This is a genomic window from Streptomyces sp. NPDC000345 (assembly GCF_042898825.1).
In the GTDB taxonomy this organism is placed as follows: Bacteria; Actinomycetota; Actinomycetes; order Streptomycetales; family Streptomycetaceae; genus Streptomyces.
Map to the genome: position 1 here is coordinate 57,672 of NZ_JBIAZE010000004.1, position 56,123 is coordinate 113,794.

Genomic DNA, 56,123 nt, shown 5'->3' on the forward strand with positions numbered 1-56,123 from the left:
CGCGCGCACCCTCGACGCGCTGCACGGCGAACTGCTCGCCCACGTGGGCGGCCGGCTCCATGACGACGCGGCGCTGCTGCTCATCCGCAAGCCGACCGCCGTCGGCCAGGGCATCCCCCAACCGGCCCCCGGAGAGCTGCTGTTGAACGACCAGGCGATATGACGACACGGCGGCGGACGCGGGCCCGCGGTGTCAGCGTCCGGTGCGGGCGGCTCGTACGAGGGCGTCGAACAGGCTCTGCTGGGCGGGGTCCTCGTGGGCCGTGTCCTCGGGGTGCCACTGGACGGCCGTGAACCATCCCCGGGCGCCCGGCAGTTCGAGCCCTTCCACGGTGCCGTCGGCGGCGCGCGCGGTGACCGTGAGGCCCGGTCCCGCGCGGTCCACCCGCTGGTGGTGGTAGCAGGACGCCTCGATCTTCTCCGCGCCGGTGGCCCGCTCCAGCAGGGTGCCGCGCCGGATCGCCACCGGGTGCACGACGTGCCGGTGTTCGCGTGCGGGGCCGCCCATGTCCTGTTCCAGGGTGCCGCCCAGGGCGACGTTGACGACCTGGAGGCCGCGGCAGACCGCCAGCAGGGGCAGGCCCAGGTCCAGTGCGGTGCGGGCGACGTCCAGGTCGAAGGCGTCCTGCGTCTCGTCGACGTCGTACACGCTCGCGTGGGTGTCGGCGGCGCCGTAGCGGTGCGGGGCGAGGTCGCCGCCGCCGGGGAGCAGGACGCCGTCGAAGCGGGCGAGGCGGGAGGCGACGTCCTCGGGAGCGGGGTGGACGCTCGCGGGTTCCCCGCCGGCCCGCCAGACGGCCTCGATCAGCGCGCGGGCGTTGACCTCCGCGGCGTACCGCAGCGCGGAGGTGGTGGCGCAGAAGCGGGCGGGGATCGCGATGAGCGGTCGTACGGGCGTCGTCACAGCTGGATCCAGGTGGTCTTCAGTTCGGTGTACTTCTCGACGGCGTGCACGGACTTGTCCCGGCCGTTGCCCGACTGCTTCACCCCGCCGAAGGGAACGGTCAGGTCGCCCTCCTCGTAGCAGTTGACCCAGACCGTCCCGGCCCGGAGCGCGCGCGAGACCTTGTGGGCGGTGGACAGGTCGGAGGTCCACAGACCGGCGGCCAGGCCGTACTCGGTGGCGTTGGCCAGGCGGACCGCCTCGTCCAGGTCGTCGAAGGTGAGCACGGACAGCACCGGCCCGAAGATCTCCTCACGGGCCAGCCGCATGCCCGGGTCGACGTGGTCGAAGACGGTGGGGTGCAGGAAGCTGCCGCCGGTGCCGGCCAGCGTGCGCTCGCCTCCGGTCCGTAGCCGGGCGCCCTCGTCGATGCCGGTGCCGATGTGGTCGAGGACGCGCTCCAGATGGCTCTCGCCCACCAGCGCGCCCATCTCGGTGGCCGGGTCCAGCGGATCTCCGACCCGCAGATCGCGGGCCCGGGCCACGATCGCCTCGGTGACGCGTTCGGCGACGGAGGAGTGGACCAGCAGCCGGGAGGGGGCGGTGCACATCTCGCCCTGGTTGAAGAAGATGCCCCAGGCGGCGGTGGCGGCGGCCTTCTCCAGGTCGGGGGCGTCGGGCAGGATGATGTTCGGCGACTTGCCGCCCAGTTCCAGCCAGACGCGCTTGAGGTTGGAGTCGGCGGCGTAGCGCAGGAAGTGGCGGCCGACGGCGGTGGAGCCGGTGAAGGCCAGCACGTCGACGTCCGGGTGCAGCCCGATCGCCCGCCCCGCCACCGGCCCGTCCCCGGTCACGACGTTGAGCACGCCCGGCGGCAGCCCGGCCTCGGTGGCGATCCGGCCGAGCAGCAGCGCCGACAGCGGCGAGTTCTCGGACGGCTTGAGCACGACCGTGCAGCCTGCCGCCAGCGCCGGAGCGACCTTCCAGCTCGCCAGGGTGAGCGGGAAGTTCCACGGCACGACGGCGCCCACGACACCGGCCGGCTCCCTGGTGACCAGGGCCAGTGCATCGGGGGAGGTGTGGGGCGACTCGTCGGTGAGTTTGTCCGCCAGCTGCCCGTACCAGCGGAAGGTGTTGATCGCGGCGCGCAGTTCGATCCCGTACGCGTCCGTGACCGGCTTGCCCATCTCCAGGCTGACGGTCAGGGCGAGCTTCTCCCGCTGTTCCTCCAGCAGCTCGGCGACGCGCAGCAGGATCCGGCCGCGGTCGGCGGGCGCGAGGCGGGGCCAGGGGCCGTGGTCGAAGGCCCGGCGCGCGGCGGCCACGGCCAGGTCCACCTCGGCCTGCCGGGCGTCGGCGACCTGGGCGAGGACCTGTCCGTCGCGCGGCGAGACGACGGCGAAGGCGGCTCCGCCTCCGGGCTCGTCCACTCCGTCGATGTGGTGCTCGACGGGCGGGTCCAGATCCTTGGCGAGACGCAGCAGCTCGTCGTGGGCGAGGGCCGGCATCGGCTCTCCTCCTGGTGGTCGTTGACGATGGTGGGCGGGGGCCGTGACCGCGGGCCGACGGCGGCACCCGGGGAGGGGTGCCGTCGTCGGCCGTGGGCGGGGACGCCGGGTCAGGCCGGGACGGAGTGCCGGTGCCGGGTCAGCCGCGCCGTGACGAGCCCCAGGACCAGCACCGCCGGGACGGTGAGCTGGAGCCATACGGCGGTGACCCGGTCGCCGCCGATGAGCGTGGTGAAGTTCGCCATGATCAGCCAGATGGCGCCGGCGATGCCGAGGGCGCCCAGCACCGGGGCGACCAGCGTGTTCCAGGGCCGGGTGTCGGCACCGGTGCGGCGGAAGAACACGACCACCGAGACGGAGGTCAGGAAGTACAGGAGCATGATCCCCAGGACGGCGACCCCGCTGAACCAGGAGAAGAGCGTCAGCACCGGGTCCTTTCCCAGCACGGCGAACGGCAGGACCAGCGCCGCCGCGATCACCGTCTGCACGACGCCGGCCGCCCAGGGGGAGTGGCGCCGGTTGATCGCGGTCAGGCCCCGCGGCAGCAGACCCTCGCGGCCGAGGGAGAACAGGTAGCGGTTGGCGGAGTTGTGGAACGCCAGGATGCCCGCGAACAGCGAGGTCGCCAGCAGGACGGGCAGGACGTCGCCGGCCCAGGCGCCGAACTGGGCGGTGACGGGGGCGAAGACGAAGGCCGTGGCGTCGCCCGAGGCCAGCGCCTTGCCCGCCTCGTCCGTCGCCGCGGACGCGCCGTGCGCCGAGACCAGCATCCACGAGGTGAAGGCGAAGAAACAGGTGATCACCGCGACCGACAGGTAGGTGGCGCGCGGGACGGTCCTCCTCGGCTCCCGGGCCTCCTCGCCGTAGATGGCGGTGGCCTCGAAACCGAACATCGACGCCACGGCGAACATCAGGGCCACGCCCGGCGCCCCCTGGAGCGCCGCGCCCGGCGAGAAGCTGTCGCCGAAGCCCAGCCCCTCGGGCCCGCCCCCCTTGACCAGGGTCACGAGGGCGAAGGCGAGCAGGATGCTGAACTCCGCGAGGACGAACACGGCGAGGACCTTGGCGCCCATCTCGATGCCGGCGGCGCCGAGGACCTGGACGACCACCATGGTGACCAGCGTCCAGATCCACCAGGCGACGCGCACCCCGGTGTAGTGCTCGACCAGTCCGCTCACGGTCGCGCCGTAGAGTCCGTACATGGCGGCCTGGACCGCGCAGTAGGCGAAGAGGGCGACGCCCGCGCTGCCGGAGCCGGTCGAGCGGCCCAGGCCCCTGCCGATGTAGGTGTAGAAGGCGCCGGCGTCCACGACGTGGCGGCCCATGGCGACGAAGCCGATGGAGAACAGCAGGACGACGACGCCGGCCGCGACGTACGCGGCGGGTGCGCCGGCGCCGTTGCCGACGGCGATGGCGATGGGCACGGCTCCGGCGATCCCGGTCAGCGGTGCCTGGGCGGAGAGGACGAAGAAGAGGATGCCCAGGACGCCGAGCGAGTCGGGCTTGAGTCTGCCTGCCGTGGAGGGGTCTTGCGTGAGGTGCGGGGCGACCGCCGTCTGACTGTCCACTCGGATCACCTGTCGGGACGGGGAGGGATGGGAGTTTGTTTTGAAGCCAAACGAGTTGCCTCATCGTGGGCGGGAACTATCCGTTTGGCAAGGGGGTGAGGCGGGATTTCTCCTCGGCCCGGTGGTCTTTTACGCAGCCGTGACCGATCCGGCGCCCGCGGCCGGCAGGCCGGGCCGGCGTGCCCGCGGAGAACGGTACGCAGGTGCCCGGAACAGCGAAAAGCCCCGGAGGTCGAACGTCCGGGGCTGCGGCTGCGCGGTTCAGAGGATCAGGTGCGGGCTTCGCCGGGTGCGCCGCCGTCGGCGTCGAGGAGCTTGAGCAGGGAGCGCAGCTCCTCGAGGGCGGCGTCCGTGACCTCGGGCTCACCGAGGACGAGCTGGTGCAGCACCAGGCCGTCGAGCGCGGCGAAGACCAGCCGGGTCAGCGCCCGGTCCGCGCCGGCCGGCAGCATACGGCCCAGCTCCCGCCGGGTGGCGTCGAAGTACTGGTCGTAGAGCGTGCGGATCTGCGGCAGCAGCTCGGGCCTGCGGCGGGCCTCCAGCAGCAGCTCGTACTGGAACGCCTGGGTGCCCGGATCCGCCGTGACCATCTCGGACAGTCCGCTGGAGAAGTCGGTGACCTTGCCGGTGCCCGGTTCGAGGGAGCTGATGCTCAGCGAGGTGCGGATCGTGTGGGCGAGGGCCTCCTCGATCAGCGCGTCGCGTGAACCGAAGTGGTGCACGACGAGACCGTGCGTGACCCCGGCCTCCTCCGCGACCGCCCGGTAGGTGAGCTTGCGCAGCCCGCCCCGTGCCACGACCCGCACGGCGGCGTTCAGCAGGGCCTCGCGACCCTCGCCGTAGTGCAGACGCCTGCGTGGCTGCCGGCTCCGGGGCTCGGCTGCGGAATCGGTCATGCGGGTGACCCTACCCGCAGCAACGGACACGCCAGGCACCTCGGGTGGCGACGGAGGGAGGGGTGACCTTCAACACATCGGAGGTCTCGGCCCGCGTCGGTGGCTTCACCGTGCACTTGTTGCTCATCGCGCACTGTTCCCGCAGGGCGGGCACGTGTCACCCGATCTCTGACGTGACGTCAGATGTCGTTCCCGAAGAGGCAGAAGGGCTGAACCCCTGCCTCCGGGTAAGCGGCGAGGGCGGCCGGGAGGTGGTCTCGTCCGCCCCTCCTGCATCTAATCTGTCGCACAGACCCCCACAGGGCCTTCCCCCGCAGCGTGGGCGGGACTCCCGCCCGGCACCACCCAGAACAGGCGGCTGAGGGCATGACACCACTGCGCCCAGAAGATCCCGAGACGCTAGGGCCCTACCGTCTCGTGGCTCGGCTCGGAGCGGGCGGCATGGGCCGGGTCTATCTGGCGAAGGCGTCGGACGGCAGCACCGTCGCGGTCAAGGTGATCCGCCCCGAGATGGCGGAGGACAAGAACTTCCGTATCCGCTTCCGGCGCGAGGTGGCGGCCGCGTCGGCGGTCGGCGGCGTCTACACGGCACCCGTGGTGGATGCCGCGCCGGACGCCGAGACGCCATGGCTCGCCACCGCCTACGTACCCGGCCCCACCCTCGCCGAGGCGGTCGCCGCACACGGCCCGCTGCCGGTGGAGACGGTCCTCGCGCTGGGCGCCGGAGTCGCCGAGGCGCTGATCGCGGTGCACGCCGAGGGCCTGGTGCACCGCGACCTCAAACCGTCCAACGTGCTGCTCGCGGCGGACGGCCCGCGCGTCATCGACTTCGGTATCGTCCGCGCCCGGGACGGCTACGAACTCACCGGCGACGGCTCCCTGTTCGGCTCCCTCGACTACATGTGTCCCGAGCAGGCCACGGGTGACCGGATGGGACCCGAGGGAGACGTCTTCTGTCTCGGCTCGGTGCTCGCGTTCGCCGCCTCGGGCCACGCGCCGTTCGAGGGAGCGGCGGGAGCCGCCCTGCTCTACCAAGTGGTCCACGGCTCGGCCGATCTGACGCTGGTGCCCGAACCGCTCGACAAGATCATCAGCCTCTGCCACGCCAAGGACCCCGCCCTGCGGATCGGCCCCGACCGGCTCTCCGCCGCCTGCGCTCCCGGCGGCGCCGAACAGATGCTGAAGGAGGGCTGGCTGCCCGCGCCGGTGGCCGCCATGGTCGCCGAGCGCCGGGCCGCCGCCGGCGACCTCGGCCACGGCACGCAGGGCCCGGTCCCCGCACCGGCAGGCCCGGCCGACGTACCCGGACCCGAACCGGAGCCGCCGGCGCCGCCGGGCCGGGGCCGGCAGGGTACGGCGTATGCGGCGGAGAGGTGGTCGGCGTACGACACCGCCACGGTCGAAGGCGGGGGCGGGGGCGGGGCCGGGGAGGGCGCGTCCGGCCCGGGGTGCGCCGGTGGAGGGGGGAGTGCCGGGAACGCACCGGATCGTGCTCCCGGAGCGGGGGGCGGCGGGGCCCGCCCGGACCGTGCTCCCGGAGCCGAGGGTGCCGGGGCCTGCGTGGATCAGGTTTCCGGTGTGGGCGGCTTCGGCGTGGATGAGGTCTCCGGTGTGGGCGGCTTCGGCTTGGATCAGGTCTCTGGTGCGGGTGCGGGTGCGGGTGCGGGTGCGGGTGCGGGTGCGGGTGCGGATGCGGGTGCCGGTGGCGGTGGAGTGGATCCTGTCACCCGCGCCGGTGGCGTCGGCGCGGGGCTGGGCTTCGGAGGCCGTGGTCTCCAGGCCGGGGCCGCCGGACCGGTCGAAGCCGGACCCCACGTCCGTGCGGAGGAACCGGCGCCGGAACGTTCCGCCGCGCCCGCGCAGCACCGCGCCCCCGCCCGCTCCGGCGCCTCCCGCCGCGCGGCCCTCGCCGTGGCGGGAGCCGCGGGCACGGCGCTCGTCGGCGGCGCGGCCCTCGTCGCCGCCCGGGGAAGGAGGGGCCGGCAGGCGGTGCGCCCGCTCGGCCCGGCCCCCGAGCCGTCCTGGATCTACCGGGGCGGCCCGCTGCTGCAGACCCCGGCCGTCTTCCACGACGGCACGGCCCTGCTGAAGTCCCGTCCCGGCGACATGATCTGCCTCGATCTGGAGAACGGCTCGCAGCCCAAGTGGGTCTACCGGGGCATCAGCCTCTCGCCCACCCCCGTCCTGCTGACCTACGGCGCCGCCGTCGCGCTCGGCACCGGCGCGACCCTGATCGGCGTCGACCCGGCCAGCGGCGTCGAGCGGTTCACGCTCGACTTCGGCGAGGACTACCAGTTCGACCAACTGCTCGGCGGCTACGACGGCTTCGCCGTCTCGGTCCTCGGCGCCAGCCTGCAGCGTCAGTCGGCGGAGCAGGGCGTGGCGACCTCCACCAGCGCGGTCTTCGGGGTCAACCTCCAGGCCCACCAGGCCCTCGTCATACCGATCAACCCGGAGGACGTCGGCGTCCCGCTGCAACCCGTCATCACCTCCGACTACTTCGTCTACGCCGACGGACTGCGCAACGTCGCGGTCCGCTCCACCCGCGAGGGCGGCAGCCTGCGCTGGCGGCACCAGGTGGGCTACGACCTCCGGCCGGGTCTCGCCGTACTGGGCCGGACCGTCTTCGCCATCGGGTCCGAGCTGATCGCGCTGGACCTGGGCAGCGGGAGGATCCGCTGGCGGGCGAAGGCCGAACGCGGCATGTTCGCCTCCCTCGGCGCGGGGGGCAACACGGTCTACGCCACCGGAAACGATCCCTACGGCGTCCACGCCTTCAACGCGGCGAACGGCCGGCGGCGCTGGTTCTGCGAGACCCCCCGCCTCAACGTCGACACCCCGATCGCGGTCGGGGCACACGCCGTGTACGTCCCCGCCTTCGAGAACAAGAACGGCTTCTACGCCGTCGACACCGCCTCCGGCCGCCTGCTGTGGAACTTCACCGACGGCCGTGAGACCGGCGTCAACGACTGGCAGCTCTCCTGCGACGGAGCCGGGCACCTGGTGGCCCAGCACTTCGACCGGACCTACGGACTGCCCGTCACCTGAGCGGCCGGCCGGGACGGCCTCCCTCACCTCTGCGGCTGGCCGGCCTGCTCCGCCAGCTCCTTGACGCCGTGCAGGGTGGCCCGGATGTGGCTGCGCAGTTCGGAGATCCGGAAGGCCACGATCTCCTCCTCCCGCTCCGGCGCGCGCTCGATCGCCAGGCTGACCCCGGAGCGGCCCGGCCCGATCCGGGCGACCTGCCGCAGCCTGGTTCCGGCGCCCTCGGGCTCCAGCTCGAAGCGCCACGTGGCCAGCGGGTCGGAGGAACCGCGCGCGGGCGTGCCGAACTGGCCGTCCTCGTCGACGACCGCCCAGCCGAACACCCGCTGCTCCTCCAGCTCGACGACGTGCGAGACGGTCCGCCACGCGCCGAGCATCCGGTGGTGGTTGTATCCCGCGAAACGAGTCCCCACCCGGGGCCGCCACGCGCCGTCGAGCCACTCCACCCGCCGCAGTTCGGGGCTCAGACGGGCCGGCAGCGCGATGTCGGTCACCAGGGCCCACACCCGCGGCGGAGGGGCCGCCACATGGACGTCACAGCTCACACTCGGCGCCTCGGCGTACCGCACGGGCGAACCTCCTCGATGGTCGGTGCGATGATCCGGCTCAGCTGTCGAAGTCGACGGTGAGGGTGTCGGAGGCGGCGTAGGTCTGGCACGTGAGGACGTAGCCCGCGGACACCTCCGCCGGTTCCAGTGCGTAGTTGCGGCGCATGTCCGCCTCGCCGTCGGTGACGAGCGCGCGGCAGGTCCCGCAGACGCCGCCCTTGCACGCGAACGGAAGGTCGGGGCGGGCCTGCTGGGCGCCGTCGAGGACGCTGCGGTGGCGTGGTGCGGTGAACGTGGTCGCCCGGCCGTCGAGGACCACGGTGACCTCGCTCGTCGGGCCCCGGCCGGAGACGTCGTCGCGCTCGCCGGCGGGCGGGGCGGGCGGTTCGTCGTCCGCGTGGAACAGTTCCTGGTGGACCCGGTCCGCCGGGACGCCGCGTCCGGTGAGGAGCGCGCGGGCGTCGCGCACCATGCCGTGCGGGCCGCACAGCCACCAGTGGGAGACGTCGTGGACGTCGAGGAGCGCGTCCAGCAGTGCGCCGAGCCGGCCGGTGTCGAGCCGGCCGGAGAGCAGCTCGGCCTCGCGCGGCTCACGGGACAGCACATGGGCGAGGTGGAAACGGGCCGGGTACCGGTCCTTGAGGTCGGCGAGCTCGTCCGCGAACATCACGGTGCCCGAGCGCCGGTTGCCGTACAGCAGCGTGACGCGCGCGTCGTCGTCCGCGGCGAGGACGGACGCGGCGATGGACAGCATCGGCGTGATGCCGGACCCGGCGGCGACGAGGACGTGGTGGCCGAGTCCGCCGGGCCCGGTCAGATCCGGGGTGAACGCCCCGGTCGGCGCCATGACCTGCAGCGTGTCCCCGGGACGTACACCGTGCACGAGCCAGGAGGAGAACACCCCGCCCGGCACCACACGCACCCCGATGCGCGGCGCCGTACCGGCCGGCGAGCAGATCGAGTACGAGCGCCGCTCGTCGCGGCCGTCGATCTCGCGGCGCACGGTCAGGCACTGACCGGGCCGGAAGGCGAACACGTCGGCCAGGCGGCCGGGGACGTCGAAGGTGAGGGCGGCGGCGTCGGCGCACAGCGGTTCCACGGCGGACACCCGCAGGGCGTGGAAGGCCGGGCGACGGCGGGAGCGAACCGGAGGCAGGGTCATGGCAGGTCCTTGACGTGGGGGAACGGCTCCAGACAGGTGCGGCAGCGGCGCAGAGCCGTGCAGGCGGTGGCGCCGAATCGCGAGATCTCCTCCGTGTCGGCGGAGGAGCAGCGCGGGCAGGCGACGTCGGCCGGCGCCGTCGTCAGGCTCAGCCAGGTCCGGCCCGGTGCCGGACCCGGCGCGCCCCGGGGGCCGGGCGGTGCGATGCCGTGCTCCGCCAGCTTGCGGCGGCCCTCGTCGGTGATCCGGTCGGTGGTCCACGGCGGGTCGAGCACCGTGACCACCCGTACGTCGGCGAAGCCGGCGGCCCGCAGCCGGGCCGCCACCTCGGCACGCATCTCGGCGACGGCGGGGCAGCCCGCGTAGGTCGGGGTGAGCCGGGCGACGACGGTGCCCTGCGGCGTCACCTCGACGCCGTGCAGCACCCCGAGGTCGGCGAGCGTCAGCATCGGCAGTTCGGGGTCGGGGACCTCGGCGGCGATCCGCTGCGCCCGTTCCGGCGACGCCGTCACCACGACGCGTCCGGGTGGGCGCGGGCGACGCTCTGGAGTTCCGCGAGGAGCGGTGCCAGGTGCGGGGTGTGGTCTCCGTTCCTCCCGGAACCCGGGACCGGCGGCGCCGGGGGGCCGGGCGGGGACACGTCGTCGGACCGGTTCAGTCCGGCGTCGGCCAGCACCCCGAACAGCTCCGCGCGGGTCCGCGCCGCGACGGCGGCCGGATCCGCCCCCAACCGTTCGGCCGTACGGTCGGTCAGCAATTCGTCGAGCCAGGGGCCGAGGGCGTCCAGCGCGGTCCGCATCCGTCCGGCGGACTCGGCGGTGCCGTCGCCGAGCCGTACCGTCCACTCCGCGGCGTAACGCCGGTGGTAGGCAAGCTCCTTGACGCTCTTCGCGGCGATCGCGGCCAGCACCGGGTCCGCCGTGCCGGTGAACGCCTCGCACACGGCCAGCCGCCAGACGGAGAGCACCAGCAGCCGGGCCACGGTGAACGCGAAGTCCCCGCCGGGAAGTTCGGCCAGGCGCACGTTGCGGAAGTCCACCGGGTCGCGGAAGTAGGCGTACGCGTCCTCACCGCGGCCGGTGCCGTCGGCCCGGCCGGCCCTGGCGTACAGCAGCCGGGCCTGGCCGAGCAGGTCGAGGCCGATGTTGGCCAGGGCGAGCTCCTCCTCCAGCTCCGGGGCGCGGGTGCACCACTCGGCCAGCCGCTGCGCGGACACCAGGGCGTCGTCGCCGAGCGCCAGACAGCAGGCGGCCAGGTCGTCCGCGTCGACACCGTCGGGCACCGCCTGGTCGACCCCGTGCAGCGGGTCGGTGAAGCCGGTGCCGAACGCCCAGCGGGCGCTGTCGCCGTCGACGTACAGGTCCTCGTCGGTCATGCACTGCTCCTCGGGGTCGCTACATGTGGGGGACGTCGTCGGGGATGGCGTAGAAGGTGGGGTGCCGGTAGACCTTGTCGCCGCTGGGCGCGAAGAACGGGTCCTTCTCGTCGGGCGCGGAGGCGGCGATGGTGTCCGAGCGCACGGCCCAGATGCTCACGCCTTCGTTGCGCCGGGTGTAGAGGTCTCGGGCGTGCAGGAGCGCCATCTCGTCGTCGGCGGCGCGCAGGGAGCCGACATGGACGTGGTTCAGGCCGCGCTTGCCGCGGACGAACACCTCGTACAGCGGCCAGGTCTGCTTCTCGGGGCTCATGCCGCCGCTCCTTCCCGCAGCCGGGCCGTCCGCTTGGCGGCGTGCGCGGCCGCGGCCTCCCGCACCCAGGCGCCCTCCTCGTGGGCGGCACGGCGGCGGGCGATCCGCTCGGCGTTGCACGGCCCGTCGCCCGAGACGACCCGCTTCAGCTCGTCCCAGTCGGGGGTGCCGAAGTCGTGGTGGCCGCGTTCCTCGTTCCAGCGCAGTTCCGGGTCGGGCAGGGTGACGCCCAGCTTCTCGGCCTGCGGGACGGTCATGTCGACGAAGCGCTGCCGCAGGGCGTCGTTGGAGTGCCGCTTGATCCTCCAGGCCATGGAGCGCGCCGAGTTGGGGGAGTCGTCGTCGGGCGGCCCGAACATCATGAGGGACGGCCACCACCAGCGGTCCACGGCGTCCTGCACCATCGCGCGCTGTGCGGCCGTGCCCCGCATCATGGTCAGCAGCAGCTCGTAGCCCTGCCGCTGGTGGAAGGACTCCTCCTTGCAGACCCGGACCATGGCGCGTCCGTAGGGGCCGTACGAGGTGCGGCACAGCGGTACCTGGTTGCAGATCGCCGCGCCGTCCACGAACCAGCCGATCACCCCGACGTCGGCGAAGGTGCGGGTCGGATAGTTGAAGATCGAGGAGTACTTCTGGCGGCCGTCGACCAGCCGCTCGGTCAGCTCCGCGCGGTCGGCGCCGAGGGTCTCGGCCGCCGAGTAGAGGTACAGGCCGTGCCCGGCCTCGTCCTGCACCTTGGCGAACAGGATCGCCTTGCGGCGCAGCGAGGGCGCCCGGGTGATCCACTCGCCCTCCGGCTGCATGCCGATGACCTCGGAGTGGGCGTGCTGGGCGATCTGCCGTACGAGCGTGGCCCGGTAGGCGTCGGGCATCCAGTCCCGGGGCTCGATGCGCCGGTCCCGGGCGATGGTGTCCTCGAACACGGACATGTTCGTGGAGGTGGCTGCCTCTTTCATGGGTCCCCTTTCGTGGGTGACGGGTGGTCAGCGGCCGCGGAAGACCGGGCCTCGCCGTTCGAGGAAGGCGGTGACGGCCTCGCGGTGGTCGTCGGTGGTGCCGAGGCGCCGCTGGACGACGGACTCGCGCTCCAGCGCCGCCGGCAGGGTCGTGGTGGCCGCCGAGCGCAGCAGCGTCTTGGTCTCCCGGTGCGCGGCGGTGGGCCCGGCTGCCAGCGCGCGGGCCAGGGCCACGCCCTCGGCGGCGGCCGAGCCGTCCGCGACGACACGGTGGACGAGCCCCCACCGCTCGGCGTCCCGCGCGGAGAAGGTGTCGCCGAGCAGCATGAGCCCGGCGGTGCGGGAGGGGCCCAGCTGCCGGGCCAGGGCGCGGGCCACGCCCGAGTCCGAGGCGAGGCCGACCCCGCCGAACGCGGTGGCGAAGCGGGCGCCCTCGGCCGCCACGCGCACGTCGGCGCAGAGCGCGAGGCCCAGTCCGGCGCCGACACAGGAGCCCTCGACCGCGACCACGAGCGGGACCGGCAGCGCGTGCAGTTCCTTCACCAGCGGGTTGTAGTGGTCGGGGATGTTGGCGAAGGCGGTGGCGGGCGAGGTCTTCAGCAGGTGGGCGTGTTCCTTGAGGTCCTGGCCGACGCAGAAGTGCCGGCCGCGGGCGGTGATCAGGGCCGCCCTCACCTCGCGCCGGGCGTCCGTGGTCAGGCGCCGGGCGGCCATGAGAAGGGCGCTGCGCAGGTGTGCGTCGAGCGCGTTGCCGGTCGCGCGGCCGCGCAGTTCGATCACGGCCACGCCGTCGGTGACCTCGTACGACACCCCGTGCGACGTGGGGATTTCGCTCACTGCCATCGGTAGAACCCCTGACCGCTCTTGCGGCCCAGCTCCCCGCGGGCGACCTTCTCGCGCAGCAGCCGCGGCGGCGCGAACCGCTCGCCGAGCGTCGCGTGCAGATGCTCCGCGATGGCCAGCCGCACGTCGAGTCCGACCACGTCGGTCAGGCGCAGCGGGCCCATCGGATGCCGGTAGCCGAGACGCATGGCCGTGTCGATGGCCTCCGGGTCGGCGACCCCTTCCTCGACCATGCGGATCGCCTCCAGGCCGAGGGCGAGGCCGAGCCGGCTGCTGGCGAAGCCGGGGGAGTCCTGGACGACGACCTCCTGCTTGCCGAGGGCGTGCGTCCAGCGGATCGCCGCGCCGAGGGCCGCCGCGCCGGTGTTGCGGGCCAGGACCAGTTCCACCAGGGCGGAGACGGGCACGGGGTTGAAGAAGTGCATCCCCAGGAAGCGCCCGGGCCGCTCCAGGACCGCCGAGAGGTCGGTGACGGACAGCGAACTGGTGTTGCTGGCGAGGACGCAGTCGTCGTGCACCACGCGCTCGGCGGCGGCGAGCACCTCGGCCTTCAGCGCGGCGTCCTCCGGGACCGCCTCGACGACCAGGTCGGTGTCGTGGGGGAGCGCGGCGATCGAGGGGACGACGCAGACCCGGTCCGGGACGTCGAGGTCCGACGGGCCGCCGAGCGTCCCGCGCTCGGCCGCCTGGCGCAGTCCCCCGGCGATCCGCTCCAGAGCGGCGGCCGCGGCCGAACCGTCGCGCTCCACCACGACCACCCGCGAACCGGCGGCCGCGAAGGACTGCGCGACCCCGGCGCCCATCCGGCCGCCGCCGATCACCCCCACCACGGAGGGCGGTGTCGAAGCCGAGGTCATGCCCGGCCTCCCTTCTTCTCCAGGAAGCGCGTCATGCGTTCCTCCTTGTCCGGGCTCTCGAAGAGCACGGCCTGGGCGAGGTCATCGGCCACCGGATGAGCCCCCGCGGCGTCGGTGACGAGCTTGGTGAGCCGCAGGGCCAGCGCCGAGGAGCGGGACATCCCGTCGAGCACCGCGTGCGCCTCGTCGAGCAGCCGGTCGGCCGGTACGACGTCCATCACCAGCCCGCAGGCCAGCGCGGCCCCGGCGTCGAGGTTCCGTCCGGCGAGCAGCACCTGCTTGGCCACCGACTCGCCCACCAGTTCGCGCAGCCGCCAGCACGCGCCGGCGGCGGCGAGGATGCCCAGACCCGGTTCGGGGTTGCCGAACACCGCGTTCGGCCCGGCGATCCTGAGGTCGCAGGCGTAGGCCAGCTCGGCGCCGCCGCCGAGGGCCCAGCCGGGCACGGCGGCCACGGTGGGCAGGGGCAGCCCGCGCACCCGCTCGAACAGGCGGCTGTTGATGCCCCGCAGCGCCTCGTCCCGGCCCCGGCGGCGCAGTTCGGCGATGTCGGCGCCGCCCGCGAAGACACCGCCGTGTCCGGTGAGCAGCAGCAGTTTCGGAGTGCGCTCCAAGTCCTCGCAGACCCGGTGCAGTTCGGCGATCATGCGGCCGTCGAGGGCGTTGCGGGCGGCGGGCCGGCACAGGGTGACCACCACCCGGTCCGGGTGCTCCTCGACGGACAGCGTCTCGTACGCGCTCATACGCGCTCCACGAGCATCGCCACGCCCTGTCCGACGCCGACGCACAGGGTCGCAAGGCCGCGCCGGCCGCCTTCCCGTTCCAGCCGGCCCAGCAGGGTGAGCAGGATGCGGGTGCCGGAGCAGCCCAGGGGGTGGCCGAGGGCGATGGCGCCGCCGTCGGCGTTGACCCGGTCGGGGTCGAGCTTCAGCCGGCGCACGACCGCCAGGGCCTGGGCGGCGAACGCCTCGTTGAGCTCGATCGCGTCGAGGTCGTCGACCGTCCAGCCGGCCCGCTCCAGAGCCAGGGCGGTGGCCGGCACGGGGCCGAGCCCCATCAGGTGCGGCTCGACCCCGGCCGAGGCGGCGGTGACGACGCGGGCCCGGGGGGTGAGCCCGTACCGCTCCACCGCCGCCCCGCCCGCCACCACCAGGGCGGCGGCCCCGTCGGACAGGGGAGAGGAGTTGCCCGCCGTGACGATGCCGTCCCGGCGGAAGACCGTGCGCAGCCCGCCCAGCTTCTCCAGCGTGGTCGTCGGGCGCGGCCCCTCGTCCTCGGTCACCTCCCCGCCGGCGACCGGCACCGGGACGATCTCCGCGGCGAAGCGGCCCGCCGTCCTCGCGGCCACCGCCCGACGGTGGCTGCGCAGGGCGAAGGAGTCGGCCTCCAGCCGGGTGATGCCGTCCAGGGCGGCGACCTCCTCCGCCGTCTCGCCCATCGACAGCGTGGTCGCGGCGGGGAAACGGGGATTGGTGAAGCGCCAGCCGAGCGAGGTGTCGTGGACCTCGCCCGGCCTCGACCAGGGCGTGCCGGGCTTGGCCGTCACCCAGGGCGCGCGGGTCATCGACTCGACCCCGCCCGCCACGACGAGATCGGCCTCGCCGGCCCGTACCGCCTGCGCGGCGGAGGCGACCGCCGTGAGTCCCGACGCGCACAGCCGGTTGACGGTGTATCCGGGCACGGTGTGCGGAAGTCCGGCCAGCAGGACGGCCATCCGCGCGACGTCCCGGTTGTCCTCGCCGGCCTGGTTGGCGGCGCCGAGGATCACCTCGTCGACGGAGCCGGCCGGGACACCGGCGCGTCGCACGGCCTCGCCGACGACGAGCGCGGCCAGGTCGTCGGGGCGTACGGACGCGAGGGCGCCGCCGTAACGGCCCTGCGGGGTACGGGCCCCGTCGATCAGATAGACCTCATCGGACATCGGCGTGCTCCTCGGGCTTCTCGTGCTCCTCGGCGGGGGCGTGACGGCGGGACTGCAGGACGCAGAAGCGGCCGGTGACGAACGCCGGATCGGTCAGCGTCGCGTTGGCGGCCGGGTTGGCCGAGGTGCCGTGGAAGTCGCTGAAGGCGGCCGACTGGTTGGGGAACACGTCCGCGGTCAGGTTCTCCGACAGGTGCACCCCCGCCTCCAGGGCCGTCGCCCGCGCCGCCGCGAGGACGTCCTCGCCGGTCGCGTACACGCAGGCGGTGAGCGCGCCGTGGCTCCGCACGGTGTCGTGCAGGACGCGCAGGGAGTGCGCGGTGCCGTCGGTGCCGATGACGAAGGAGACCGGCCCGAACCACTCGCTCGTGTAGGTCTTGTCGTCGGTGTCCGCGTCCAGCCGGGCCACCAGCGGGGTGCGGACGACGGCGTCCGGATGGCCGGGGTGCGCCACGGCACGGGAGGGATGGGCGGTACGGCCCAGGGCGGCCGCCTCCTCCAGACGCGCGAGGACCCCGCCGTTCACGATCGCGCCGAGGGTGGCGGCGGCACGGGCCGGGTCGCCGAGCAGCTCGTCCAGCGCGCGGCCCAGATCGGCGGCGAACTCGTCCGCCGTGCGCGGCCCCTGGTCGGTGGGGAACCCCTCACGGGGCACCAGGATGTTCTGCGGGGTGGTGCACATCTGCCCGCTGTAGAGCGACAGCGAGAACGCGAGGTTGCGCAGCAGCCCGGCGTAGTCGTCCGTGGAGTCCACGACGACGGTGTTCAGCCCCGCCTTCTCCGTGTGCACGACAGCCTGGCGGGCGTTGTCCTCCAGCCAGTCGCCGAACTCGCTGGAACCGGTGAAGTCCACGATCCGCACGTCGGGGTGGGTGGCCAGGGCGGGCGCCGTGCGCTCCTCGGGGCGGGAGGCGGCCAGCAGCACCACGTCCGGGTCGAAACCGGCCTCCGCCAGTACCTCCCGGGCGATCCGCACGGTGATCGCCAGCGGCAGCACGGCCCGCCGGTGCGGCTTGACGATCACCGGGTTGCCGGTGACCAGGCTCGCGAAGAGGCCCGGATAGCCGTTCCAGGTGGGGAAGGTGTTGCAGGCGACGAGTACGGCCACGCCCCGGCCGACCGGCGTGTAGGACTTGTCCATGACGAGCGGTCCGCCCCGGCGCCGTGGCTTGCTCCAGCGTGCCGTGGCCGGATGGCGCCGCTGCGCCTCCCAGGCGTACGCCACCGCCTCCAGCCCGCGGTCCTGGGCGTGCGGACCCCCGGCCTGGAAGGCCATCACGAAGGGCTGGCCGGTGGTGTGCTGGACGGCGTGCGCGATCTCGAAGCTCGCCGCGTTCAGCCGTGCCAGGATCTCGGCCGCCACGCCGGCCCGCACGTCGGGGCTCGCCGCACGCCAGGCCGGGGCGGCCGCCTTGGCCGTCGCCACGGCGGCCTCGGGCGCCAGATGCGGGTAGTCGATGCCGAGGGGGAAGCCGTACGGCGAGACCTCCGCGGCCGGGACGGTGCCCATGGTGGGGTGCCCGTCCAGCGGGAAGGGGCGGTCGAGGAGGGCGCGGAAGGCCGCCTCGCCTGCCTCGGGCGCCCCGGCGCCGTACGCGGAGGTGCTCGGGACTTCCGGGTACGGCGTCCAGTAGCCGCGGTCGGTGGTGCGCGCCGAGGCCTGTTCGAGCAGGTCCGCATGGCGGGCGTAGAAGTCGGGATGCTGGGCGGGGGACATGAGGGCTCCAGGCCGAACGTTCGGTCGGTTGACGGGTGCGGTGCGCCCGGGTCCGGGGCGCGGGAAGTGCGGGTCGGTCAGAGGTCGGCGAGCAGGATCGCCGGGCGTTCCACGCAGTCGGCCACGAAGCGCAGGAAGCCGCCGGCGGTGCCGCCGTCGCAGACCCGGTGGTCGAAGCTGAACGACAGCTGCGTGACCTTGCGGACGGTCAGCTCGCCGTCCACCACCCAGGGTTTGTCGACGATGCGGCCGACGCCGAGCAGCGCCGCCTCCGGGTGGTTGATGATGGGTGTGGAGCCGTCGACGCCGAACACGCCGTAGTTGTTCAGCGTGAAGGTGCCCCCGGTCAGCCGGTCGGGGGGCAGGTTCCCGGTCCGGGCCAGTTCGGTCAACCGGGCCAGTTCGGCCGCCAGTTGGACCGTGGTCAGCCGGTGTGCGTCGCGGACGACGGGCACGACGAGGCCGCGGTCGGTCTGGGCGGCGAAGCCCAGGTGCACCTCGTCGAAGCGCAGGATCTCCCGGCGCTCGGTGTCCACCGCCGCGTTCAGCTCGGGGAAGCGGCGCAGACCGGCGACGCAGATCCGGGCGAACAGGGCCAGCAGCCCGACGCGGCGGCCCGGTTCGGCCGCCTCCAGTGCCTTCTTGGCCTGGAGCAGTCCGGTGGCGTCCACGTCGACCCAGGTCGTGGCGTCGGGGATCTCCGTGCGGCTGCGCGAGAGCTTGTCGGCGACGGCCTTGCGGACACCGCGCAGCGGGATGCGGACGGGACCGTCGGGGACCGCGGCCGGGGCGGGCTCGGACGGGGCGGGCGCCTTGCGCGCGACCGCCTGTTCCACGTCCCGCCGCAGGACGACCCCGGCGGGTCCCGTCGGTGCCAGGGCGGCGAGGTCGATCCCGTGGTCCCGGGCCAGCCGCCGCACCAGCGGGGAGATGACACGAGGGGCCTGGCCCTCGGCCACCGGCGCGGGTGCGGTGGCCGCCGTCGGGGCGGCGCGCCGGCGGCGACGGCGTGGCGCCGGTTCGTGCCCGGTGCCGTAACCGATCAGAACGTTGCCGGATCCGGCCTGCTCCTCCTCGCGGTACCGCTCGGCCGCGGCGGGCTCCGCCACGGGTGCCGCCTTTGCGGGTGCCGCCACCTCCGCGGGTGCCGCCGCGCCCACCGTGATCAGCGGTTCCCCCACCCCGAGCGCCGTGCCCGCCTCCGCGTGCAGCCGCAGCACCGTGCCCGCGTACGGCACCGGCACCTCGACGGCGGCCTTGGCGGTCTCCACCTCGACCACGATCTGGTCGATCGTGACGGTGTCGCCGACGGCGACCTTCCACTCGACGATCTCCGCGTCGGTCAGGCCCTCGCCGAGGTCGGGGAGCCGGAAGAGCTGCTCGTCCGTCGTCGCCGTGGTCACGCCACCGCTCCCTTCAGCAAGTGCCGGGTGTCGGGCTCGTCCGCGAACTGAAGACGGTCGACGGCGTCCAGGACCCGGTCGACCCCGGGCAGGTGGGCGTGCTCCAGCTTCGGCGGCGGGTACGGGATGTCGAAGCCGGCCACCCGCAGCACCGGTGCGGCGAGCGAGTGGAAGCAGCGCTCCTGCACCTGGGCGGCGATCTCCGCGCCGACTCCGGCGAAGCCCTGCGCCTCCTGCACGACCACACAGCGCCCGGTCCTGCGCACCGACTCCGTGACGGTCTCGTCGTCGAAGGGCACCAGCGTCCGCAGGTCCACGACCTCCAGCTCGACGCCGTCCTCCGCGGCGGCCTCGGCGGCGGCCAGCGCCACCGGGACCGAGGGGCCGTAGGCGACGAGGGTCGCGTCACGTCCCGGCCGCCGGATCGCGGCCCGCCCGAACGGCAGGGCGCCGCGTGTGTGAAGGTCGGTGTCCTCGCGCGACCAGTACAGCTTCTTGGGCTCCATGAAGACCACCGGATCGGGGTCGGCCACCGCGTCCCGCAGCAGCCAGTACGCGTCCTCGGCCGTGGCCGGGGTGACCACCTTCAGACCGGGCGTGTGGGCGTAGTACGCCTCGCTGGAGTCGCAGTGGTGCTCCACTCCGCCGATCCCGCCGGCGTAGGGGACCCGGATCACCATCGGCAGGCCGATCCGGCCCCGGGTGCGGTTGCGCAGCTTGGCGACGTGCGAGGCGATCTGCTCGAACGCCGGGTACGCGAAGGCGTCGAACTGCATCTCCACCACGGGACGGAACCCGCCCATCGCCATGCCGACCGCCAGGCCGACGATGCCGGCCTCGGCCAGCGGGGTGTCGAAGCAGCGCTGCTCGCCGAAGTCGCGGGTCAGGCCGTCGGTGATACGGAAGACCCCGCCGAGCGGGCCGACGTCCTCCCCGAAGACGAGGACCCGTTCGTCCTCGCGCAGCGCGTCGCGCAGTGCGGTGTTGAGTGCCTGCGCCATCGTGACCTTGGCCATGGTCGTCAGTCCTCCTGGGCCTGGGTGGATTCGGCGAGCTCGGCCGCCAACCGGTCCCGCTGCTCCCGCAGTTGCGGGGTCGGTTCGGCGTAGACGTGGTCGAACAGCTCCAGCGGGTCCGGCACGGAGTCCGCGTTCATGCCCGCGCGCACCCGCGCCGCCAGCTCCTCGGCCTCCTCGCGCACCGCCGTCACGTCGTCGTCGGTGAGCGCCCCGCGCGAGCGCAGGTACGTCTCCAGCCGGTCGACCGGATCGGCGGCCCGCCACCGCTCGACCTCCTCGTCCTCCCGGTAGCGGGTGGCGTCGTCGGCGTTGGTGTGCGCGTCCATGCGGTAGGTGTGCGCCTCGACCAGGACGGGGCCGTGTCCGGCCCGGGCGTGGGCGACGGCCGAGGTCAGCACCGCCAGCACCGCGACCAGGTCGTTGCCGTCGACCTGCTCGGAGCGCACCCCGTAGCCGATGCCCTTGTACGCCAGGGCGGGCGCCGCGGTCTGCCGGGCCAGCGGCACGGAGATCGCGTACTTGTTGTTCTGCACGAAGAAGACGACCGGGGCGCGCAGGACGGCGGCGAAGTTCAGCGCCTCGTGGAAGTCCCCCTCGCTGGTGGCGCCGTCCCCGACGAGTGCCATCGCCACGCCGTCCGCGCCCTTGCGGCGCAGGGCCTCGGCCATACCGGTCGCGTGCAGCACCTGGGTGGCCAGCGGGGTGCACTGGGGGGCGACCCGGGTGGCGGCGGGGTCGTAGCCGCAGTGCCAGTCGCCGCGCAGCAGCGTCAGCACCTCGACCGGGTCGAGGTCCCGGGTCACCAGGGCGACGGAGTCGCGGTAGGTCGGGAACAGCCAGTCGTCCGCGCGCAGCGCGAGCACGGCGCCGACCTGGCAGGCCTCCTGACCGCGGCTGGACGGGTAGACCGCGAGGCGGCCCTGCTTGGTGAGGGCGGTCGCCTGGGTGTCGAACCGGCGGCCCAGGACCATCCGGCGCCAGGCCGTGCGCAGGGCCTCGACCGGGGGCTCGGTGTACTCGGCCGGCTGCCTGGCGACCGGTGTGCCGTCCTCGGCCACGAACCGCACCGGCGTCAGGGACGGCAGGAGGCCCTGGACCGTCTGGCGGAGGCTCTTCACGGACATGGAGGGCACTCGCTTTCTCTGGACACTTGACAGGAGAATGGTGACCATCGCGGAATATGTGTTCAATAGCTCGGCGGAACCGGCGATGAACTGCCGGAGATCAGGGTCTGGGAGGACAAAGTGTCCGAGGAAATCTCGCTGCCGGGCTCGGCGGCCGGACGAACTGCCGTCCCGCTCGACGACATCGACCGGCAGATCCTGAGCCGGCTCCTGCTGGACGGCCGGATCTCGGTCCGGGCCCTCGCCGAGCAGGTGCACATCTCCCGGGCCAACGCCTACACGCGGATCGGCCGGCTCGTGGCCGAGGACGTCATCACGGGCTTCACCGCGCAGCTCAACGCCCAGCGGGCCGGCCTGGGCACGAGTGCCTACGTCACGATGGGCATCGAGCAGAACGCCTGGCGCGACATCTCGCGCGAGCTGCGCGGCATCCCGTACGTGGAGCATGTCGCCCTCGTCACCGGCGACTTCGACGTCCTGGTCCTCGTGCGCGCCCCGGACAACCTGGTCCTGCGCCAGGTCGTGCTGGAGAAGATCCAAGGGATCCCCGGAGTCCGCTCCACCCGCACCTGGCTCGTCTTCGACGAGGTGCGGGGGCGCGGCGCCGTCTGGACCGACTGAGCGGGGCCGGCCAGGTCACACGTCGATCAGCTCGGGGGCGGCCTCCAGCCGGTCCAGTGCCGTGCCGGCGGCCGCCGGCGGCGCGTGCCGCCGGGAGCGCACCACACGGAACCGCCCGGTGACGAAGTGGGCGCCCCCGCCCGGCAGGTCGGCGAGGGCCGAGGACGGATCGGCGGGCAGGTCGTCGAGGTTCTCCACCAGATGCACCCCCGCGTCCAGCGCCGCCGCCTCGGCCGCCGCCAGCACCAGCGGATCGGTGGAGTGCACCGAGGTGTACAGCCCGCCGTGCCGCGCCACCGTGTGCCGCAGGAGCGCCAGACTCTGCGAGGTCGAGTCGGTTCCCACCAGGAAGGACACGGGCCCGGGCCACTCGCGGGTGTAGATCCGCTCGTCGCAGGCGCGCAGCCGCACCAGCAGCGGGCTGCGCAGGTCGGCACCCGGGTGGTCGGGGTGGGCCACGGCGCCGGAGGCGTGCAGGACCGGGCCGCACCGCGCGGCCTCCGCCAGCGCGTCACGCACCTCGCCGGCGGCGATCGCGCCCAGCACCCTGGCCACGCGCGCGGGATGCCCGAGCAGCCGGTCCACCGCGTCACCGAGGTCGGCCCCCAGCTCCCGCAGCGTCTTGTGGCCCTCGTCGGTGCGAAAGCCCCGCTCCGGCACCAGGATGTTCTGCGGGGTGGTGCGCACCGTGCCGTTGCACCGGCACGAGGAGAGGGCGAGACCCCGCACCAGACCCCGGTAGTCGTCCGTCGAGTCCACGACCACCGTGTTCAGCCCCGTCCGGTCGGCGAACACGGCGGCCTGGCAGGCGTGCTGCTCCAGCCAGTCGGCGAAGCGCGCGGAGCCCGTGAAGTCGACGATGCGCACCGCCGGGTCGGTCGCCAGCCGCCGGTGCACATGCCGCTCCGGCTCCGCCACCGCCAGCGTGACGAGATCGGGGGAGTGACCGGCCTCCGCGAGCACCTGCCGGGCCACCCGCACCGTGATCGCCAGTGGCAGCACCGCGCGCGGGTGCGGGGCCACCACGACCGGGTTGCCGGTCACCAGGCTGGCGAACAGGCCCGGATACCCGTTCCACAGCGGGAAGTCGGGACAGCCGACGAGCAGCGAGACCCCCCGGGGCACCAGGGTGCAGGTGCCCCGCAGCGCGTGCGGCCGTCCGGCGCGCGCGGCACTTTCCCAGTGCAGGTCGGCCGGCACCCGTTCCGACTCGGCGAAGGCCAGGGCCACGGCCTCCAGGGCACGGTCCTGGGCGCACGGACCGGCGGCGCGGAAAGCCGCCTGGAGGGGCTGGCCGGTGGTGTGGTGCACCGCGAGGGCCAGCTCGTGGCTGCGGGTGTTGAGCCGGCGCAGGATCTCCACGGCCAGCCCCGCGCGCTGGTACGGCCCGGCGGCCCGCCACCCCGCCGCCGCCCGTCCGGCCGCCGCGACCAGCTCCGCCGGATCGCAGCGCGGGTAGGCGACGGCCGGACCGACGCCGTACGGCGACGACTCCGTGCGCACCCGGCCCAGTTCGCCGGGCTGCCCCAGCTCGAAGGGCCGTCCCAGCAGCGAGCGGAACACCTTCCCCGCGGTACGGGTCGACCTCATGCCCGCGTCGGCCGCGTCCTGACCGGTCGCCTCCGTGAAGGGGCGACGGCACTCACCGGCGGCGATCGCGCGCACGACGCTCTGGAGCAGCTCGCGGTGCCGTTCGTAGGGACCGGGGCGCATGGCCGTCAGCCTCTCCAGCTCGCAGCGAGCGCGAGCAGGGCGTCGTTCTCCTCCGGCAGCCCGATCGTCACCCGGACCCCCTCGCCGAGGAACGGGCGGACCATGACCTTTCCGTCCGCGCAGTGCAGGGCGAAGTCCCCGCTGTCGCCGCCGAGCGGCAGCCAGACGAAGTTGGCCTGGGAGTCGGGCACATCGTGTCCCAGCTCCCGCAGCCGCCCGGTGACACGGTCGCGTTCGGCGACGGTGAGGGCCGCCCGCCGGGCGACCTCCGCGCGCTCGCCGAGGGCGACGACGGCGGCCCGCTGGGCGAGGGCGCTGACACTGAACGGCACCTGCGTGCGGCGCACGTGCGCGGCGATCCCGGGCGGCGCGACGCAGTAGCCGACGCGCAGTCCCGCCAGGCCGTACGCCTTGGAGAAGGTCCGCAGCACCGCCACGTTCGGCCGGTCGCCGAGCAGGGCCAGACCGTCGGGGACCCGGGCCGGATCGGCGTACTCCCGATACGCCTCGTCGACCACGATCAGCACGTCCCGCGGCACCCGGTCCGCGAAGTCGGTCAGCGCCCGCGCCCCCACCGCCGTGGAGGTCGGGTTGTTGGGGTTGCACACGAAGACCAGCCGGGTCCGGGCGGTGATCGCCGCGGCCATCGCGTCGAGGTCGAGGGTGTGGTCGCGCAGGGGCACCCGCACCGCCGTACCGCCCGCCACGGCGGTGAGGATCGGGTACGCCTCGAACGACCGCCAGCCGAAGACGACCTCGTCACCGGGCCCGACGACCGTGTGCAGCAACTGTCCGCACACCTCGGAGGAACCGGCGCCCACCGCGATCCGGTCCGGCTCCACCCCGTGGTGCGCCGCCAGGGCCTCGACGAGCCGGGCGGCGTGCAGGTCGGGGTACCGCGACACGCCGCCCGCGGTCTCCGCGAGGGTCGCGGCCACCCCCGGCAGCAACCCGTGGGGGGACTCGTTGCTGGCCAGCACGACGGCTCCGGGCAGTTTCCGGCCGGGGACGTAGGAGGGCAGCTGGGACAGGGACGCACGGACACGCACCATGCTGGACTCGCTTCTGCAGCGCTGGGGCCCGAGGCCTGGCCGTCGGGCACTTGACAGGGAAATCGTGAAGAGCGGACGACAAGCGCTCAACCGTTTGGCGAATTCGGCTACGAATCGCCGAAAACGAGGCGGACCCCCGGCAAACCGTCTCCCGGCGAGCCCTCCGGGACCTCGGGTACGAGACGGACGGCGAGGCGTCCGCCGGACACCGGGCCCCCTCCATGATCACGGGACGGACACAGCGGGCCCTCGGCACCCCCGCCGCGGACGGGACCCCAGCAGACTGCTCGCCGCCCGGGCCGTGCGAAGCGTCCGCGGCCCGCCCGTTCCGATCGAGGGAGACCATGCACACGACCCGGACCCGCCCCAGCCCCGGAGTCCTGACGGCGGGCGCGGCGGCTCTCGCGCTGCTCGCGACCGGCTGCTCGCAGCCGTCCACGGGCGCGCGGACCGACGGCTGCCGCGCCGACGGCCACTGGTCGGAACGGGAACAGGCCGCGTGGCTGCGGACCGCGGTGGCCTTCCAGGGGACGGCCGACGGGGCCGACGGCACCGGCTCGGCGTACGCGCACGCGTCGGTCGTCGTCCGGGCACAGCACCCCGGCGATGCCGGGCCGCTGTGTCAACCGCTCTCGGTGCAGGTCGAGTTCTGGACCCTCACCGCCACGACGACGGGGACGCGGATGTCGTCCGTGATGCGCCAGCGGCTCGACGCGGACGGAAGCAGGACCCACACGGTCCGCTTCCCCGCCGGCCTTCCCACCGGGCGGGACGGTGCCTGCGCAGGGGTCCTCGTGGCGGCGTACGCGGGCGCGCCCCTGACCGGCGAGGAACTGCCCGGGCAGATCCCGGACCCGGCCGCCGCAGGTGAGGCGGACGTGCGGTTCGGGACGGAGCGCGTCGGCGCGTACCGGCTGCTCCCGCCGCCGGATCCCGCGGGGTGCGCCACCGACCGGCGGACCGCCGGCCCTTCACCGGCCGCCCCCTCGCCCGGCCCCTCGCCCAGCGGTTCGTCGGCCTGGGACGTCTTCCATCCGTGACACGCGGTGGCCTCACCGGCGCTTGAGCGCGAGCACGGCGACGACCGCCCGGTGATCCGTGCCCGGTACGGTCCGTTCGCCTACGGAGACGCCCACCAGGCCGAAGCCGTGCAGGACGTGGTCGAGCGGGATCAGGGCCGGCAGGAGTGTCCTGCCGGCCGGCCAGGTGCGGACCCAGCCGCGGCCCAGTTCGGCGTGCGTGTCCGTGAGCCCCGACGCGAGCAGTTCACGCATCGGCGCGTGGTCGAGGGAGGCGTTGAAGTCCCCCAGGAACACGGTGTCGGGGCCGTTCTCCCGGGCGACGGAGGCGAGCGCGGTCAGGTCCCGGGTCCAGCGTTTCGCGTCACCGAGCGGGTAGTACGTGTGCACGGCCACCAGCCGTACGGTCCGTCCGCCCACGGTCACGTCCGCGGTGGTCTGCGGCCAGGCGGTGCCGGCGTCCAGCGGACCGGCGTGGGTCAGCGGGAGCCGTGAGTAGATCGAGGAGTCGTTCTCGGGATGGAGTTCCCGGTGGGGCAGCAGATGGTCCAGACCGGCCTCGGCGAGCGCGGCGACGCCGGCGGCCGGCAGTTCCTCCACGGCCAGCACGTCGATCCGCTCGGTCCGCACCAGCCGCACCACCGCGCGCGGATCCGCCCGGCCGACATGGGCGTTGAGCGTGGCCACCCGCAACTCCGCCGCCCGTGGCGGTACCTGCTCCTGGTGGGAGACGAACCGCGGTACCAGCAGGGCGGCGTGCGCGGCCGTGACCAGCGCGGCGACGGCCACCGCCCACCGCGAGCGCAGCACCGGTACGGCCGACAGGACGCTCAGCACGAGCACGCTGAGCACGGCGCCGTAGGGGAAGAGCACCATCGGCACCGCGAGCGGTGTTCCCGCGTCCAGCCCCGTCACCCGTACGACGAGCAGGGCGGACGGTCCGGCGAGGACCACACCGCACCCCAGCAGCGCGGCCGTCCGCCCGCGTCGGCCGCCCCGGCCGTTCGCCCCGTCCCCGTCCCCGGCGCGGGGCGCGTCGACGGCGGTCTCCGTCATCAGTCCTCCACTCGGCAGGGCGCGGGCGGTGATCACCCGGGCCTCGCACAGGGGACGACAGCCGGCCCGCGCGCGGTTGCGGGCGGGGAGCGGAGGGTCGGCGACGACGTCCGGCACCACGTCCTGCCAGGAACCAACAGGTGAGTGAACTGAGTCCAGGTAATGACGGTTCCATGAAGGTATCGACCGGTTGGGCGGGCAGGGCCGCGAAGGAGCGGCCCCGCGGAAAGGATCATGCGAACTCGGTGGGGAACGGAGACGCGCCGGTGCCGGCGCGGGACGGGACGGGGACGATGCTGGTCGGCAGGGCCGAGGAACTCGGGCGGCTCGACTCGGTGATCGGCAGCCTGGGTCAGGACGGCGCTCCCGCCGTCGTCGACCTCGCCGCAGACGCCGGCATGGGCAAGAGCCGGCTGCTGAGCGAGCTGTGCGCCCGGGCGCGGCGGGGCGGGCTGACCGTGCTGCGCGGCAGGGCCACGGAGTACGAGCGGCACACCCCGTTCCAGCCGTTCACGGACGCGTTCGCCGACGCCGATCGTGCCCTGCTCGCCCCGGACGCCGTGTCCGGGGCGGCGGCCCCGGTGCTGTGCGGCGCCGGCGCCGTGCCGGGCCCGGCCTCGAGCACCTGTGACCGCTTCGGCCTCTACCGTTCCGTCGCGGACGTGCTGACCGGGCTCGGCGAGCGGAGCGGGCTGGTGATGGTGCTGGACGACCTGCACTGGGCGGACCCCGCGTCCCTGGAACTGCTGGACCATGTGATCCGGCATCCGGTGCGCGGCCGCGTGCTGCTCGTCGTCGCCCGCCGGGAACGGCAGACACCGCACTCGCTCGCCGCCGCTCTGACGCGAGGCGTCGACACCGGAGCCGTGCTGCGCCTGGCGCTGGGACCGCTGCCCGAGCGGGAGGCGATCGAGGCGCTCGCCCCCGACCTGCCCCCGGCCGAGGCGAAGGAGATCTTCGCCGCCAGCGAGGGCAACCCGCTCTACCTCCTGTGCCTGCTGCAAGCCCACCGGCAGGGCGCCGCGGCGCCCGGCACCGCCGTCCGTACCCACGGGAGCACCGCGTCCGGGGTGCCCACCGGACTGGCGTCCCTGCTGCTGGACGAACTCACCACGCTCTCCGCGCCACAGCGCCGTACCGTCGAAGCGGTGGCGGTCCTCGGCGACCATGCCACACCCGCCATGCTGAGCCTGGCGACCGGACACCCCGCGGCGGACGAACTCGACGACCACACCGGCGCGCTGGCGCGGCGCGATCTGCTGCGCCTGGGGGCCGACGGCCGCTGGGCACTGCGCCATCCGCTGCTGCGCGCGCTGGTCTACGAGAACACGGTCGCGTCCCGACGCGCCGGGATCCACCGCGCCGTCGCGGACGAACTGGCCCGGACCGGCGCCTCCGCCGCCGAACGCGCTCACCACGTCGAGAGGTCACTGGTCGGCTGGGATCCCGCGGCGGCGGCCGTACTGACCGAGGCGGCCGCCCAGTTCGCCCACACGGCCCCCGCCACGGCCGCCCATCTGCTGGACGTCGTCCTCCGGCTCATGCCCGGCACACCCGCGTACGCCCGGCAGCGGGGCACGCTGACGCTGGCGCGCGCCCGGGCCCTCGGGGTGGGCGGCAGCCTGCGCGAGAGCCGCGATCTGCTGCACCGGCTGATCAGCGACTCCGGGCCCGACGACGCATCGCTGCGCGGGGACGCGATAGCGCTGTGCGCCATGATGGAGCGCCACCTCGGGCACTCCCCGGAAGCGATCGCCCTGCTGCAGCGCGAACTGCTCCGCACGCCCGCCCCCGAGCCCCGCCAGGCGGTCTCCCTGGGGCTCGCGCTGGGCATGGCCGCCCTGAACACCGTCTCGTACCCCGACGTACGCGACGACATCGGGCGGACCCTGGCGGTGGCCCGCTCGCACGGTGATCTCATGGGAGAGCTGGGGGCCCTGGCGCTGGCGTCGCTGGGGGAGGCCTACGAGGGCGAGACCGCCGCGGCCCGCCGGTCCGCCGACGCCGCCGCCGGAATCGTGGACGGACTGACCGACCCCACCCTCACCCAAGTGAGCGAGTCACTGGTGTGGCTGGCCTGGGCGGAAGCCCTGCTCGAGCGCTACGCCGACGCGGAACGCCACGCCGACCGGGGGCTGGACATCGCCCGCCGCAGCGGCCAGGTCCACGTGCTGCCGCATCTGCTCAGCAGCAGGGCCTTCGTGCACCTCAACACCTGTCGGCTGCCGTCCGCCCTGGAGGCGGCCGAGGAGGCGGAGTCCGTCGCCCGGGCCATCGGCAGCAGCGACCTCCTGGCCTTCACCCTGTGCTTCAAGTCGCTGATCCTCCTCCTGCGCCGCCCCCTGGGCGACACCAGCGCCCTGACGACGGCGGAGGAGGCGGTGGCCGTGGCCGGTGGCAGCAGACACTGGTGGGCGTCGCTGGCCGGCTGCGTGCTGGGCCACACGGCGCTCGTCAGCGGTGACCCGCACCGTGCGCGGGAGGCCATCCTGAGGGCCGGCGGGCCGGAACTGCGGGGGCTGCAGCCCTCCACCCGGCCCGGCCAGCTGGACACCCTCGTCGGCACCGCCCTCGCGGTCGGCGACGCCGAGCAGGCCGAGCGCTGGGCCGCACGAGCCGCCGAGGAGGCCGGCCGGATGGGCCTTCACGGGCAGCGCGGGGCGGCCCTGCGCGCCGAGGCGGCACTTGCCCAGCACCACGGCGACCCCGGCGCCGCCGCGCGCCTCTTCGAGAGCGCCGCGCAGGCGTACGCGCCCTCCGGGGCGACGCTCTGGGAGGCGTACTCCCTGCTCCTGGCGGCTCCCCAGGCGCAGGCCGCCGGCGACACCCCGCGCGCCGTCGCGCTGTGGGAACGGGCCCGCCGGCTCGTCGACGCCGGCGGCGCGCGCCTCCTGTCCGACCTGGCCTCGCTCGTACGGCCCCGGACCGAGGAGAGCCTGCCCACACCCACGGAACTCGACCAACTGACCGCGCGTGAACGGCAGATCGCCGAACTCGTCGGCGAAGGACTCAGCAACCAGGCCATCGCGACCAAGCTGTTCCTCAGCCGCCGCACGGTCGAGACGCATCTGTCGGCCATCTACCGCAAGACGTCCGTGCCGTCCCGCTCAGCCCTGGCAGGCCTCGTCACCCGCACCACCCTCGACCGCGGCGCGTGAACGCACGCCGATTGGGCGCCGCCCCCGGCCCGTGGCCCGGTCGGGGGCCCGTCGTCGTATCACCGCGCGCAGTTCACCTGTCGGTCATCTCGAATACTCCTGGAATTACCTCGTAAGTCTCAGCGCCTTCTCACATCCCGCCGGTTTCGTGTGCTGCGTCGCCCGACAGGCGGGAGGAGGACCAGGACCCGGCGGGGGAACAGCCGTTGCACGTGGCCAGCAGGCTGCACGCGTTCAACCGGTTCGAGCTGAAGTACCTCGTACCGGCCGAGCGGATGGACCGTTCAAATGGGCGGACCGGGCATCGGACAAGGAGTTCGAGGAGGAGCTCGACCAGTACGTGGACATCGAGTCCCTGGCTGTGTACCTCGCCGCGCAGAACCTGCTGATGAACTTCGACGACATCGCCGGACCCGGCAAGAACTACCTGCTGTGGTACGACCTCGACACCAAGAGGTTCTCGGTCCTGGGATGGGACAACAACCTCACCTTCACCGGCGACGCGACGTCGGGCCCGGACGCCGACTCGGGAATGGGCGGCGCCCTCGGCGGTGGCGGAGGCGCTGCCGACGGGCAGGGCAGCCGAGGCGGCCAGGCCACCGGTGGTCAGGGGGCGCAGAACCTGCCCTCCGGAGCACCGTCGGGGATGCCCGAAGGCATGCCGTCGGGAATGCCCGGGAATCTGCCGGAGGGAACGCCGTCCGGAATGCCTTCGGGCATGCCGGGCGGCGGCCCAGAACGGCCAGAACGGCCAGAACGGCCAGAACGGCCAGAACGGTCAAGGCGGTCAAGGCGAGGGCGGTGGGTTCGGCGGCCTCATGGGGCACCCCCTCAAGGAGCGCTTCCTGGACTCGGACACCTTCGACAGGCACCGGGGCGAGCGCCCGGAGGACCGGAGACGAAGGCGAGGTGAGCGGCCGGACGCGGTGCCGCGGGACATTCGCCGCGGGTTCAGTGCTCGCCATGCGCCCGCAGGTGTTCGAGCAGCAGGCGGCTCAGGGTTTCGGGCGCCTCCTCGGGGATCCAGTGGCTGACGCCCTGGAGGGTCTCGAACCGGTACGGCCCCTTGACCCATCGCCCGGTCTCCTGTGCGGCTGCCCGGCCGAACGCGCTGTCCTCCGTGCTCCAGACGTACAGGGTGGGCACGTCGATGACCCCGATCGCGCCCTCGGGGCGGCCGGCCCGGTACCAGTTCAGCGCCGCGGTGAGAGCGCCCGGCCGGGACAGGTGCGACACGTAGGCGTCGGCATGGTCCCGCGGGACCCTTCCGGCGTAGAAATCGCGAAGCTCCTGGGCGTCGTGGGCGAGCATGCGTTCCTCGGTGGCGGGTGCCTCACGCCAGTCGATCATGTAGTGGGAGCGTTCGCGCTGATCCTGGTCGGTGCGCAGGGTGGTGGCCAGAGCGCCGGGGTGCGGGGTCGAGACAACCGTCAGGGTGCGCACGCGGCCGGGGTGGGCGTGGGCGGTCCACCAGGCCACCGCGCCTCCCCAGTCATGGCCGACCAGGTCGAACGCCGCCCAGCCCAGTGCCTCGCCGATCGCCACCACGTCGTCGACGAGAAGGCTGATGTGATAGTCCCCGGGCTGTAGGGGGCGGACGCCGGGGGAGTACCCACGCTGGTCTGGTGCCGCCACCCGGTAGCCCTGCGCGGCCAACGCCTCGATCTGCCGCTGCCACACCAGCGCCGTCTGCGGGAAGCCGTGCAGGAGCAGCACCGGGCGGGCCTCGGGCGGACCCGCCGCGATCACGTCGAACACACCTGCACCTGTGGAGACGCTCAGCTGAGTCACGATCCACCTTCCCATACCGACTGGTCGGTACCTTCCAGGGGAGGGGATGGGCTGTCAAGGCCCGCCGCTGGTTGAACTTGACGCCGAATTCAAATATAACCGGTCGGGAGGCCGACCCTTGGCACCCTGGGGCCATGACATGTCGTCGATCGCCTGAAGAGACGGTCGATGGGCCCTCTCCGCACCGCGGTTGACGTGCGGCGCCGCCTATGGCAAGCGAGCCCGGCTCACGGAGCTCGGCGTGCAGGCCCCGAAGCCCCCGGATCAACCGGACCAACAGGAAACAGCGAGGCGACATGAGGGAAGCAGTCATCGTTTCGACGGCGCGGACGCCGATCGGGAAGGCTTATCGCGGCGCGTTCAACGACACCCAGGCGCAGGAACTTGCCGCCCATGCTCTCTCGCACGCGGTGCGGCGCGCCGGGCTCGAGGGGGGTGAGGTCGAGGACGTGCTCTTCGGCTGCGCCGTGCAGCAGGGCTCCTCGGGTTTCAATGTCGCGCGTCAGGCCGCTCTGCGTGCCGGTCTTCCGGACATCGTGTCGGGGATGACGATCGACCGGCAGTGCTCCTCGGGCCTGATGGCCATTGCGACGGCCGCCAAGCAGATCGTCGCGGACGGAATGCAGGTCGCTGTCGGCGGCGGTGTCGAGTCGATCTCCTTGGTGCAGAACGACCACATGAACACCCATCGCATGACGGATCCCTGGCTGGTCGAGCACGCGCCGGACATCTACATGCCCATGCTGCACACGGCGGAGATCGTCGCCGAACGCTACGGCGTGAGCCGGGAACGCCAGGACGAGTTCGCGCTGGTGTCACAGCAGCGCACCGCGGCGGCACAGGAGGCCGGTCGGTTCGACCAGGAGATCGTCGCGCTCGACAGCGTCAAGAAGGTCCTGGACAAGCAGTCCGGGGAGGTTCGGGACGAGGCCGTGACCCTGACTCGCGACGAGGGCAACCGCGCGTCGACGACGCTCGAGGGCCTGGCCGGGTTGGCGCCGGTGCTGCCGGACGGTCGGGTGAGTGCCCGTTCCCGTGTCACGGCCGGCAACTCCTCTCAACTGTCGGACGGGGCCTCGGCGTCGGTGCTGATGGAGTCGAAGGAGGCCGAGCGCCGAGGACTCGAACCGCTGGGTGTCTACCGGGGTATGACCGTCGCCGGTTGCGGGCCGGACGAGATGGGCATCGGACCGGTGTTCGCCATTCCGAAGCTGCTGAAGCAGCACAACCTCACCGTCGACGACATCGGCCTGTGGGAACTCAACGAGGCGTTCGCCTCCCAGGCGCTGTACTGCCGGGACGAACTGCGCATCGACCCGGAGCGGTTCAACGTCAACGGCGGCGCCATCTCGGTCGGTCATCCGTACGGAATGACCGGTGCCCGGCTTGTGGGGCATGCCCTCATCGAGGGCAAGCGCCGGGGCGTGCGGTATGTGGTGATCTCGATGTGCATCGGCGGCGGAATGGGCGCGGCCGGGCTGTTCGAGGTCGCCTGAGATGTCGAGCGCGACGGACACGGCACGCACCGCGGTCCTCGTGGACTTCGGCGGCGTCATCACCTCCAGTGTGCTGCGGGCCTTCACCGACTTCGGCGCCTCGCTCGGCGGCGACCCGCGCCTGCCGCTGGACCTCCTCGGCCGGGACGAGGCGTCACGCACCCTCCTGGCCGACCACGAGTGCGGCCGTATCGACGCCGAAGCCTTCGAGCGAGGATTCGCCGCACGGCTCCGTGCCCATGGTGCCGACGTGGTGGCCGAGGGGCTCACGGCCCGCATGCAGGCGGGAATGTCGATCGACCAGGACATGCTCGCGCTGCTCGGTGATCTCCGCGCCGCGGGCCGTCCCGTTGCGCTCGTGTCCAATTCGTTCGGCACCGGAACCTACGACGACGTCGAACTCGACGCCGTCGCCGATGCGATCGTCATCTCCGGTGAGGTCGGGATCCGCAAGCCCTCCCGGCGGATCTACGCGATCGCGTGCGAACGCCTCGGCGTCGACCCCGAGGAGGCAGTCATGATCGACGATCTGCAGCAGAACCTCGACGGAGCGGCACGGATCGGAATCGGGGGCGTACTGCACACCAGCGCCGCCGACACCCGCCGCCAACTCGCCGAACGCTTCGGGATCATCACCTGACGATCCGGCGACCGGGCGCAGTGAGGTCGGTCATCCGGCCGCACCGCCCGAGGACCTGACGCCGAAGCCGGGCCAAGTCAACCCATCGGTGAAGGTGCGACCTGCACCCTTGCCTGCTCACATCCCGGAAGGCACCGCCCATGACCAGCGTTTTCGATCCAGTGCGCCGCCACGCGGCCGCCGCCCCCGACAACATCGCACTGCGCGGCGCCTCGGATCAATGGACCTACCTCCAGCTGCGGGACGCGAGCATGCGGTACGCGGGCGCCCTGGCAGCCGCCGGCCTGTCCCCAGGGGACCGGGTGCTGCTCGCGGCGCCGTCGGTGCCCGAGTTCGTGGTGGCCTACCTCGGGATTCAGGCCGCGGGCTGCGTCGTGGTGCCGGTCAACACGATGTCCACCCAGGCTGAGGTCGAGTACGTTCTCGGCGACGCCGGATGCTCATTGGCGATCGCGTGGCACGCCCTCGGCCCCGCCGTCGCGAAGGCGGCCGCGGCGCTCTCGGTGCCCTCTTGGGCGCTGACCCCGGGCACGCCGGTCACCGCCGCCCCTGCCGACGTGGTCGACCGGGACCGTGACGAGACCGCGGCCATCCTGTACACGTCGGGAACCACGGGGCGGCCGAAGGGGGCCCAACTCACCGTCGGGAACCTGTTGTCCGCCGGGGAGATCGGCGCCGCGTGCAGCCGTGTCTCGAGCGCCGACCGTACCGGCACCGGACTTCCGCTGTTCCACGTGTTCGGCCAGGCCTCGGTCATGATGGCGACCCTGACCGTGGGCGGTTCGATGTCGTTGCTGGCCCGGTTCGACCCGGCGTCGATGCTGGACATGCTGCGCCGCGACCGGCTCACCATCATGGCCGGCGTGCCGACCATGTGGAACGCCCTGCTGCACGCGGCGGGTGATGCGAACCCGGCGGACTTCGCCGGGCTCCGTGTAGCGGTCTCCGGCGGCGCGTCGCTTCCGGGGGAGATCGCCCGGGCCTTCGAGGCCCGCTTCGGCTGCACCATCCTCGAAGGGTACGGGCTCACCGAGACCACCGCCTTCGGCACTTTCAACGACATCGACCGCGGCGGCAAGACGGGGTACACCGGCAGGGCAGTGCCTCGGATGCAGGTTCAGGTGCGTGACGACGGCGGCGGTGAATGCCCGCCGGGTACTGTCGGTGAGGTCCACATCAAGGGGCCCACGGTGATGCGGGGCTACTGGAACCGCGCCGCGGACACCGCCGCGGCGATCGCGTCCGACGGCTGGTTCCGGACCGGCGATCTCGGTGAAACCGACGCGGACGGCGACCTGCGCATCGTCGACCGCATCAAGGATCTGATCATCCGCGGCGGATACAACGTCTACCCCGGCGAGGTCGAGGACGTTCTCTACGAGCATCCGGACATCGTCGAGGCAGCCGTGATCGGCGTTCCCGACGAGCACTACGGCGAGGAGGTCGCCGCGCTCGTCGTCGCCCGGCCCGGTTCGCGGCTCGGTGCCGCCGAAGTGTCGAGCTGGGCACGAGAGCGGCTGTCCGCCTACAAGATCCCGCGCATCGTCCGGTTCGTCGACGCGCTGCCCAAGGGGCCGACCGGGAAGATCCTCAAGCGGTCCATCGACCGTACGGTCCTGGCACCTGACACGGCGCCCGACGACGTCGCCGCCCGTCGGCACTGAGCCTGCGCCCTCCCGGTTCATGATGGTGATGTCGGATTCAAGTACAGTTCCTGGAATGGAGACCACTGCGCCCGAGGAGCTGGACGGCGAGCAGGCACCGCCCATGGCGCCCCTCTCGCACCTTCGCGAGCCGCCCACGACGAAGCGCGGAGCGCGGACCCGGGCCGCTTTGGTGAAGGCCGCGCGGAAGGTGTTCGAACGGGACGGCTACCTCGACACCCGCCTGACCGACATCACCAAAGAGGCCCAGTGCGCGGCCGGATCCTTCTACACCTACTTCGCCAACAAGGAAGAGGTGCTTGCCGCCGTCCTTCTGGAGGCGCAGGAGGACATGATGCACCCCGGCATGGGCCGGGTGCAGGGTACCGACGACCCCTATGCGGTACTCGAGGCGAGCAATCGCGCGTATCTCGAGGCGTACAGACGGAACGCCAAGCTGATGGGCCTGCTCGAGCAGGTTGCCCAAGTGGAGCCGCTGTTCCGTGAGTTCCGCGGGCGGCGCGCCGACGCGTTCATCCGCCGCAATGCCCGCGGCATCGCCGACCTGCAGGCGCGGGGGGTCGCAGACCGCGAGGTCGATCCGATGATGGCCTCCCGTGCGCTGTCGGGCATGGTCAGCGTCATGGCCTACAACGCCTTCGTGCTCGGCGAACGGCAAGAGCAAGGGGCGGCGGTGGATTTCGAGGAGCTCGTGTCCACGGTCACGCGGCTCTGGGCGAACGCCCTCCGCTTCCCCGGCCACCGCTGATCCAGCGGCTGGACCGCCCACCTCACAGCACCCGGGACCGCCGGGTGCTCTTCTTTTTTTCTCGCCTCCGTCGCGGGGCCGGTCGGAAGCCGTTCTGCGAGGGCGCCACGCATCCTGCTATTGAACTTGACGTCGGATTCAATTATACAGGTCGGCAAGAGCGCGGTCCCGTGATCTCGGGACCATGCCCCAGCCTCGCCCGCCACCGAGAGGGTTCGCTGTGAACGTTGCACAAAGAGTCGCCGTCGTCACCGGAGGTGGCGCAGGCATCGGCAGCGCGCTGGTCGCACGGCTCGCTCGGGAGGGTGCCCGGGTCGTCGTCGCGGACCTCGACGCGGACGGCGCGCGGGCGGTGTCGGAGAGAGTCAACGCCGACCGTCCGGGAAGCACCGTCAGCGCCGGCGCGGACGTGTCGGACACCGAGCAGATCCAGCGGTTGGTCGACCTGGCGGAGAGCGCCTTCGGCCCGGTCGATCTCTACTTCGCCAACGCGGGCATCGCCGGGGCGCCTGGCCTCGACGCGAGCGAGCAGGACTGGGACCGTTCGATCGACGTCAACCTGCGAGCGCACATCCGCGCGGCGAGGCTGCTGGTACCGCGGTGGCTCGAGCGGGGTGAGGGCTACTTCGTCAGTACGGCCTCGGCGGCCGGACTGCTCACCCAGATCGGCTCCGCCACGTACGCCGTCACCAAGCACGCGGCCGTCGCCTTCGCCGAATGGCTGAGTGTCACCTACGGCGATCGCGGGGTCCGTGTCAGCTGTCTGTGCCCGATGGGGGTCAACACCAAGCTGCTGTTCGCCGGGGAGGACTCCGGAGACGCGCTGGGAAGGGCCGCGACGCGGGCCGTCACCTCCGCCGGTGACGTCCTGGAGCCGGCCGAAGTCGCCGACGCCGTCCTGGCCGCCGTAGAGGACGAGCGCTTCCTCATCCTGCCGCACACGGACGTTCTCGAGATGTACAAGCACAAGGGCTCGGACTACGACCGGTGGCTGCGCGGAATGCGCCGGTATCAGAGCTCCCTGCCGGCGCAGGCATGACCGGCGCGCCGGGCGAGCTCGTCCTCGCCGAACACCGAGGGCCGGTGCTGGTGCTCACGTTCAACCGGCCCGCCAAGCTGAACGCCTGGACGGACGAACTCGAGGACCGCTATGTCGCGCTGCTCGACGCCGCCGAGGACGACCCGGACGTACGCGCCGTCGTGGTCACCGGCGCGGGACGCGGATTCTGCGCCGGAGCCGACCTGCAACGACTGCGGGCGGTCGGCGAGGTGTCCGAGGCGGACAGGGCACGGCGCCGTCCGCGGGACGTTCCGCGGACCCTGCGCAAACCACTGATCGGAGCGATCAACGGAGTGGCCGCCGGCCTGGGCATGGTGGAGGCGCTCTACTGCGACGTTCGCTTCGGCTCGTCCGCTGCCCGGTTCACCACGGCATTCGCGCAACGCGGGCTGATCGCCGAGTACGGGATCTCCTGGCTGTTGCCCCGGCTGGTGGGGCACAGCCGGGCGGCGGACCTGCTGCTGTCGAGCCGCATGGTGGATGCCGAGGAGGCCTTCCGTGTCGGACTCCTCGACCACCTGGTCCCCACCGGCGGCGTGGTGGATGCCGCCGTCGCGTACGCAGCCGATCTGGCGAGCCGCTGCTCCCCGGCCTCCATGGCCACCATCAAGAGCCAACTGAGCAACGACGCGGACGGCACCTACGCCGATTCCGTGACCCGGGCGGAAGGCCTCATGCTCCAGGCGTTCCACGGGTCCGATGTCGTCGAAGGCGTGGCCAGTCACCTGGACAAGCGCCCTCCCCGCTTTCCCTCCCTACCCGTCAGGAGTTCGGATGTCCCTGTTTGAGATGTCGGACCGCGCCGAGAAGTACCGGGCGGATCTGCTCGAGTTCATGGATGCGCACATCTACCCCGCCGAGGCGGTGTACCACGAGCAGATGCGCGCCTCGGGTGACCCGCACTTCCACCCGCCGATCCTCGAGGAGCTCAAGGCGGAGGCGCGCAGGCGCGGGCTGTGGAACCTTTTCCACCCGCACCCGGAGTGGGGCCCGGGCCTGACGAACTTCGAGTACGCGCCGCTGGCGGAGATCATGGGCCGCAGCCACATCGCCTCCGAGGCGTGCAACTGCAACGCGCCCGACACCGGCAACATGGAGGTGCTCACGCTGTTCGGCACCGAGGAGCACAAGGAGAAGTACCTCAAGCCCCTGCTCGACGGAACGATGGCCTCGGCCTTCGCGATGACCGAGCCCGCGGTCGCCAGCTCCGACGCCACCAACATCGAGCTGCGGATGGAGCGCGACGGCGACGCGTACGTGCTCGACGGCCGCAAGTGGTTCGCCTCGAACGCGATGCACAAGAACTGCAAGGTGCTCATCGTGATGGGCAAGACCGACCCCACGGCGGCCCCGCATCGCCAGCAGTCGATGATGGTCGTCCCGATCGACGCCCCCGGGGTCACCGTGGTCCGGAACCTCCCGGTGTTCGGGTACGCGGACCGCGAGGGCCATGCGGAGATCATCTTCGAGAATGTCCGGGTGCCGGCCAAGGACCTGCTCAAGGGCGAGGGCGAGGGGTTCGCGATCAGTCAGGCCCGGCTAGGGCCCGGTCGCATCCACCACTGCATGCGGGCCATCGGCGCGGCCGAGCGGGCGCTGGAACTGATGTGCCGGCGCGCACAGTCACGGGTGACCTTCGGCAGCCCGGTTGCCGAACGGTCCAACATCCGGGACTGGATAGCGGAAGCGCGTATCGACATCGAGATGATCCGCCTGCTCACGCTCAAGGCCGCGTATCTCATGGACACGGTCGGGAACAAGGAAGCACGCACCGAGATCGCGGCCATCAAGGTCGCTGCCCCCAACATCGCGCTGAAGATCGTCGACCGCGCGATTCAGGTGCACGGGGGAGCGGGAGTGACCGACGACTTCCCCTTGGCGATGATGTACGCGGGTCTGCGGACGTTGCGGCTGGCGGACGGTCCGGACGAGGTTCACAAGCGGGCCATCGCCAGGCAGGAACTGCGGCAGTACCGCGACACGGCGACTTCGGCGGTGAGCTGAGATGACAGGACTCGATCTCACCGGTCGGACCGCCGTTGTCACCGGGGCCTCGCGCGGTATCGGGCTGGCGATCGCGCAGGCCCTCGCCGCGGCCGGCGGAAACGTCGTCCTCACCTCCCGTTCCCAGGAGGCGGCGGACGCCGCCGCGGCTCAGGTCGAGGGCACAGCGGTCGGCGTCGGTGCGCACGCGGTCGACGAAGAGGCGGCCAGGCGCTGCGTGGATCTGACGCTCGAACGCTTCGGCAGCCTGGACATCCTCGTCAACAACGCGGGGACCAACCCGGCCTACGGGCCGGTCATCGACCAGGACCACGGTCGGTTCGCGAAGACCTTCGACGTGAACCTGTGGGCGCCGGTCCTGTGGACGGGTCTGGCCGCCCGGGCCTGGATGGGGGAGCACGGCGGGGCGGTCGTCAACACCGCGTCGGTGGGCGGCATGGCCTCCGAGGCGAACATCGGGTTGTACAACGCCTCCAAGGCCGCGCTGATCCATCTCACCAGGCAACTGGCCCTGGAACTCTCGCCGAAGGTGCGCGTCAACGCCGTGGCACCGGGTGTGGTGCGCACGAAGCTGGCCGAGGCGCTGTGGAAGGAACACGAGCAGGCGGTCTCCGCCTCGGTGGCGCTGGGCCGCATAGGGGAGCCTGCCGACATCGCCTCCGCGGTCGCCTTCCTCGTCTCGGACGCCGCGAGTTGGATCACGGGCGGGACCATGGTGATCGACGGGGGGCAACTTCTCGGTGACGCGCTCCCGTTCAGACAGGGAGCCGGCGTCGGTGTCTAGCGCGGACATCGTCGGAATCGACGCCGCGGCGGTGGGCCGCTGGTTCGCGACCCTCGGCGTCGACTTCGCCGGACCCTTGGCCTTCGAGCGGATCGGGCTGGGCCAGTCGAATCTGACGTATCTCGTACGGGACCAGGGCGGCCGCAGAGGGGTGCTGCGGCGGCCGCCGCTGGGTCGCCTGCTGGCGTCGGCGCACGACGTGGCCCGCGAGGCGCGGATTCTGACCGCCCTGGAGGGCACCGCCGTCCCGACCCCACGGGTGCTCGGGCTGACCGATGATCCCGCCGTGACCGACGTCCCGCTGCTGCTCATGGAGTTCGTGGACGGTGAGGTGGTCGACAGGATGTCGAGCGCGCGGTCGCTGACGCCCGAGCGCCGCCGGGCGATCGGGATGTCGTTGCCGCGGACGCTGGCGAAGATCCACGCAGTCGATCTCGAGGCGACCGGACTGAGCCGTCTGGCCGGCCACAAGCCGTACGCGCAGCGTCAGCTCAAGCGGTGGTCGGCCCAGTGGGAGAGTTCCAGAACCCGCGAACTGCCCGCTCTGGAGGACCTCACCCGGCGACTCGTGGCGGCTGTGCCGGAGCAGCGCGAACTGACGCTCGTGCACGGCGACTTCCATCTGCGCAACGTCATCACCTCCCACGACAGCGGGGAGGTGACCGCGGTGCTCGACTGGGAGCTGTCCACGCTGGGGGATCCGTTGGCGGACATGGGCACCCTGCTCGCCTACTGGCCGGCCAAGGGTGAGAACACCTCTGGCGACTTCGTCGCGACGGCTCTCGACGGCTTCCCGCCCCGTGAGGAACTCGTGGCGGCCTACTCGGCGGCGTCGGGACGAGACCTGACGGCGCTGGGCTACTGGCACGCGATGGGACTGTGGAAGGTCGCGATCATCGCGGAGGGCGTCATGCGCCGTGCGATGGACGAACCGCGGAACAGGGCCGTGTCCGGGACCCCGACCGCTGAGCGCATCGACGCACTGGTGGCGAAAGCCCACGAAGTCGCCGACACGGCGGGTGTTTGAACCGTCGGCGGCGATGGGCTGGTTCGACGACAGGCCGTGATGAGTGAGGAGAGCCGAAGCATGGCCGGACTGCCAGAGATCCTGGCCCTCGACGAGGTCGGGCCGGACCGGTTCCGGTCCGGCCCGGTCCCCAGCGAGTGGGCGCGGACGTTCGGTGGCCAGACAGCGGCCCAGGCGCTGATGTCCGCGGCGCGCACCCTGGACCGGTCGTACTCGGCCCACTCGCTGCACGGGTACTTCCTGCGGCCCGGCCGTCCGCATGAGCCGACCGACCATCTGGTCGAGCGGCTCCGCGACGGCGGCAGCTACTGCACCCGCCGGGTCACCGCGGTCCAGGCGGGGGAGATGATCTTCACGGTGACGGCGTCGTTCCATCGGGGGGACGAAGGGTTCTCCCACCAGGTGGACATGCCGAGAGTGCCGGCACCCGACGACATCCCGGAGTCCGACCGCATCAACGGCTGGGGCATGCCGCGGCCGGCGGAGTGGCGCCACTGGGAGATGCGATGGGTGCCCGGGGGTGAGATCGGCCACGTCCCGGCAACCCCGGCCTGCCAACGGGTGTGGATCCGGTACGGACCTCCGTTGCCGGACGACGGTGCCGTACATGCCTGTGCGCTGACCTATCTCAGCGACATGGCGCTGCTGGGCTCCGCACGGCTGCCGCACCCCCCGACCGCCGTACAAGGTGCGTCGTTGGACCATTCGCTGTGGTTCCTGCGTCCTTTCCGCGCCGACGAGTGGCTGCTGTACGAGCAGGTCTCGCCTTCGGCCGAGCACGGCCGGGCGCTCACCCGCGGAAGGCTGTTCGACACGGGCGGGCGTCTGGTGGCCGCCGTCGCGCAGGAAGGACTCATGCGCTTCGACCGGCCGCGGCGGCCGGAGGGCGGTGACAGGAAGCTGTAGCTGTCATCCCCCGCCGGCTGTCGCCGCCCCGGGTTGACCACTGATCGTCAAGGAAGTGGTGCCCCTCCCTTGTCCTTTCCTGGCCCACGTCGAAGCCGTGCTTCGCGGGGAGCAGCCGGGCCTTCCCGTCCGAGCCAGCGCCGCCGATGACCCGCTTGGCATGTTCACGCTCGGCTGGGGGTGGATCAGCTGAGGGGCTCGGCGAGGACGGCTTTGCGGTGGCTGAAGGTCTCGATGGAGTAGCGGCCGTGGTAGCTGCCCATGCCGCTTTCGCCCACGCCCCCGAACGGCAGGTCGGAGATGGTGAGATGGGCCAGCGGCAGGCCGAACCCGAGGCCGCCCGAGGAGGTTTCGGCGGCGAGCCGCTCCCGGGTGGTGTCCGATGCGGTGAACGCGTACAGAGCCAGCGGCTTGTCGCGGTCGTTGATGAAGCCGATGGCCTCGTCGAGCCCGGCCACCTCGACGATCGGGAGGATCGGACCGAAGATCTCCTCCTGCATCACCGGTGCGTCCGGGGACACCTCGGCCAGGACGGTCGGTGCGATGTACTTCGTCGCGCGGTCGTACACGCCGCCGGTGGCCGGACGGCCGGAGTCGAGGAGAGCGGTCAGCCGGTCGAAGTGGCGTTCGTTGACGATGCGGCCGTACTCGGGGGAGGCGGCTGGGTCGGACCCGTACAGCCCCTCGATGGCCTTGACCAGGGCGGCTTCCAGAGCAGGTGCGGTCCCGGGATCGGTGAGGACGTAGTCGGGCGCCACGCAGGTCTGTCCGGCGTTGAGGAACTTCCCGGCCGTGAGGCGGGCGGCGACCGTGTCCAGGTCGGTGCCCTGGTCCACGAACGCCGGTGACTTGCCGCCCAGTTCGAGGGTGACGGGCGTGAGGTGCCGGGCGGCCGCGGCCATCACGACGCGGCCGACCGTGCCGTTGCCGGTGTAGAGGATGTGGTCGAAGCGCTGCTCGAGCAGAGCGGTGGTCTCCGGGACCCCGCCTTCGACCACGGCGACCGCGTCGGTGTCGAGATACCGCGGTACGAGTCGGGCGACGGCGGCGGAGGTGGCCGGGGCCAGTTCGCTGGGCTTGGCGACCACCGCGTTGCCCGCGGCCAGGGCGCCGGCCACCGGGGCCAGCAGCAGCTGCGCAGGGTAGTTCCACGGGGCGATGACCAGGACGACGCCCAGGGGGTCGTACTGCGTCCAGGCACTGGCCTCGCCGATGAACGCGGGGACGGGGGCCGGTTCGGGGCGCAGCCACCCGTCGAGACGCTCCAGGGTGTGGTCGATCTCGCGTATGACGAAGTCGATCTCCGTGCGGTAGGCCTCGGTGGAGCTCTTTCCCAGGTCGGCGTGGAGCGCCGCGGCGAATGTCTCCCCCTGTTCGGTGAGCAGGGTACGCATCCGGTGCAGCTGCTCGGTGCGCCAGGCGACGGGCTTGGTCCTGCCGGAGCGGAAGGTGGCGCGCAGCCGGGTGACGAGCTCGGCGGGCTGCTCGGGTGCGGGGTTGTTCATGGTTTCCTCACAGGTGCGGTACGTGGACGAGGCCGTTGTCGCCGTGCCGCGGGGTAGCCCGGGCGCGGCGGCGGGCAGGGGGATCAGCTGCGGTTCAGGGCGTCGATTAGGTGCCGGGCGAGTTGCTCGGAGGAGGCGGGGTTCTGGCCGGTGTGCAGATTGCGGTCCGCCACGACGTGCTTGCTGAAGGGAGCGGCGGCGCGGAAGTCGGCCCCCAGTTCCACCAGGCGATCCTGAACCAGCCACTTGGCCTTGTCGGCGAAACCGGCCGCGGCCTCCTCGTCGTTGGTGAAGCCGGTCATGCGGTAACCGGCGAACGGCCAGCTGCCGTCCTCGCGCCGGGCGGCGAGCAGGGCGGCAGGGGCGTGGCACAGCACGCCGAGCGGTTTGCCGGAGTCCAGTGCGGTGGTGAGCAGGCGACCGGAGTCGGCGTTGACGGCGAGGTCCTCCATGGGGCCATGGCCACCGGGGTAGAGGACGGCGGCGTACGCGTCGAGGTCGACCTCCTCGACCTTGACGGGGTTCTCCAGGTCGGCGCGGATGGAGGCCAGGTACCCGGCGATCGCGTCGGCGTGCTCCTCGCCGCCGGTGGACCGGGCGGCCAGGCTGACGGCGTCGACGGTCGGAACCACGCCGCCGGGTGTGGCGACGGTGACATCGAACCCGGCCTCGCGGAACAGCCGGTGCGGTGTGGCGAGTTCCTCGGCCCAGTAGCCGGTGGGGTGCAGGGTGCCGTCGGCGAGCGTCCAGTGGTCGGCACCGGTGACGACGAACAGAACTGCGGTCACAACTGTCTCCTTCTGCGTATGCGCGGGTCGCGCTGGTGGGAGGTGTGGTCCGGCGGGGTGCCGGTGGTGGTGCGGCGGCGAGCGGGGCTCGGGTGGCGGCGACGAGACCCGACAGAGGAGTGGTCGAGGATTAGATGCTTCATACAGTCAAACAGTGAAGGTGACGGTAAACCTCAATGGTTTAGAAAGTCAAACATTGAGGTTCGCCTAGACTTGAGGCATGGCCCACACCCCCGCCCCGCCCGTCGACCGCTCCACCGTGCGGGACGGTGACCCTGCCCACGACGCACTCATGGAGCGCTTGGCCCGCGCAGCCGCCGGTTACTACCGGGACCTGACAGCGGCGGCCGCACTGCACGGGCTCACCATGACGCAGGCCAAGATGCTCATCCTGCTTCGGCAACCGCTGCCGATGCGCGCCCTCGCAGGTCGGCTTGCCTGTGACGCCTCCAACATCACCGGACTCGTCGACCGTCTGGAGGCGCGTGGGCTGGTCTCCAGACACGCCGACGCGGCCGACCGGCGGATCAAGAACGTGGTCGCCACCGAAGAGGGACGGCAGGCGGTCCGTCTCATCCGCGCCGACATGCGGGCCACCTCGGCAGCCTTCGCGCGGCTGGACGAGGAGGGTCGCCGCAGTCTCCACGAGCTCCTGGGGCGCCTGCACCCCGAGGAGACGACCTGATCGCGGCCGGGGGCGGCGACCGCCGTTTTTCGCCTCGCAGGCATGCCGCGGTTCGCGGTGGACGACATCGCTGCGGGGGCTTCCTCATGAGGCCCCCCACTGAGCTGTACCCCGGGCGTCTCAGCCGGGCGGTGCCGACAGGTGGATCAGGATGCCGCACACCTCGTCCACGATCTCCAAGGCCTCCGTCTCGTCCCCGCAGTCGCCCAGCTCGCGTGCCGCCCCGCCGATCACGGTGGTGAGCACGCTCACCCGCACCCGGCCGGCACGGCGCTTCTCGTCCACCTGAAGGAGCCGGGCGTTGCGCCGTACCCACGCGCGGTCCCATTGGCGGCGCAGGGCGTCGAAGCCCGTGGGGCCGTCATTCTCCACGAGGAGTCTGCCGATGCGCCGGTTGTCCCAGACGCCCTCCAGATAGGCCCTGGCTCCCGCCACGAAAAGGGCGATGGGGTCGTCCACGCCGCGGTCACGCTCGGCGGACAGCGTGGCCGCGGTCCGGCGCTCCTGTTCCTCCCGGAACTCCTCCCAAAGAGCGAGGTAAAGCCCTCGCTTTCCGCCGTAGTGCTGGAAGAGGCTGCCCACCGGGATGCCGGAGCGCGCCGCGATCTCGGGGAGACCGGCGTCGGCGTAACCGCGCTCGGTGAACACCTCCAGCGCGGCGTCAAGAAGCGCGTTCCGGATCGTTCGGTTCTGCCCGGTGGGTGCCTCCGGCAGACCCGTGCCCTCCTGCGGGTCCGCCAGCTGATGTGCCGTCTCGGTCCCGGCAGGCTCCACGATGCCGCTCACTGGTGATCCTCACCTTCTCCGGCGCCGTCGCGGATGGCGAGGGCGACCAGCAGGTCCAGGAGGTCGGCGATCCGGCGCGGATTGCGCCCGGTGCGTTCCTCGATCCGGCGCAATCGGTAGTGGGCCGTGTTGTGGTGCACCCGCAGCCGGTCGGCGGCCAGCCGCAGGTTGAGGTCGGCCTCCGCGAAGGCCCGTATGGTGGTCGCCAGCGTGTCACCACGTCTGCGGTCGTCCTCCAGCAGCGCCCGTACGCGGGGATCGACCAGCTGGCGGGCGAGGTCGTCCGCGCGCAGCGCCAGGTAGTCGAAGGGGGACAGGCGCGGCAGTGCCGCCACCCCGCCCCCGCTCGGCACGAGGTCGAGGGCGGCCCGTGCCTCCTCGTAGGCGCGCGGCAGTTCGCCGGCGCCTTTGGCGACTGTGCTGATGCCCATGGAGAGAATGATCCCCTCGCGCGCGAGCCGTCGCTGCACCGCCTCGAAGTGGGTACAGATGTCCTCCGCGTCCATGCCGGTGCGGACCACGGGCACGGCCACCACCTCGCCGTGGCGGACGACGACCAGGGTCCGGCCGGCCCAGGGCCCGGCGATGCCGATCGAGGCGTTGGTCGCATAGCCGTGCTCGGCCGAGGCGCGGTCTCCGGTGCGGGTGTCGCCCACGCACACCGCCACGACCGCCGTCATCGGCGAGTGCGGTCCGATGCCGTACGCCTGCGCCGCCGCGAGCAGCGGACCGCGTGTCGGTGCCGTGCCGGCCAGGAGTTGGTCGAGGAGGTCCCGGCGCTGCCCGTCCGCGTCGGCGACCACGTGCTGTTCGTACTCGACATAGGCCTGCGCGGCATGGGTGCTGGCGTAGTCGACGTACCGCATCAGCGGGGTGACGAGGGACAGCGCGGCCTGCTGCGCCTCGGCGGACGTGCCCGCGCAGTCCAGCAGCGCGTCCCACAGCACCTGGCGGCCCACCCGGAAGGCACTGATCCAGTCCTCGAGGGCGAACCCCGCCCGTGCTCTGCGCATGGCTGCCGCGCGGCTGAAGACCAGGTCTTCGGGGGCGATGTCCCGGTCCCCGGCCAGCGCCGCAAGCTGCATCCGGTAGTGGGTGAGGACCTGGTCCCGTACGTCGTCGAAGAACCGCTCGTCCTGCAGCGCGTAGGACGGGATCTCCGTGCGCATGACCGCGACGGCGGTCTTCGCCACGTCCCCGAGCCGGTCCTGGACCGCGTGCAGGATCCGGTGCCGCTCCCGGCTGAGGGGTTCGGTCAGGGCGGGGACGCCGAGGGTGGGTCCGCGAGGCATGGCGCCGATAGTCGCTGCCTTCCTCGTGTCCCGTCAACAGGCTCGGCGGGCGACATGTCGGGGGATCTGGGCGCGGCGCACAAGTCGGTGGCCGCGAAGTTGGGTGCTCGCACCCAATGTGCGCTCGGAAGGCCCCCACCTACTGTGACGCTCGCCCACCCCCCCAGCACCTCGGAAGGGGCGTCACTCATGCTCGCGGTCGACGGTATCAGCGTGCGCTTCGGCGGGATCACGGCACTGGACGGTGTCGCGTTCACCGTCGAGCCGGGCACCGCCGTGGGGCTCATCGGACCGAACGGAGCCGGCAAGACCACCTTGTTCAACTGCCTCACCAGGCGCTGCACCCCTGATGCGGGGACGGTGCGATACGAGGACGAGGACCTGCTCGCCCTCCCGCCGCACTCCGTGGCCGGGCGCGGCATCGCCCGCACCTTCCAGAACCTCGGTCTGTTCCCACGTCTCACGGTCCGGGAGAACGTCATGGTCGGCGCCCACAGCCGGGGGCGCACGGGACACCTCGCCGCGACGCTCCGGTTGCCCCCCGTCCGGCGGGAGGAGAGGAAACTTCGTGACCAGGCCGACGAACTGCTCCAGCGGCTCGACCTGGCGGAGGTGGCCGACCACCCCGCCTCCGGGTTGCCGTTCGGCACGCTCAAACGCGTCGAACTCGCCCGGGCGCTCGCGGTACGGCCCCGGCTGCTGTTGCTCGACGAACCCGTCAACGGACTCAGCCACGGCGAGGTCGGCCAATTCGCGGATCTGGTCCGGTCGGTGCGCCAGGAGTTCGACCTCACGCTCGTGGTGGTCGAACACCACATGGGGTTCGTGATGGGCCTGTGCGACAAGGTGGTCTGCCTCGACTTCGGACGCAAGATCGCCGAGGGCTCACCGGGAGAGATCCAGCGAGACCCGGCGGTCATCGAGGCGTACCTGGGGGTGGCGGCATGACGGAACCCACCGCCGACAGCACCGAGGCCGCGCAGGCGACTGCGGAGCCGGACTTCCTGCGGGTGGCCGGCCTGCACGCCGGATACGGCCAGGCCCGCGTGCTCCAGGGGCTCGACTTCTGCGTCGCCCGCGGCGAGGTCTGCGCGATCCTCGGCCCCAATGGCGCGGGCAAGACGACGACCCTGCGGGCCCTGTGCGGCATGGTCCGCGGACGCGGCTCGGTGACCTTGGACGGTACGGAGCTGCTGGGCCGCTCGCCCGAGCAGACCGCCCGTCTCGGCGTCGCGCACGTACCCGAGGGCCGGGGCACCTTCAACGACCTGACCGTCGAGGAGAACCTGCGCATCGGCGCCCATCTGCGCACCGGCCGGTGGCGGCGCGACGGCCGCGCCGAGCGCGCGGCCGTCGCCTCCGACCTGGAGCGCATCTACGGCTACTTCCCCAAGCTCCGCCAGCGGTCCAGGCAGGCCGCGGGCAGCCTCAGCGGCGGCGAACAGCAGATGCTCGCCATCGGCAGAGCGCTGATGCTGCGGCCCTCGCTGCTGCTCCTGGACGAGCCGTCGCTGGGCCTCGCGCCGCTGGTCACGCGCGAGCTGTTCGAGATCGTCCGTGCCGTCAACGAGGAGGAACGCACCACCGTGGTCGTCGTCGAGCAGAACGCCCAACTCGCGCTGGATGTCGCGCACCGGGCCCACGTACTGGAGGCCGGCCGCCTGGTGCTGTCCGGGCCGTCCCAGGAGATCCGCGAGGACGGGCAGGTCGCCGAGGTGTACCTCGGTGTCTCCGTCCGCTCCGGAGAGGGCGGGTGAGCGCCGTGACCGAACTGCTCCAGCAAGTGGTGGAAGGCGTCGGCTCCGGTGCGGTCTATGCCAGCCTGGCGCTGGCGCTGGTACTGATCCACCGGTTCACCGGGATCGTCAACTTCGCGCAGGGTGAGCTCGCCATGATCTCCACCTACGTGGCGTGGCAACTGATGGCGTCCGGGATGTCGTTCTGGCTGGCGCTGACGGTGACCCTGGCGGTGTCCTTCGCCGGCGGCATGCTGGTCGAACGGATCGTCATCCGCCCGGTGCAGAACGCGCCCGAACTCACGATGGTCATCGTCACGGTGGGCCTGTTCATCTTCGTCAACGCAATGGCCGGTCTGATCTGGTCGTTCACTGTGAAGGACTTTCCCCAGCCCTTCCCCGACGGAGGGATCGACCTGGCCGGAGTACGCGTGGACTGGTCGAGCCTCGGGATCATCGCGGTGGTGGCCGGCGTGATGGGCCTGCTGTACCTGCTGTTCCAGCACACCTCCGCCGGCCTGGTGATGCGGGCGGTCGCCGGCAATCCCGCCTCCGCCCGGCTGTCGGGCATCAGGGTCGGCCGCGTGCTGATGCTCGGCTGGGGACTGGCCGCGACGGTCGGCGCGGTGTCGGGTGTGCTCGTCGCCCCGGTGCTGTTCCTGGAGCCCAACATGATGGGCGGGGTGCTGATCTACGCCTTTGCCGCGGCCACCCTCGGTGGCTTCGACAGCCCGGTCGGCGCGGTCGTCGGCGGCCTGTTCGTGGGCGTCGCCGAGACGCTGGCCGGGGCGTACGTGGACGTCATCGGCGCCGACCTGAAGGTGGGCGTACCCCTGGTGATCATCCTGGCGGTGCTGCTGGTGCGGCCCCAGGGCCTGTTCGGACGGGCGGCGGTGGAGCGCGCATGAGCACCATCACCGCACCACCCGGCACCGACCGCGCCCGCCGCCTGCGGGCCACGCTCACCGCGCTGCTCGCAGCGGGCGTCGCCCTCGGCGCACCGTTCTACTTCGCCCCCTTCCAGGTCTTCCAGCTGACCATGGTGCTGCTGTACGCCGTGGCACTGGCCGGACTGAACCTGCTGGTCGGGTTCGGCGGGCAGATCTCCCTCGGGCACGGCGCCTTCTTCGCGGCAGGGGCCTACACGGCGGCGGTCATGCTCGACCGGTACGAGACCGGCCACCTGGCCACGCTGCCGGTCGCGGCCGTCGGATGCTTCCTGCTGGGCCTCGGTTTCGGCGTGCCGGCCCTGCGTCTGCGCGGGCTGTATCTCGCCCTGGTCACGCTCGCATTCGCGGTGTTCCTGCCACCGCTGCTCAAGCGGCTCGAACCGGTGACAGGCGGGTCCATGGGACTGACCGTGGACAAGCTGCAGGCGCCCGCGTGGAGCGGGCTGGCCGAGGACCAGTGGACGTACTTCGTCGTCCTCTCCGTCACCGCGGTGGCTCTGCTGCTCGCCCGCAACCTGCTGCGCTCCCGCGTCGGCCGGGCCCTGCTCGCCATGCGGGACAACGAGAGCGCGGCGGAGGTCATGGGCGTACGGCTGTCGCTGCACAAGACCCTCGCCTTCGCGTGGAGCGCGCTGTTCGCGGGAGTCTCCGGGTGCCTCTACACCTGGGTGATCGGCTTCGTCTCACCCGACTCGTTCGGCTTCGTCCTGTCCATCACGCTGCTGGCCGGCCTGGTGGTGGGCGGGCTCGCCTCGCTCTACGGGCCGCTGCTCGGGGCGGCGTTCGTGATGTACGTGCCGAGCGTGGCCCAGGACATCAGCGACGCGGCGCCCGGTGTGGTGTTCGGCCTGCTGATCATCGCGGTGATGTTCGTGGCCCCGACGGGACTGGCCGGTCTGGCGGGCCGTCTCCGAGGTGTCGCCGCCAGTCGCCTCACCCGCACCACCATGCCCACCGACGACCGGACGCCCGACTCCGAACCGTCCGCGGCACCCGCCCCGGCGGATCCCGCACCTGTCGATGCCGAACCCGTGGGCGCACTGCCCCGCACGGAAGAGGAATGAACCACATGCGCAAGACGACCACTCTGCGGGCGGCCGCGGCCGCCTCCGCCGCTCTGCTCCTCGTCACCGCCTGCAACAGCCAGCGCGGGCAGGACGACAAGGACGCCTCCGCCGACGGAGCGTGCCAGGGCCAGCAGACCACCGGTATCACCGACAAGGCCATCAAACTGGGCGGCATCTACCCGCTGTCGGGGCCGGCCTCCGCGTACGGCACGATCAGCAAAGGTGTGAGCGCCTACTTCAAGCACGTCAACGACAAGGGCGGCATCGACGGCCGCACGGTGGAGTTCACCGTCCGTGACGACGGCTACCAGCCGCCCAAGGCGGTCGAGGAGGCCCGCAGACTCGTCGAGCAGGAGAAGGTCTTCGCCGTCTTCCAGACCCTGGGCACCCCGTCCACGGCCGCCGTGTGGGACTACCTCGACAAGCGCAAGGTGCCGCAGCCCTTCGTCGCCACCGGTGCCTCCGTCTGGGGTACCGACGACAAGCACCCGTGGACCACAGGCTGGCAGCCCAACTACATCGCCGAGGCACGGGTGTACGCCAAGTACCTCCAGGAGGAGAAGCCCAAGGCCGAGGTGGCCGTCCTCTACCAGAACGACGACTTCGGCAAGGACCTGCTCGGCGGATTCAAGGCGGCCATCGCCGGCGGCGGTATCAAGGTGGTCGCCGAGGAGAGCTACGAGGTCACCGACCCGTCCGTCTCGGCACAGATGACGAGCCTCGCCCGGTCCAAGGCGGATGTGCTGCTCAACATCACCACGCCCAAGTTCGGCAGCCAGGCACTCGCCGCCGATGCCAAGAACACCAAGTGGAACCCGCTGCACATCGTCAACAACGTGTCCTCGTCCGCCTCCGTGCTCAAGCCCGTCGGGTTCAAGAACGTCCAGGGCGTGGTCTCGGCGACCTACTTCAAGGACCCCGCCGACCCGCAGTGGGCCGACGACGAGGAGATGAGGACGTACACCGAGGCGCTGCGCAGGTACGCGCCCGACGCCGACCCGGCCAACCAGTTCAACGCCTATGGCTGGGCCGCCGCCTCCAGCCTGCACAAGGCCCTGGACGCGATGGAGTGCCCGACCAGGGAGGGGCTGCGGGACGCGGTGCGCAACCTCAAGGACGTCAAGGTGGACATGCTGCTGCCCGGCGTCACCCTCTCCACCGGGCCCGATGACGCCTTCCCGATCGAGACGATGCAGCTGATGCGGTTCAAGGGCGAGCGGTGGCAGCTGTTCGGCAAGCCGGTGGACACCCGCAAGGAGTTCGGCCCGCTGGCGAAGTGAGCCGGCGGGGGCGGTCCCGGTCGATGCCCTGACCTCTCGGGACCGCCCCCGCCCGTCATGGGAGGCCCGAAGGGGAACGCGACGCCCGCCGGGCCGAGACCTCGCGGCCCGTGGGGGATGTCGATCAGGCCCGGGGACGACCAGGTCGGCGCGGATCCCACGCGCCGCACCCTCCTCGGCAGCGCGCACGTCCATGGCAGCGTCGTCCGCACCGGCCGTGCCGAGGCACGGGCCACCGCCGGGGAGCCCAGCCGGGCCCTGGCGGCACGGGGGCCGGGGACGCCTCCGCCGGGCCCGGCGGGGCTGCGCGGGGCGAAGGCCCGTAGCGGCTCGTCGTGAGGGGGGCCACCGTGCCTGATGTCATCCCTCATGCCCGCCACGCCACGCCACGTGGCGGGCGAGGCCGCGGCGTCCGCCAGATTTCCATAGGCTTACAGGGTCAGCAGGTCGCGTGCCTTCGGGAACGCCGAGCCACCGCCGCGGACGCCGTCATGCCGGTCACGGCCAGGGCCCGCGGCAGATCGGCGACCGAGTACACGGTGGTGTCCAGCGGTGGAGAAGCGATGACGGAGTTCAGCGCAGGCCACGACGATCCGTTCGCCCCGCACCTCGCTGCCTCGGCGGTGCTCGACGACCGGGGAACAGTGGTCGGATGGAACCGGCGGGCTCAGGAACTGCTCGGCTACCAGGACACAGCCGTGATCGGGTGTCCGGCGTTCGAGATCCTGGTCGATCCTCACGATCTGCCGGCTGTCACCGAGGCCGCCGCGAACTGCCGCAGGGCCGGTTCCTGGGCCGGCGTGCTCAGATTGCGCCACCGTGACGGGCGGCTCGTGGAGCTGGGGCTCAGGGCTCATGAGCTGTCCCGTGACGGCCGGGTCCGTGAGTGGGTCCTTGCGGGGGCGCTCGCGGGTGAGGTCCTCGAATGGCAAAGGGACCGCGCGGTTCTCGACGGGCTGTACCGCCAGTGCCCGATCGGCTTGGTCGTCCATGGCCCCGACCTGAGGATTCTCCGGGTCAACCGCGCCATCGAACGGTTCAGCGGCGTCCCGGCAGCAGACTTTCGGGGGCTGCCCACCGGGCGGATGCTCCTCCCCGACGACGCGCGCAAGGCTGTGGACCGGGTGCGCCAGGTGATGGAGACCGGAAGACCCCTGGTCTACTCCGAACAGTTCGCCCGCCTGGAGCAGGATCCGGCGAGGGAGCGGGTCGCGTTGGTGTCGTCCTTCCGGATGGAAGACCCCTCGGGCCGCATCCTGGGTGTTGCCGAGATGATCGAGGACATCACCGAACGCCATCGGGCCCAGCGCCGGCTCGCACTTCTCGACCAGGCGGGCAGCCGTATCGGAACCACACTTGACGTGGCCGAGACCGCCCGGGAACTCGCCGAGGTGATGGTGCCTCACCTCGCCGACCATGCGTCCGTGGACCTGCTTCAGCCGGTGACGCGCGGTGAGGAACCGACGCGCGCCCTTGCGGGGCCCGTGGTCCGACTGGGGACCTGCAGCATCGGCGCCCAGCAACCCGGCCCGCCCCACCCCCACGGCGAGCCGGTGGAGTTCGGGCCCGATACCCCGCAGGCTGGATGCCTGGCCGAGGGGCGGCCCGTCCTCGAGCCGGTGGTCCCGCCCTACTGGTTCTCGGCGGCAGACCGCCAGGGTGCCCAGGCTCCGGACCCGGGCGCCCACTCCCTGATCGTGGTACCTCTTGCCGCGCGTGGCCTGGTGCTCGGTGTGATGACCCTGTGGCGCTCGCGCCGCCCCGATGCCTTCGAGGCCGACGATCTCACCCTCGCTCAGGAACTCGCCGCGCGAGCCGCCGTCGCCATCGACAACGCCCGGCGCTTCACCCAGCAGCAGCAGACCGCCTTCGCCTTGCAGAGCAGCCTTCTGCCCCGGGCGGTTCCGGACCAGTCGGCCGTCGAGGTGGCCCTGCGGTACCTGCCGGCCAGCGCCGGCCCGGGTCTGGGCGGCGACTGGTTCGACGTCATTCCCCTGTCCGGGGCCCGGGTCGCGCTCGTCGTCGGCGACGTGGTGGGACGCGGCATCCATGCTGCCGCGACCATGGGCAGGCTGCGCACCGCCGTCCACACGCTTGCCAGCCTCGACCTGGAACCGGACGAGGTCCTCTCCCGCCTTGACGACCTGGTCAACCTGCTGGCGGCCGAACAGGAAGCAGTCGGCGAACGGCCCGTGGGGGAGCAGGTTGTCGGCGCCACCTGCCTGTACGCGGTGTACGACCCGGTCTCCGGACGCTGCTCCGTGGCCCGCGCCGGTCATCCGCCGCCGGTGGTGACCGCTCCGGATGGCCGGGTGGCGCTGCTCGACCTCCCCGCGTGCCCCCCGCTCGGCCTGGGCGGGCTGCCGTTCGAGGCCAGGGACATCGAACTGGCCGAGGGAAGTCTGCTGTGCCTGTACACCAACGGAATCATCGGCGAACGGCACCTCGATGCCGAGGTCGGCCTGACGAAGCTGTGCGCAGCGCTCACCCGCCCCGCGGGCGCGCTGGAACGTACATGCCAGGCGGTGGTCGACGCCCTTGTGCCCTCACGTCCCAGTGACGACGTCGTACTGCTGATCGCCCGCACGCGCATGCTGCCGTCGGACAATGTCGCCTCCTGGCGTCTGCCGCCGGGGCCTGCCGCCGCCTCCCGGGCCAGGGCGTTGACCACGGCCAAACTGACCGAGTGGGGTCTGGAGCACCTGGCGTTCACCACCGAGTTGATCGCCAGCGAGCTGGTCACCAATGTGCACCGCTACGCCGGCGGTCCCGCGACCCTGCGGTTGATCCGTGAGCGGTGTCTGGTGTGCGAGGTCAGCGACACCAGCCACACCTCACCACACCTGCGCCGCGCCCGTACGACCGACGAGGGCGGGCGGGGCCTGTTCCTGGTGGCCCAGATGACCGAACGCTGGGGTACGCGCTACACCCGGGAGGGCAAGACCGTGTGGACCGAGCAACCGCTGAGCGGCACGCCCGTCTGACCGTCTGGCAGATGCGGGAGGCCGCCCGGAGTCGGCCCGCCCGCGCCGCCGTGGTCATTCGGCTGCGGCGAGCAGCCGTGCCTCGCTCTCGTCGTACAGGCGCCGGTGCTCATGGCTGTCGGCGGCGCGGCGCCGGTGGTCCAGGCGGCTGCCCAACCAGCCCGCCAGGTAGCCGAACGGAATGGAGACCAGTCCGGTGGTCTGCATGGGGAACAGGTCGAAGTCGGCATGCGGGAAGACGGCGGACGGCGTGCCCGAGACGGCCTTGGAGAAGACCAGGAGCAGCAAGGCGCTGGCCGCGCCGCCGTAGAGGGTGGCGAGCAGGCCGGTGCGCGTGAACCCTCGCCAGAACAGGGAGTAGGTGAGCGCGGGGGCCACCGACGATGCTCCGATGCAGACGGCCAGCGTGGTCAGCACGCCGACGTCCCAGTTCTGCACCGTGGTGGCGAGGCCGATGGCAACGATCCCCACGACCACGCTCGTCCACGCCGCCACCGTCATCTCGGTACGCGGCTCGGCCTGTCCCCGCCGCACCGCATGGGCGAACAGGTCGTGGGCGAGTGTCGAGGCCGCTGCCAGGGTCATCCCTGCGACCGACGACAGCAGGGTGATGAACACCATGCCCGCCACGGCCGAGTAGAGCATCGTCGCGCCTGCGGAGCCGGGGGGCCCGCCGAGCATCTGGGACAGCATGAGCATCGACGTCCTGCCCTGAGGATCGGCCGCGGTGATGTGCTGCGATCCCACCAGGGCCGCCGCGCCCGTACCCATGATGATCACGAGCAGGCAGAACGTGGTGACCGTGCCCACCGCCCATGACATGGAGCGACGTACGGCCGGTACGTCCCGCGCGGAGTACATGCGCATCGTGATGTGTGGCAGGCAGGCCACACCGAGGATGACGGTGATCTGGAAACTGACGAAGTCCAGCCGGCCACTGGTCGTGGTGCCGAGCTGCAGGCCCTGCTGCAGGTAGGCGGGGCCCGCGACGCTGCCGTGTTGGGCGGCCCTGAGGATGGCGCCGGGGCTCCAGTCGAAGCGGTTCAGTACGAGAGCGGCGACGACGATGCTGGTGCCGAGGAGGAGCACGATCTTGATCATCTGGATGAGCGCGGTGCCCCTCATGCCGCCGATCGCCGCATAAATGATCATCAGAGTGCCGACGATGACGAT

The 56,123-nt window shown here is 72.3% G+C and carries 50 protein-coding genes and 1 pseudogene (2 of these 51 cut by a window edge); 24 read left to right on the forward strand and 27 right to left on the reverse strand.

Translation table 11 applies throughout. The features are described 5' to 3' along the window. Nucleotides 1-163, forward strand: the final stretch of a protein-coding gene (locus ACFY30_RS10595; protein WP_390844791.1) for a PP2C family protein-serine/threonine phosphatase. It extends 989 nt beyond the left edge of the window; the window shows 163 of its 1,152 coding nt (coding positions 990-1,152); its start codon lies beyond the left edge, outside the window; it ends in the stop codon at nucleotides 161-163. 30 nt (nucleotides 164-193) lie between these two features. On the opposite strand, the gene ACFY30_RS10600 is transcribed toward ACFY30_RS10595, so the two are convergent. From ACFY30_RS10600 to ACFY30_RS10615, 4 genes are all read right to left on the reverse strand, one after another. Beyond that, complete coding sequence (locus tag ACFY30_RS10600) at nucleotides 194-904, reverse strand: gamma-glutamyl-gamma-aminobutyrate hydrolase family protein (RefSeq protein ID WP_390844793.1); 711 nt, start codon at nucleotides 902-904, stop codon at nucleotides 194-196. Next, complete coding sequence (locus ACFY30_RS10605; RefSeq protein ID WP_390844795.1) at nucleotides 901-2,391, reverse strand: aldehyde dehydrogenase; 1,491 nt, start codon at nucleotides 2,389-2,391, stop codon at nucleotides 901-903. The genes ACFY30_RS10600 and ACFY30_RS10605 overlap by 4 nt, the downstream gene beginning before the upstream one ends. 110 nt (nucleotides 2,392-2,501) lie before the next feature. Next, entirely contained in the window at nucleotides 2,502-3,959 is a 1,458-nt protein-coding gene (locus ACFY30_RS10610; RefSeq protein ID WP_390844797.1) for an APC family permease, read from the reverse strand. Nucleotides 3,960-4,228: 269 nt separating this feature from the next. Next, nucleotides 4,229-4,855, reverse strand: coding sequence for a TetR/AcrR family transcriptional regulator (locus ACFY30_RS10615; RefSeq protein WP_390844798.1), 627 nt, complete (start codon nucleotides 4,853-4,855; stop codon nucleotides 4,229-4,231). A 417-nt stretch (nucleotides 4,856-5,272) separates the two neighbouring features. On the opposite strand from ACFY30_RS10615, the gene ACFY30_RS10620 reads away from it, so the two are divergent. After that, nucleotides 5,273-7,903, forward strand: coding sequence for a protein kinase (locus ACFY30_RS10620; RefSeq protein ID WP_390844800.1), 2,631 nt, complete (start codon nucleotides 5,273-5,275; stop codon nucleotides 7,901-7,903). 23 nt (nucleotides 7,904-7,926) lie between these two features. On the opposite strand, the gene ACFY30_RS10625 is transcribed toward ACFY30_RS10620, so the two are convergent. The 14 genes from ACFY30_RS10625 to pdhA all read right to left on the reverse strand — a co-directional run bounded on the left by ACFY30_RS10625 (nucleotide 7,927) and on the right by pdhA (nucleotide 21,138). Continuing rightward, nucleotides 7,927-8,469 carry an SRPBCC family protein gene (locus ACFY30_RS10625; protein WP_390844801.1) on the reverse strand — a complete coding sequence of 181 codons (543 nt, stop codon included), beginning with the start codon at nucleotides 8,467-8,469 and terminating at the stop codon, nucleotides 7,927-7,929. Nucleotides 8,470-8,506: 37 nt separating this feature from the next. Continuing rightward, nucleotides 8,507-9,610, reverse strand: a complete 1,104-nt coding sequence (gene paaE / locus ACFY30_RS10630; protein ID WP_390844802.1) for a 1,2-phenylacetyl-CoA epoxidase subunit PaaE — start codon at nucleotides 9,608-9,610, stop codon at nucleotides 8,507-8,509. Next, nucleotides 9,607-10,122 (reverse strand): 1,2-phenylacetyl-CoA epoxidase subunit PaaD, encoded by a 516-nt coding sequence (gene paaD / locus ACFY30_RS10635; RefSeq protein ID WP_390844804.1) that lies wholly within the window; start codon nucleotides 10,120-10,122, stop codon nucleotides 9,607-9,609. Before paaD ends, paaE begins: the two co-directional genes overlap by 4 nt. Continuing rightward, nucleotides 10,119-10,985, reverse strand: a complete 867-nt coding sequence (gene paaC / locus ACFY30_RS10640) for a 1,2-phenylacetyl-CoA epoxidase subunit PaaC (protein ID WP_390844806.1) — start codon at nucleotides 10,983-10,985, stop codon at nucleotides 10,119-10,121. Before paaC ends, paaD begins: the two co-directional genes overlap by 4 nt. 19 nt (nucleotides 10,986-11,004) lie before the next feature. After that, complete coding sequence (gene paaB, locus ACFY30_RS10645) at nucleotides 11,005-11,298, reverse strand: 1,2-phenylacetyl-CoA epoxidase subunit PaaB (protein WP_390844807.1); 294 nt, start codon at nucleotides 11,296-11,298, stop codon at nucleotides 11,005-11,007. Continuing rightward, on the reverse strand, nucleotides 11,295-12,254 hold the full coding sequence (gene paaA / locus ACFY30_RS10650; RefSeq protein ID WP_390844809.1) for a 1,2-phenylacetyl-CoA epoxidase subunit PaaA: 960 nt from the start codon (nucleotides 12,252-12,254) through the stop codon (nucleotides 11,295-11,297). Before paaA ends, paaB begins: the two co-directional genes overlap by 4 nt. A gap of 27 nt (nucleotides 12,255-12,281) precedes the next feature. Beyond that, nucleotides 12,282-13,097 carry an enoyl-CoA hydratase/isomerase family protein gene (locus tag ACFY30_RS10655; protein WP_390844810.1) on the reverse strand — a complete coding sequence of 272 codons (816 nt, stop codon included), beginning with the start codon at nucleotides 13,095-13,097 and terminating at the stop codon, nucleotides 12,282-12,284. Further along, entirely contained in the window at nucleotides 13,088-13,954 is an 867-nt protein-coding gene (locus ACFY30_RS10660) for a 3-hydroxyacyl-CoA dehydrogenase family protein (protein WP_390844811.1), read from the reverse strand. The genes ACFY30_RS10655 and ACFY30_RS10660 overlap by 10 nt, the downstream gene beginning before the upstream one ends. Then, a complete protein-coding gene (locus ACFY30_RS10665; protein WP_390844813.1) occupies nucleotides 13,951-14,697 on the reverse strand; it encodes an enoyl-CoA hydratase/isomerase family protein in 747 nt (248 codons plus the stop codon). The genes ACFY30_RS10660 and ACFY30_RS10665 overlap by 4 nt, the downstream gene beginning before the upstream one ends. Then, on the reverse strand, nucleotides 14,694-15,875 hold the full coding sequence (locus ACFY30_RS10670; protein ID WP_390844815.1) for a thiolase family protein: 1,182 nt from the start codon (nucleotides 15,873-15,875) through the stop codon (nucleotides 14,694-14,696). Before ACFY30_RS10670 ends, ACFY30_RS10665 begins: the two co-directional genes overlap by 4 nt. Continuing rightward, entirely contained in the window at nucleotides 15,865-17,592 is a 1,728-nt protein-coding gene (gene paaN / locus ACFY30_RS10675) for a phenylacetic acid degradation protein PaaN (protein ID WP_390844817.1), read from the reverse strand. The genes ACFY30_RS10670 and paaN overlap by 11 nt, the downstream gene beginning before the upstream one ends. Nucleotides 17,593-17,669: 77 nt before the next feature. Then, the gene (locus ACFY30_RS10680) at nucleotides 17,670-18,995 is read right to left on the reverse strand and encodes a dihydrolipoamide acetyltransferase family protein (RefSeq protein ID WP_390844819.1); all 1,326 of its coding nucleotides are present in this window, start codon (nucleotides 18,993-18,995) and stop codon (nucleotides 17,670-17,672) included. Then, on the reverse strand, nucleotides 18,992-20,011 hold the full coding sequence (locus ACFY30_RS10685; protein WP_390844821.1) for an alpha-ketoacid dehydrogenase subunit beta: 1,020 nt from the start codon (nucleotides 20,009-20,011) through the stop codon (nucleotides 18,992-18,994). Before ACFY30_RS10685 ends, ACFY30_RS10680 begins: the two co-directional genes overlap by 4 nt. A 5-nt stretch (nucleotides 20,012-20,016) precedes the next feature. Beyond that, nucleotides 20,017-21,138: a pyruvate dehydrogenase (acetyl-transferring) E1 component subunit alpha gene (gene pdhA, locus ACFY30_RS10690; protein ID WP_390844822.1), complete on the reverse strand. Its 1,122-nt coding sequence runs from the start codon at nucleotides 21,136-21,138 to the stop codon at nucleotides 20,017-20,019. Between the two features lie 120 nt (nucleotides 21,139-21,258). On the opposite strand from pdhA, the gene ACFY30_RS10695 reads away from it, so the two are divergent. Beyond that, a complete protein-coding gene (locus tag ACFY30_RS10695; RefSeq protein ID WP_390844823.1) occupies nucleotides 21,259-21,759 on the forward strand; it encodes an Lrp/AsnC family transcriptional regulator in 501 nt (166 codons plus the stop codon). Between the two features lie 15 nt (nucleotides 21,760-21,774). Here the strand turns inward: ACFY30_RS10695 and ACFY30_RS10700 are convergent, their stop codons facing one another. Both ACFY30_RS10700 and ACFY30_RS10705 read right to left on the reverse strand, forming a co-directional pair. Further along, a complete protein-coding gene (locus ACFY30_RS10700; protein WP_390844825.1) occupies nucleotides 21,775-23,472 on the reverse strand; it encodes an aldehyde dehydrogenase family protein in 1,698 nt (565 codons plus the stop codon). Nucleotides 23,473-23,477: 5 nt separating this feature from the next. Beyond that, on the reverse strand, nucleotides 23,478-24,524 hold the full coding sequence (locus ACFY30_RS10705; protein WP_390844827.1) for a histidinol-phosphate transaminase: 1,047 nt from the start codon (nucleotides 24,522-24,524) through the stop codon (nucleotides 23,478-23,480). 344 nt (nucleotides 24,525-24,868) lie between these two features. Between ACFY30_RS10705 and ACFY30_RS10710 the strand changes: the two genes are divergently transcribed. Then, nucleotides 24,869-25,564, forward strand: coding sequence for a hypothetical protein (locus ACFY30_RS10710; protein WP_390844828.1), 696 nt, complete (start codon nucleotides 24,869-24,871; stop codon nucleotides 25,562-25,564). 12 nt (nucleotides 25,565-25,576) lie between these two features. Here the strand turns inward: ACFY30_RS10710 and ACFY30_RS10715 are convergent, their stop codons facing one another. Further along, nucleotides 25,577-26,599, reverse strand: a complete 1,023-nt coding sequence (locus ACFY30_RS10715) for an endonuclease/exonuclease/phosphatase family protein (protein WP_390844830.1) — start codon at nucleotides 26,597-26,599, stop codon at nucleotides 25,577-25,579. A gap of 245 nt (nucleotides 26,600-26,844) precedes the next feature. Here ACFY30_RS10715 and ACFY30_RS10720 point away from each other — a divergent pair, with 245 nt between their 5' ends. Together ACFY30_RS10720 and ACFY30_RS10725 are read left to right on the forward strand one after the other, a co-directional pair. Next, entirely contained in the window at nucleotides 26,845-29,757 is a 2,913-nt protein-coding gene (locus ACFY30_RS10720) for an AAA family ATPase (RefSeq protein ID WP_390844832.1), read from the forward strand. A gap of 286 nt (nucleotides 29,758-30,043) precedes the next feature. After that, nucleotides 30,044-30,623: pseudogene (locus tag ACFY30_RS10725) on the forward strand (CotH kinase family protein); the annotation flags it as partial. An 85-nt stretch (nucleotides 30,624-30,708) separates the two neighbouring features. Here the strand turns inward: ACFY30_RS10725 and ACFY30_RS10730 are convergent. After that, nucleotides 30,709-31,548 (reverse strand): alpha/beta fold hydrolase, encoded by an 840-nt coding sequence (locus ACFY30_RS10730; protein ID WP_390844833.1) that lies wholly within the window; start codon nucleotides 31,546-31,548, stop codon nucleotides 30,709-30,711. 296 nt (nucleotides 31,549-31,844) lie between these two features. On the opposite strand from ACFY30_RS10730, the gene ACFY30_RS10735 reads away from it, so the two are divergent. The 10 genes from ACFY30_RS10735 (at nucleotide 31,845) to ACFY30_RS10780 (ending at nucleotide 41,877) form a co-directional block, all read left to right on the forward strand. Further along, the gene (locus tag ACFY30_RS10735) at nucleotides 31,845-33,044 is read left to right on the forward strand and encodes an acetyl-CoA C-acyltransferase (protein ID WP_390844835.1); all 1,200 of its coding nucleotides are present in this window, start codon (nucleotides 31,845-31,847) and stop codon (nucleotides 33,042-33,044) included. A 1-nt stretch (nucleotide 33,045) separates the two neighbouring features. Next, on the forward strand, nucleotides 33,046-33,684 hold the full coding sequence (locus ACFY30_RS10740; protein WP_390844836.1) for an HAD family hydrolase: 639 nt from the start codon (nucleotides 33,046-33,048) through the stop codon (nucleotides 33,682-33,684). A 140-nt stretch (nucleotides 33,685-33,824) separates the two neighbouring features. Beyond that, nucleotides 33,825-35,348, forward strand: a complete 1,524-nt coding sequence (locus ACFY30_RS10745) for a class I adenylate-forming enzyme family protein (protein ID WP_390844837.1) — start codon at nucleotides 33,825-33,827, stop codon at nucleotides 35,346-35,348. A gap of 55 nt (nucleotides 35,349-35,403) precedes the next feature. Then, nucleotides 35,404-36,096, forward strand: coding sequence for a TetR/AcrR family transcriptional regulator (locus ACFY30_RS10750; RefSeq protein WP_390844839.1), 693 nt, complete (start codon nucleotides 35,404-35,406; stop codon nucleotides 36,094-36,096). A 220-nt stretch (nucleotides 36,097-36,316) separates the two neighbouring features. Next, the gene (locus ACFY30_RS10755; RefSeq protein ID WP_390844841.1) at nucleotides 36,317-37,135 is read left to right on the forward strand and encodes an SDR family oxidoreductase; all 819 of its coding nucleotides are present in this window, start codon (nucleotides 36,317-36,319) and stop codon (nucleotides 37,133-37,135) included. Further along, a complete protein-coding gene (locus ACFY30_RS10760) occupies nucleotides 37,132-37,944 on the forward strand; it encodes an enoyl-CoA hydratase-related protein (protein WP_390844842.1) in 813 nt (270 codons plus the stop codon). Before ACFY30_RS10755 ends, ACFY30_RS10760 begins: the two co-directional genes overlap by 4 nt. Beyond that, nucleotides 37,931-39,160 carry an acyl-CoA dehydrogenase family protein gene (locus ACFY30_RS10765; protein ID WP_390844843.1) on the forward strand — a complete coding sequence of 410 codons (1,230 nt, stop codon included), beginning with the start codon at nucleotides 37,931-37,933 and terminating at the stop codon, nucleotides 39,158-39,160. Before ACFY30_RS10760 ends, ACFY30_RS10765 begins: the two co-directional genes overlap by 14 nt. A gap of 1 nt (nucleotide 39,161) precedes the next feature. Then, nucleotides 39,162-39,944, forward strand: coding sequence for an SDR family oxidoreductase (locus tag ACFY30_RS10770; protein WP_390844844.1), 783 nt, complete (start codon nucleotides 39,162-39,164; stop codon nucleotides 39,942-39,944). Then, entirely contained in the window at nucleotides 39,937-40,971 is a 1,035-nt protein-coding gene (locus tag ACFY30_RS10775) for a phosphotransferase family protein (RefSeq protein WP_390844845.1), read from the forward strand. The genes ACFY30_RS10770 and ACFY30_RS10775 overlap by 8 nt, the downstream gene beginning before the upstream one ends. 60 nt (nucleotides 40,972-41,031) lie before the next feature. Beyond that, on the forward strand, nucleotides 41,032-41,877 hold the full coding sequence (locus ACFY30_RS10780; protein WP_390844846.1) for an acyl-CoA thioesterase: 846 nt from the start codon (nucleotides 41,032-41,034) through the stop codon (nucleotides 41,875-41,877). 185 nt (nucleotides 41,878-42,062) lie between these two features. On the opposite strand, the gene ACFY30_RS10785 is transcribed toward ACFY30_RS10780, so the two are convergent. Next, complete coding sequence (locus tag ACFY30_RS10785; protein WP_390844847.1) at nucleotides 42,063-43,382, reverse strand: aldehyde dehydrogenase family protein; 1,320 nt, start codon at nucleotides 43,380-43,382, stop codon at nucleotides 42,063-42,065. Nucleotides 43,383-43,465: 83 nt separating this feature from the next. Next, nucleotides 43,466-44,170, reverse strand: coding sequence for a type 1 glutamine amidotransferase domain-containing protein (locus tag ACFY30_RS10790; RefSeq protein WP_390844848.1), 705 nt, complete (start codon nucleotides 44,168-44,170; stop codon nucleotides 43,466-43,468). Between the two features lie 220 nt (nucleotides 44,171-44,390). On the opposite strand from ACFY30_RS10790, the gene ACFY30_RS10795 reads away from it, so the two are divergent. Beyond that, complete coding sequence (locus ACFY30_RS10795; protein ID WP_390844849.1) at nucleotides 44,391-44,855, forward strand: MarR family winged helix-turn-helix transcriptional regulator; 465 nt, start codon at nucleotides 44,391-44,393, stop codon at nucleotides 44,853-44,855. 120 nt (nucleotides 44,856-44,975) lie between these two features. Here the strand turns inward: ACFY30_RS10795 and ACFY30_RS10800 are convergent, their stop codons facing one another. Beyond that, the gene (locus tag ACFY30_RS10800) at nucleotides 44,976-45,641 is read right to left on the reverse strand and encodes a TetR/AcrR family transcriptional regulator (RefSeq protein WP_390844850.1); all 666 of its coding nucleotides are present in this window, start codon (nucleotides 45,639-45,641) and stop codon (nucleotides 44,976-44,978) included. Further along, on the reverse strand, nucleotides 45,638-46,933 hold the full coding sequence (locus tag ACFY30_RS10805) for a PucR family transcriptional regulator (RefSeq protein WP_390844851.1): 1,296 nt from the start codon (nucleotides 46,931-46,933) through the stop codon (nucleotides 45,638-45,640). Before ACFY30_RS10805 ends, ACFY30_RS10800 begins: the two co-directional genes overlap by 4 nt. Before the next feature lie 189 nt (nucleotides 46,934-47,122). Between ACFY30_RS10805 and ACFY30_RS10810 the strand changes: the two genes are divergently transcribed. The 7 genes from ACFY30_RS10810 to ACFY30_RS10840 all read left to right on the forward strand — a co-directional run bounded on the left by ACFY30_RS10810 (nucleotide 47,123) and on the right by ACFY30_RS10840 (nucleotide 54,950). Beyond that, the gene (locus tag ACFY30_RS10810; RefSeq protein WP_390844852.1) at nucleotides 47,123-47,881 is read left to right on the forward strand and encodes an ABC transporter ATP-binding protein; all 759 of its coding nucleotides are present in this window, start codon (nucleotides 47,123-47,125) and stop codon (nucleotides 47,879-47,881) included. After that, the gene (locus tag ACFY30_RS10815; RefSeq protein ID WP_390844853.1) at nucleotides 47,878-48,690 is read left to right on the forward strand and encodes an ABC transporter ATP-binding protein; all 813 of its coding nucleotides are present in this window, start codon (nucleotides 47,878-47,880) and stop codon (nucleotides 48,688-48,690) included. The genes ACFY30_RS10810 and ACFY30_RS10815 overlap by 4 nt, the downstream gene beginning before the upstream one ends. Continuing rightward, nucleotides 48,687-49,577, forward strand: coding sequence for a branched-chain amino acid ABC transporter permease (locus ACFY30_RS10820; RefSeq protein ID WP_390844854.1), 891 nt, complete (start codon nucleotides 48,687-48,689; stop codon nucleotides 49,575-49,577). Before ACFY30_RS10815 ends, ACFY30_RS10820 begins: the two co-directional genes overlap by 4 nt. Beyond that, nucleotides 49,574-50,683: a branched-chain amino acid ABC transporter permease gene (locus tag ACFY30_RS10825; protein ID WP_390844855.1), complete on the forward strand. Its 1,110-nt coding sequence runs from the start codon at nucleotides 49,574-49,576 to the stop codon at nucleotides 50,681-50,683. The genes ACFY30_RS10820 and ACFY30_RS10825 overlap by 4 nt, the downstream gene beginning before the upstream one ends. A 5-nt stretch (nucleotides 50,684-50,688) precedes the next feature. Then, entirely contained in the window at nucleotides 50,689-51,966 is a 1,278-nt protein-coding gene (locus ACFY30_RS10830; RefSeq protein ID WP_390844856.1) for an ABC transporter substrate-binding protein, read from the forward strand. A gap of 117 nt (nucleotides 51,967-52,083) precedes the next feature. Further along, entirely contained in the window at nucleotides 52,084-52,305 is a 222-nt protein-coding gene (locus tag ACFY30_RS10835) for a hypothetical protein (protein WP_390844857.1), read from the forward strand. A 224-nt stretch (nucleotides 52,306-52,529) separates the two neighbouring features. Beyond that, complete coding sequence (locus tag ACFY30_RS10840) at nucleotides 52,530-54,950, forward strand: SpoIIE family protein phosphatase (protein ID WP_390844858.1); 2,421 nt, start codon at nucleotides 52,530-52,532, stop codon at nucleotides 54,948-54,950. A gap of 54 nt (nucleotides 54,951-55,004) precedes the next feature. Here the strand turns inward: ACFY30_RS10840 and ACFY30_RS10845 are convergent, their stop codons facing one another. After that, nucleotides 55,005-56,123, reverse strand: the 3' portion of a protein-coding gene (locus ACFY30_RS10845; protein WP_390844859.1) for a cation acetate symporter. The gene runs 498 nt beyond the window's last position; only the last 1,119 of its 1,617 coding nucleotides appear in the window; its start codon lies off the right edge, out of view — the gene reads right to left on this strand; it ends in the stop codon at nucleotides 55,005-55,007.

Excerpts from the sequence above, each read along its gene's own strand:
- ACFY30_RS10605 (WP_390844795.1), bottom strand. The coding sequence starts at position 2,391 with ATGCCGGCCCTCGCCCACGACGAGCTGCTGCGTCTCGCCAAGGATCTG.
- ACFY30_RS10615 (WP_390844798.1), bottom strand. The coding sequence starts at position 4,855 with ATGACCGATTCCGCAGCCGAGCCCCGGAGCCGGCAGCCACGCAGGCGT.
- paaE (WP_390844802.1), bottom strand. The coding sequence starts at position 9,610 with ATGACCCTGCCTCCGGTTCGCTCCCGCCGTCGCCCGGCCTTCCACGCC.
- paaC (WP_390844806.1), bottom strand. The coding sequence starts at position 10,985 with ATGACCGACGAGGACCTGTACGTCGACGGCGACAGCGCCCGCTGGGCG.
- paaB (WP_390844807.1), bottom strand. The coding sequence starts at position 11,298 with ATGAGCCCCGAGAAGCAGACCTGGCCGCTGTACGAGGTGTTCGTCCGC.
- paaA (WP_390844809.1), bottom strand. The coding sequence starts at position 12,254 with ATGAAAGAGGCAGCCACCTCCACGAACATGTCCGTGTTCGAGGACACC.
- ACFY30_RS10655 (WP_390844810.1), bottom strand. The coding sequence starts at position 13,097 with ATGGCAGTGAGCGAAATCCCCACGTCGCACGGGGTGTCGTACGAGGTC.
- ACFY30_RS10660 (WP_390844811.1), bottom strand. The coding sequence starts at position 13,954 with ATGACCTCGGCTTCGACACCGCCCTCCGTGGTGGGGGTGATCGGCGGC.
- ACFY30_RS10665 (WP_390844813.1), bottom strand. The coding sequence starts at position 14,697 with ATGAGCGCGTACGAGACGCTGTCCGTCGAGGAGCACCCGGACCGGGTG.
- ACFY30_RS10670 (WP_390844815.1), bottom strand. The coding sequence starts at position 15,875 with ATGTCCGATGAGGTCTATCTGATCGACGGGGCCCGTACCCCGCAGGGC.
- paaN (WP_390844817.1), bottom strand. The coding sequence starts at position 17,592 with ATGTCCCCCGCCCAGCATCCCGACTTCTACGCCCGCCATGCGGACCTG.
- ACFY30_RS10685 (WP_390844821.1), bottom strand. The coding sequence starts at position 20,011 with ATGGCCAAGGTCACGATGGCGCAGGCACTCAACACCGCACTGCGCGAC.
- pdhA (WP_390844822.1), bottom strand. The coding sequence starts at position 21,138 with ATGTCCGTGAAGAGCCTCCGCCAGACGGTCCAGGGCCTCCTGCCGTCC.
- ACFY30_RS10700 (WP_390844825.1), bottom strand. The coding sequence starts at position 23,472 with ATGCGCCCCGGTCCCTACGAACGGCACCGCGAGCTGCTCCAGAGCGTC.
- ACFY30_RS10705 (WP_390844827.1), bottom strand. The coding sequence starts at position 24,524 with ATGGTGCGTGTCCGTGCGTCCCTGTCCCAGCTGCCCTCCTACGTCCCC.
- ACFY30_RS10710 (WP_390844828.1), top strand. The coding sequence starts at position 24,869 with ATGCACACGACCCGGACCCGCCCCAGCCCCGGAGTCCTGACGGCGGGC.
- ACFY30_RS10715 (WP_390844830.1), bottom strand. The coding sequence starts at position 26,599 with ATGACGGAGACCGCCGTCGACGCGCCCCGCGCCGGGGACGGGGACGGG.
- ACFY30_RS10735 (WP_390844835.1), top strand. The coding sequence starts at position 31,845 with ATGAGGGAAGCAGTCATCGTTTCGACGGCGCGGACGCCGATCGGGAAG.
- ACFY30_RS10740 (WP_390844836.1), top strand. The coding sequence starts at position 33,046 with ATGTCGAGCGCGACGGACACGGCACGCACCGCGGTCCTCGTGGACTTC.
- ACFY30_RS10745 (WP_390844837.1), top strand. The coding sequence starts at position 33,825 with ATGACCAGCGTTTTCGATCCAGTGCGCCGCCACGCGGCCGCCGCCCCC.
- ACFY30_RS10750 (WP_390844839.1), top strand. The coding sequence starts at position 35,404 with ATGGAGACCACTGCGCCCGAGGAGCTGGACGGCGAGCAGGCACCGCCC.
- ACFY30_RS10760 (WP_390844842.1), top strand. The coding sequence starts at position 37,132 with ATGACCGGCGCGCCGGGCGAGCTCGTCCTCGCCGAACACCGAGGGCCG.
- ACFY30_RS10765 (WP_390844843.1), top strand. The coding sequence starts at position 37,931 with ATGTCCCTGTTTGAGATGTCGGACCGCGCCGAGAAGTACCGGGCGGAT.
- ACFY30_RS10770 (WP_390844844.1), top strand. The coding sequence starts at position 39,162 with ATGACAGGACTCGATCTCACCGGTCGGACCGCCGTTGTCACCGGGGCC.
- ACFY30_RS10780 (WP_390844846.1), top strand. The coding sequence starts at position 41,032 with ATGGCCGGACTGCCAGAGATCCTGGCCCTCGACGAGGTCGGGCCGGAC.
- ACFY30_RS10785 (WP_390844847.1), bottom strand. The coding sequence starts at position 43,382 with ATGAACAACCCCGCACCCGAGCAGCCCGCCGAGCTCGTCACCCGGCTG.
- ACFY30_RS10795 (WP_390844849.1), top strand. The coding sequence starts at position 44,391 with ATGGCCCACACCCCCGCCCCGCCCGTCGACCGCTCCACCGTGCGGGAC.
- ACFY30_RS10805 (WP_390844851.1), bottom strand. The coding sequence starts at position 46,933 with ATGCCTCGCGGACCCACCCTCGGCGTCCCCGCCCTGACCGAACCCCTC.
- ACFY30_RS10810 (WP_390844852.1), top strand. The coding sequence starts at position 47,123 with ATGCTCGCGGTCGACGGTATCAGCGTGCGCTTCGGCGGGATCACGGCA.
- ACFY30_RS10815 (WP_390844853.1), top strand. The coding sequence starts at position 47,878 with ATGACGGAACCCACCGCCGACAGCACCGAGGCCGCGCAGGCGACTGCG.
- ACFY30_RS10825 (WP_390844855.1), top strand. The coding sequence starts at position 49,574 with ATGAGCACCATCACCGCACCACCCGGCACCGACCGCGCCCGCCGCCTG.
- ACFY30_RS10830 (WP_390844856.1), top strand. The coding sequence starts at position 50,689 with ATGCGCAAGACGACCACTCTGCGGGCGGCCGCGGCCGCCTCCGCCGCT.
- ACFY30_RS10835 (WP_390844857.1), top strand. The coding sequence starts at position 52,084 with ATGTCGATCAGGCCCGGGGACGACCAGGTCGGCGCGGATCCCACGCGC.
- ACFY30_RS10840 (WP_390844858.1), top strand. The coding sequence starts at position 52,530 with ATGACGGAGTTCAGCGCAGGCCACGACGATCCGTTCGCCCCGCACCTC.